Annotated in this window: 56 protein-coding genes (2 of these 56 running past the window's edge); 42 read left to right on the plus strand and 14 right to left on the minus strand. The window is 40.2% G+C overall.

Translation table 11 applies throughout. The features are described from left to right. From AC4BHA_RS09905 to AC4BHA_RS09945, 9 genes are all read left to right on the plus strand, one after another. Window positions 1–146, plus strand: partial view of a Na(+)/H(+) antiporter subunit B gene (locus AC4BHA_RS09905; protein ID WP_066109486.1) — the 3' portion only. Its footprint begins 277 nt before the window's first position; 146 of the gene's 423 nt are visible here — the last part of the coding sequence; the start codon falls outside the window, past its left edge; its stop codon occupies window positions 144–146. A 2-nt stretch (window positions 147–148) separates the two neighbouring features. Beyond that, complete coding sequence (locus AC4BHA_RS09910; RefSeq protein WP_066109482.1) at window positions 149–487, plus strand: Na(+)/H(+) antiporter subunit C; 339 nt, start codon at window positions 149–151, stop codon at window positions 485–487. Continuing rightward, window positions 480–1,958, plus strand: a complete 1,479-nt coding sequence (locus AC4BHA_RS09915; protein ID WP_066109479.1) for a Na+/H+ antiporter subunit D — start codon at window positions 480–482, stop codon at window positions 1,956–1,958. Before AC4BHA_RS09910 ends, AC4BHA_RS09915 begins: the two co-directional genes overlap by 8 nt. A gap of 33 nt (window positions 1,959–1,991) precedes the next feature. Beyond that, complete coding sequence (locus tag AC4BHA_RS09920) at window positions 1,992–2,468, plus strand: Na+/H+ antiporter subunit E (RefSeq protein WP_139892062.1); 477 nt, start codon at window positions 1,992–1,994, stop codon at window positions 2,466–2,468. Continuing rightward, window positions 2,468–2,752, plus strand: a complete 285-nt coding sequence (locus AC4BHA_RS09925; RefSeq protein ID WP_066109471.1) for a Na(+)/H(+) antiporter subunit F1 — start codon at window positions 2,468–2,470, stop codon at window positions 2,750–2,752. The genes AC4BHA_RS09920 and AC4BHA_RS09925 overlap by 1 nt, the downstream gene beginning before the upstream one ends. Beyond that, the gene (mnhG, locus tag AC4BHA_RS09930; protein ID WP_217491087.1) at window positions 2,730–3,083 is read left to right on the plus strand and encodes a monovalent cation/H(+) antiporter subunit G; all 354 of its coding nucleotides are present in this window, start codon (window positions 2,730–2,732) and stop codon (window positions 3,081–3,083) included. The genes AC4BHA_RS09925 and mnhG overlap by 23 nt, the downstream gene beginning before the upstream one ends. Window positions 3,084–3,235: 152 nt before the next feature. Continuing rightward, window positions 3,236–5,425: a DNA topoisomerase III gene (locus tag AC4BHA_RS09935; protein ID WP_490558506.1), complete on the plus strand. Its 2,190-nt coding sequence runs from the start codon at window positions 3,236–3,238 to the stop codon at window positions 5,423–5,425. Window positions 5,426–5,814: 389 nt separating this feature from the next. Next, a complete protein-coding gene (locus tag AC4BHA_RS09940; RefSeq protein ID WP_066109465.1) occupies window positions 5,815–6,012 on the plus strand; it encodes a cold shock domain-containing protein in 198 nt (65 codons plus the stop codon). A 142-nt stretch (window positions 6,013–6,154) separates the two neighbouring features. Next, window positions 6,155–7,522, plus strand: a complete 1,368-nt coding sequence (locus AC4BHA_RS09945) for an amino acid permease (RefSeq protein WP_490552881.1) — start codon at window positions 6,155–6,157, stop codon at window positions 7,520–7,522. A 3-nt stretch (window positions 7,523–7,525) separates the two neighbouring features. Here the strand turns inward: AC4BHA_RS09945 and AC4BHA_RS09950 are convergent, their stop codons facing one another. Continuing rightward, window positions 7,526–8,149: a LysE family transporter gene (locus AC4BHA_RS09950; RefSeq protein ID WP_490552879.1), complete on the minus strand. Its 624-nt coding sequence runs from the start codon at window positions 8,147–8,149 to the stop codon at window positions 7,526–7,528. A 114-nt stretch (window positions 8,150–8,263) separates the two neighbouring features. After that, entirely contained in the window at window positions 8,264–9,256 is a 993-nt protein-coding gene (locus AC4BHA_RS09955; RefSeq protein ID WP_490552875.1) for a YeiH family protein, read from the minus strand. Between the two features lie 639 nt (window positions 9,257–9,895). Between AC4BHA_RS09955 and AC4BHA_RS09960 the strand changes: the two genes are divergently transcribed. Then, window positions 9,896–10,576 carry a DNA alkylation repair protein gene (locus AC4BHA_RS09960; protein WP_490552872.1) on the plus strand — a complete coding sequence of 227 codons (681 nt, stop codon included), beginning with the start codon at window positions 9,896–9,898 and terminating at the stop codon, window positions 10,574–10,576. Then, window positions 10,573–11,433 carry a Cof-type HAD-IIB family hydrolase gene (locus tag AC4BHA_RS09965; protein ID WP_490552870.1) on the plus strand — a complete coding sequence of 287 codons (861 nt, stop codon included), beginning with the start codon at window positions 10,573–10,575 and terminating at the stop codon, window positions 11,431–11,433. The genes AC4BHA_RS09960 and AC4BHA_RS09965 overlap by 4 nt, the downstream gene beginning before the upstream one ends. A gap of 180 nt (window positions 11,434–11,613) precedes the next feature. On the opposite strand, the gene bshB2 is transcribed toward AC4BHA_RS09965, so the two are convergent. From bshB2 to AC4BHA_RS09985, 4 genes are all read right to left on the minus strand, one after another. After that, entirely contained in the window at window positions 11,614–12,291 is a 678-nt protein-coding gene (gene bshB2 / locus AC4BHA_RS09970; protein ID WP_066109449.1) for a bacillithiol biosynthesis deacetylase BshB2, read from the minus strand. Window positions 12,292–12,307: 16 nt separating this feature from the next. Next, a complete protein-coding gene (locus AC4BHA_RS09975) occupies window positions 12,308–12,658 on the minus strand; it encodes a YojF family protein (protein ID WP_066109446.1) in 351 nt (116 codons plus the stop codon). 151 nt (window positions 12,659–12,809) lie between these two features. Further along, on the minus strand, window positions 12,810–13,619 hold the full coding sequence (gene pdxK, locus AC4BHA_RS09980) for a pyridoxine/pyridoxal/pyridoxamine kinase (RefSeq protein WP_066109443.1): 810 nt from the start codon (window positions 13,617–13,619) through the stop codon (window positions 12,810–12,812). 446 nt (window positions 13,620–14,065) lie between these two features. Beyond that, window positions 14,066–14,419 (minus strand): YflT domain-containing protein, encoded by a 354-nt coding sequence (locus AC4BHA_RS09985; protein WP_490552866.1) that lies wholly within the window; start codon window positions 14,417–14,419, stop codon window positions 14,066–14,068. A gap of 169 nt (window positions 14,420–14,588) precedes the next feature. Here AC4BHA_RS09985 and AC4BHA_RS09990 point away from each other — a divergent pair, with 169 nt between their 5' ends. The 3 genes from AC4BHA_RS09990 (at window position 14,589) to AC4BHA_RS10000 (ending at window position 16,011) form a co-directional block, all read left to right on the plus strand. Continuing rightward, window positions 14,589–15,269: a uracil-DNA glycosylase gene (locus tag AC4BHA_RS09990; RefSeq protein WP_490552864.1), complete on the plus strand. Its 681-nt coding sequence runs from the start codon at window positions 14,589–14,591 to the stop codon at window positions 15,267–15,269. A 77-nt stretch (window positions 15,270–15,346) separates the two neighbouring features. Beyond that, entirely contained in the window at window positions 15,347–15,619 is a 273-nt protein-coding gene (locus AC4BHA_RS09995; RefSeq protein ID WP_140461906.1) for a DUF5327 family protein, read from the plus strand. Between the two features lie 20 nt (window positions 15,620–15,639). Further along, window positions 15,640–16,011 (plus strand): DUF423 domain-containing protein, encoded by a 372-nt coding sequence (locus tag AC4BHA_RS10000; protein WP_490552862.1) that lies wholly within the window; start codon window positions 15,640–15,642, stop codon window positions 16,009–16,011. 113 nt (window positions 16,012–16,124) lie between these two features. On the opposite strand, the gene gerQ is transcribed toward AC4BHA_RS10000, so the two are convergent. The 3 genes from gerQ to hemQ all read right to left on the minus strand — a co-directional run bounded on the left by gerQ (window position 16,125) and on the right by hemQ (window position 18,209). Next, a complete protein-coding gene (gerQ, locus tag AC4BHA_RS10005) occupies window positions 16,125–16,607 on the minus strand; it encodes a spore coat protein GerQ (protein WP_077248193.1) in 483 nt (160 codons plus the stop codon). Between the two features lie 32 nt (window positions 16,608–16,639). Then, on the minus strand, window positions 16,640–17,062 hold the full coding sequence (locus tag AC4BHA_RS10010; protein ID WP_066109429.1) for a cell wall hydrolase: 423 nt from the start codon (window positions 17,060–17,062) through the stop codon (window positions 16,640–16,642). Window positions 17,063–17,459: 397 nt separating this feature from the next. Further along, a complete protein-coding gene (gene hemQ, locus AC4BHA_RS10015) occupies window positions 17,460–18,209 on the minus strand; it encodes a hydrogen peroxide-dependent heme synthase (protein ID WP_139892067.1) in 750 nt (249 codons plus the stop codon). Window positions 18,210–18,411: 202 nt separating this feature from the next. Between hemQ and pta the strand changes: the two genes are divergently transcribed. Together pta and lipL are read left to right on the plus strand one after the other, a co-directional pair. Beyond that, window positions 18,412–19,389, plus strand: a complete 978-nt coding sequence (gene pta / locus AC4BHA_RS10020) for a phosphate acetyltransferase (RefSeq protein ID WP_490552859.1) — start codon at window positions 18,412–18,414, stop codon at window positions 19,387–19,389. A 61-nt stretch (window positions 19,390–19,450) separates the two neighbouring features. Continuing rightward, a complete protein-coding gene (lipL, locus tag AC4BHA_RS10025) occupies window positions 19,451–20,278 on the plus strand; it encodes an octanoyl-[GcvH]:protein N-octanoyltransferase (protein ID WP_490552857.1) in 828 nt (275 codons plus the stop codon). Window positions 20,279–20,400: 122 nt separating this feature from the next. On the opposite strand, the gene AC4BHA_RS10030 is transcribed toward lipL, so the two are convergent. Beyond that, on the minus strand, window positions 20,401–21,132 hold the full coding sequence (locus tag AC4BHA_RS10030; protein ID WP_066109416.1) for an RsfA family transcriptional regulator: 732 nt from the start codon (window positions 21,130–21,132) through the stop codon (window positions 20,401–20,403). 229 nt (window positions 21,133–21,361) lie between these two features. On the opposite strand from AC4BHA_RS10030, the gene AC4BHA_RS10035 reads away from it, so the two are divergent. The 4 genes from AC4BHA_RS10035 to AC4BHA_RS10050 all read left to right on the plus strand — a co-directional run bounded on the left by AC4BHA_RS10035 (window position 21,362) and on the right by AC4BHA_RS10050 (window position 27,166). Beyond that, window positions 21,362–21,583 (plus strand): YuzB family protein, encoded by a 222-nt coding sequence (locus AC4BHA_RS10035; protein ID WP_066109413.1) that lies wholly within the window; start codon window positions 21,362–21,364, stop codon window positions 21,581–21,583. Window positions 21,584–21,700: 117 nt separating this feature from the next. Continuing rightward, window positions 21,701–25,168 carry a lamin tail domain-containing metallophosphoesterase family protein gene (locus AC4BHA_RS10040; protein WP_490558507.1) on the plus strand — a complete coding sequence of 1,156 codons (3,468 nt, stop codon included), beginning with the start codon at window positions 21,701–21,703 and terminating at the stop codon, window positions 25,166–25,168. Between the two features lie 138 nt (window positions 25,169–25,306). Next, window positions 25,307–26,617 (plus strand): HD domain-containing protein, encoded by a 1,311-nt coding sequence (locus tag AC4BHA_RS10045; RefSeq protein ID WP_175354323.1) that lies wholly within the window; start codon window positions 25,307–25,309, stop codon window positions 26,615–26,617. A 24-nt stretch (window positions 26,618–26,641) separates the two neighbouring features. Continuing rightward, window positions 26,642–27,166: a YwgA family protein gene (locus AC4BHA_RS10050; RefSeq protein ID WP_066109764.1), complete on the plus strand. Its 525-nt coding sequence runs from the start codon at window positions 26,642–26,644 to the stop codon at window positions 27,164–27,166. A 144-nt stretch (window positions 27,167–27,310) separates the two neighbouring features. On the opposite strand, the gene thmT is transcribed toward AC4BHA_RS10050, so the two are convergent. After that, complete coding sequence (gene thmT, locus AC4BHA_RS10055) at window positions 27,311–27,496, minus strand: 2-hydroxymuconate tautomerase (RefSeq protein WP_066109407.1); 186 nt, start codon at window positions 27,494–27,496, stop codon at window positions 27,311–27,313. 141 nt (window positions 27,497–27,637) lie between these two features. Here thmT and AC4BHA_RS10060 point away from each other — a divergent pair, with 141 nt between their 5' ends. After that, complete coding sequence (locus AC4BHA_RS10060; protein ID WP_139892069.1) at window positions 27,638–28,273, plus strand: site-2 protease family protein; 636 nt, start codon at window positions 27,638–27,640, stop codon at window positions 28,271–28,273. Between the two features lie 20 nt (window positions 28,274–28,293). Next, on the plus strand, window positions 28,294–28,803 hold the full coding sequence (locus AC4BHA_RS10065; RefSeq protein ID WP_066109401.1) for a YwhD family protein: 510 nt from the start codon (window positions 28,294–28,296) through the stop codon (window positions 28,801–28,803). A gap of 183 nt (window positions 28,804–28,986) precedes the next feature. On the opposite strand, the gene AC4BHA_RS10070 is transcribed toward AC4BHA_RS10065, so the two are convergent. Beyond that, complete coding sequence (locus AC4BHA_RS10070; RefSeq protein WP_066109398.1) at window positions 28,987–31,068, minus strand: transglycosylase domain-containing protein; 2,082 nt, start codon at window positions 31,066–31,068, stop codon at window positions 28,987–28,989. 212 nt (window positions 31,069–31,280) lie between these two features. Between AC4BHA_RS10070 and speE the strand changes: the two genes are divergently transcribed. The 4 genes from speE (at window position 31,281) to argS (ending at window position 35,303) form a co-directional block, all read left to right on the plus strand. Continuing rightward, window positions 31,281–32,108 (plus strand): polyamine aminopropyltransferase, encoded by an 828-nt coding sequence (speE, locus tag AC4BHA_RS10075; protein WP_139892071.1) that lies wholly within the window; start codon window positions 31,281–31,283, stop codon window positions 32,106–32,108. 43 nt (window positions 32,109–32,151) lie between these two features. Continuing rightward, window positions 32,152–33,033: an agmatinase gene (speB, locus tag AC4BHA_RS10080; protein ID WP_490552844.1), complete on the plus strand. Its 882-nt coding sequence runs from the start codon at window positions 32,152–32,154 to the stop codon at window positions 33,031–33,033. A 150-nt stretch (window positions 33,034–33,183) separates the two neighbouring features. Further along, the gene (locus AC4BHA_RS10085; protein ID WP_066109390.1) at window positions 33,184–33,636 is read left to right on the plus strand and encodes a YwiB family protein; all 453 of its coding nucleotides are present in this window, start codon (window positions 33,184–33,186) and stop codon (window positions 33,634–33,636) included. Next, window positions 33,633–35,303, plus strand: coding sequence for an arginine--tRNA ligase (argS, locus tag AC4BHA_RS10090; protein ID WP_139892072.1), 1,671 nt, complete (start codon window positions 33,633–33,635; stop codon window positions 35,301–35,303). Before AC4BHA_RS10085 ends, argS begins: the two co-directional genes overlap by 4 nt. A 79-nt stretch (window positions 35,304–35,382) precedes the next feature. Here the strand turns inward: argS and uvsE are convergent, their stop codons facing one another. After that, on the minus strand, window positions 35,383–36,342 hold the full coding sequence (gene uvsE, locus AC4BHA_RS10095; RefSeq protein WP_139892073.1) for a UV DNA damage repair endonuclease UvsE: 960 nt from the start codon (window positions 36,340–36,342) through the stop codon (window positions 35,383–35,385). A gap of 387 nt (window positions 36,343–36,729) precedes the next feature. Here uvsE and AC4BHA_RS10100 point away from each other — a divergent pair, with 387 nt between their 5' ends. The 9 genes from AC4BHA_RS10100 (at window position 36,730) to pyrG (ending at window position 50,252) form a co-directional block, all read left to right on the plus strand. Beyond that, complete coding sequence (locus tag AC4BHA_RS10100; RefSeq protein ID WP_490558650.1) at window positions 36,730–38,841, plus strand: (Fe-S)-binding protein; 2,112 nt, start codon at window positions 36,730–36,732, stop codon at window positions 38,839–38,841. 224 nt (window positions 38,842–39,065) lie between these two features. Further along, window positions 39,066–40,259 (plus strand): acetyl-CoA C-acetyltransferase, encoded by a 1,194-nt coding sequence (locus AC4BHA_RS10105; protein WP_066109381.1) that lies wholly within the window; start codon window positions 39,066–39,068, stop codon window positions 40,257–40,259. Between the two features lie 19 nt (window positions 40,260–40,278). Then, entirely contained in the window at window positions 40,279–41,130 is an 852-nt protein-coding gene (locus tag AC4BHA_RS10110; protein WP_066109378.1) for a 3-hydroxybutyryl-CoA dehydrogenase, read from the plus strand. A 26-nt stretch (window positions 41,131–41,156) separates the two neighbouring features. After that, the gene (locus tag AC4BHA_RS10115) at window positions 41,157–42,293 is read left to right on the plus strand and encodes an acyl-CoA dehydrogenase (RefSeq protein WP_066109375.1); all 1,137 of its coding nucleotides are present in this window, start codon (window positions 41,157–41,159) and stop codon (window positions 42,291–42,293) included. Between the two features lie 20 nt (window positions 42,294–42,313). Continuing rightward, window positions 42,314–43,456 (plus strand): acyl-CoA dehydrogenase, encoded by a 1,143-nt coding sequence (locus AC4BHA_RS10120; protein WP_139892074.1) that lies wholly within the window; start codon window positions 42,314–42,316, stop codon window positions 43,454–43,456. A 90-nt stretch (window positions 43,457–43,546) separates the two neighbouring features. Then, window positions 43,547–44,179, plus strand: a complete 633-nt coding sequence (locus AC4BHA_RS10125) for a TetR/AcrR family transcriptional regulator (protein ID WP_066109370.1) — start codon at window positions 43,547–43,549, stop codon at window positions 44,177–44,179. A 20-nt stretch (window positions 44,180–44,199) separates the two neighbouring features. Further along, a complete protein-coding gene (gene icmF / locus AC4BHA_RS10130) occupies window positions 44,200–47,457 on the plus strand; it encodes a fused isobutyryl-CoA mutase/GTPase IcmF (RefSeq protein WP_066109367.1) in 3,258 nt (1,085 codons plus the stop codon). Window positions 47,458–47,855: 398 nt separating this feature from the next. Continuing rightward, complete coding sequence (gene rpoE / locus AC4BHA_RS10135; protein ID WP_066109364.1) at window positions 47,856–48,431, plus strand: DNA-directed RNA polymerase subunit delta; 576 nt, start codon at window positions 47,856–47,858, stop codon at window positions 48,429–48,431. A 222-nt stretch (window positions 48,432–48,653) separates the two neighbouring features. Continuing rightward, window positions 48,654–50,252 carry a CTP synthase gene (pyrG, locus tag AC4BHA_RS10140; protein WP_066109361.1) on the plus strand — a complete coding sequence of 533 codons (1,599 nt, stop codon included), beginning with the start codon at window positions 48,654–48,656 and terminating at the stop codon, window positions 50,250–50,252. A 341-nt stretch (window positions 50,253–50,593) separates the two neighbouring features. On the opposite strand, the gene AC4BHA_RS10145 is transcribed toward pyrG, so the two are convergent. Further along, complete coding sequence (locus AC4BHA_RS10145) at window positions 50,594–51,139, minus strand: DUF2529 family protein (RefSeq protein WP_066109358.1); 546 nt, start codon at window positions 51,137–51,139, stop codon at window positions 50,594–50,596. A 215-nt stretch (window positions 51,140–51,354) separates the two neighbouring features. Between AC4BHA_RS10145 and AC4BHA_RS10150 the strand changes: the two genes are divergently transcribed. From AC4BHA_RS10150 to AC4BHA_RS10180, 7 genes are all read left to right on the plus strand, one after another. Next, a complete protein-coding gene (locus AC4BHA_RS10150; protein WP_066109355.1) occupies window positions 51,355–51,732 on the plus strand; it encodes a response regulator in 378 nt (125 codons plus the stop codon). A 165-nt stretch (window positions 51,733–51,897) separates the two neighbouring features. Then, complete coding sequence (locus AC4BHA_RS10155; protein WP_066109352.1) at window positions 51,898–52,755, plus strand: class II fructose-bisphosphate aldolase; 858 nt, start codon at window positions 51,898–51,900, stop codon at window positions 52,753–52,755. Between the two features lie 162 nt (window positions 52,756–52,917). Beyond that, the gene (fsa, locus tag AC4BHA_RS10160) at window positions 52,918–53,568 is read left to right on the plus strand and encodes a fructose-6-phosphate aldolase (protein WP_066109349.1); all 651 of its coding nucleotides are present in this window, start codon (window positions 52,918–52,920) and stop codon (window positions 53,566–53,568) included. Between the two features lie 142 nt (window positions 53,569–53,710). Continuing rightward, window positions 53,711–54,997 (plus strand): UDP-N-acetylglucosamine 1-carboxyvinyltransferase, encoded by a 1,287-nt coding sequence (gene murA, locus AC4BHA_RS10165; protein WP_066109346.1) that lies wholly within the window; start codon window positions 53,711–53,713, stop codon window positions 54,995–54,997. Between the two features lie 386 nt (window positions 54,998–55,383). Then, window positions 55,384–56,667, plus strand: coding sequence for a transcription termination factor Rho (gene rho / locus AC4BHA_RS10170; RefSeq protein ID WP_066109343.1), 1,284 nt, complete (start codon window positions 55,384–55,386; stop codon window positions 56,665–56,667). Window positions 56,668–56,790: 123 nt separating this feature from the next. Further along, window positions 56,791–57,009, plus strand: coding sequence for a 50S ribosomal protein L31 (rpmE, locus tag AC4BHA_RS10175; RefSeq protein ID WP_066109340.1), 219 nt, complete (start codon window positions 56,791–56,793; stop codon window positions 57,007–57,009). 282 nt (window positions 57,010–57,291) lie between these two features. Next, window positions 57,292–57,671, plus strand: the 5' portion of a protein-coding gene (locus AC4BHA_RS10180; protein ID WP_066109338.1) for a thymidine kinase. The gene runs 259 nt beyond the window's last position; only the first 380 of its 639 coding nucleotides appear in the window; the start codon lies at window positions 57,292–57,294; its stop codon lies off the right edge, out of view.

A 57,671-nucleotide genomic window follows, 5' to 3' on the forward strand; every position in this document is an offset into this window, starting at 1 on the left:
TTCTTTCCCAAACGTATGGTTATGTAGATTTTCCGATTTTAGGTAAAACGGAACTAGCTACCGCTCTTATATTTGACACTGGTGTAGCGTTAGCTGTCATTGGTTCAGCTGTGACAATCATCCTGAGCATAAGTGAGGACCGATAATTATGGAAACAGTTATGTCTATACTTGTAGGTGTTTTTTTCACAATTGGAACCTATATGGTCCTATCCAAAAGCCTGCTGAGAATCATTCTTGGGACTTCGGTGATCGGCCACGCTGTCAATCTTTTAATCTTAACAATGGGGGGATTAAAGACCGGGGGTCCGCCATTGTTAGGATTGAAAAGCACTTCCTTTACAGACGGGCTGCCACAGGCGCTCATCCTGACAGCGATTGTTATTAACTTTGCAGTTACAGGTCTTTTTCTGGTGGTTGCCTATCGTAGTTACCGAGTCTTGGGAACTGACGATTTGAATGAATTAAGGGGAAATGAAGATGAATAATATAATCATTCTGCCGGTCATTATTCCGCTTATCGCGGGACTTATCATGGTCATATTCAGAAAAAACTTATATGCGCAAAGATCAATTGCTCTTCTGGCAATTCTAGCCACGGGAATGGTTTCAGTGCTAATGGCTATGAAAGTAAAGGTGGAGGGAATACAGGTTCTGCAGGCAGGGGGATGGGCGGCCCCTTATGGAATTAGCCTTGTCGCCGATATGTTTGCGGTCATTCTGTTGATTATAACGGCATTTGTGTCTTTCTGTTGTTTGCTTTACGCCTTTTACACAATTGGAAAGATAAGAGAGAAAAATTTCTTCTATCCATTGTTCCTGTTTATGATCAGCGGTGTGAACGGATCTTTTTTGACCGGAGATATCTTCAATCTATTTGTCTTTTTCGAACTGATGCTGATTTCCTCCTATGCATTGATTACACTTGGCGGGGAGAAAAAACAGCTCAGGGAATCAATCAAATATATATTGATTAATGTCATGTCATCCTTCTTTTTCCTTGTGTCCGTTGCCTACCTATATGCTGTAACAGGTACGTTGAATATGGCGCATCTGTCTGTCCGTGTTGCGGAAGCGGGACAAAATGGGCTGCTGACGACCGTTGCGATTTTACTGCTCATGGTTTTCAGCCTGAAGGCCGGTCTCTTGCTATTTCATTGGTTACCAGGATCATATAGTGTTCCACCTACAGCGGTGGCAGCAATCTTTGCGGCTTTGCTCACCAAGGTTGGAATTTATGCTATTTTCCGTATGTTTACATTGATTTTCTATCATCAACCGGAAATCACCCACTTGTTGATCGGAATCCTAGGGGCAGCGACAATGTTACTCGGAGCAATCGGTGCGGTCTCGAGATGGGATATAGAAGGAATTTTGACCTACAATGTTATCATTTCTGTCGGTTTGATTATGGCCGGACTTGCTGCTTTCACCACAGGCAGCATCACAGGTTCCATTTTTTATCTTGTGCATGACATCAATGTGAAAGCACTGATTTTTCTAATCGGCGGTACAGTTATTTACCTAACTGGCACTGCTAAATTAAAGGAAATCAGCGGCTTGATCCGGACTCATCCGTTTCTTGGCTGGATGTTCTTTGTCGCAGCCTTGGCGTTGGCAGGTATCCCACCTTTCAGTGGTTTCCTCGGGAAGATGCTGATTACAAAAGGTACCTTTGAAGCCGGAGATTATTGGCTGGGGGCAATTGGATTACTATCAAGCTTGTTAGTGCTATATTCTGTTATGAAAATCTTCATGAATGCATTCTGGGGTGAGACAAACCTAAGTGAAGAAATGGAGAAAGGGACAACAAGAGGGGTTATTATACCAATTACGCTTTTGACGGCTGCAACAATTTTTCTGGGATTGGGTGGAGAAATAATCTCATCTTATATCCAGTTGGCTGCCGAAGGCTTGATGAACCCTGATTTATATATCGATGCGGTTTTAGGAGAATAGTAGCTAGTCTATAAACAAAAAGGGGTGGTCGTTGTGCCCGTTCAAGTCTTGCTTAATATATTCATTGGTTTCTTATGGATGCTCTTGCAGGATAAATGGAGTTTCCCTTCGTTCTTTGCCGGATATCTAGTGGGAATCGTTATTTTGTTTTTTGTGCGTCGCTTTTTCAATAAATCCTTCTACATGGGGACATTTCTCTCTATATTAAAGTTGCTATTTGTATTTCTTAAAGAGCTCGTTTCTTCTACGGTGCTTGTTCTGAGGCAGGTCACACGTAAAAAAATAGATGTTCAGCCGGCGGTTTTTGCCTTAAAGACAGATCTGAATGGAGATTGGGAAATACCAATGTTGGCTTTGCTATTATCGCTGACACCAGGCTCCGTGGTATTGGAGATTTCGCCGGACAACAAAACATTCTATATTCATGCCATGGACTACAAAGAATCTAAACAAGCGATTATTCAGGCAAAAATGAGCTTTGAAAAGGCGATTAAGGAGGTTACACGATAATGTTTGAAAAAGCCATGACTGTAGCGCTATTCATTTTAACGTTATCCATTCTCATTTCCATCTATCGCCTCTATAAAGGTCCATCCATGCCAGACAGGGTTATGGCACTGGATTCAATTGGAATCCACTTAATTTCAGGTGTGGCTATTTTTTCTGTACTGTTCAAATCCCATGCCTTCTTGGACATCATATTGTTGTTAGGGATCCTTTCTTTTATCGGGACTATCGCGTTTGCGAGATTCATAGAAAGGGGTGTGGTCATTGAACGTGGAAATGATAAGTGAGTGGATTGCTGCTGTCTGTATTCTTACGGGGACAATCTTAACCCTTCTAAGTGGTGTTGGGCTGATTAGGCTTCCGGATGTTTATACACGATCCCATGCAGCATCAAAAAGTACAACACTTGGAGTACTATTCATCCTTCTGGGAGCATTTCTGTTTTTTTTAATTGGTGAAGGATATGTTAGTATACGGTTGCTTCTCGGAATATTCTTTGTATTCCTGACTGCTCCGGTAGCAGGCCATATCATCTGCCGGGCAGCTTATCGCTCAAACGTAAAACTTACCGACCGGACAGTCCGTGATGATTTGAAGAAATTATTGAAGTCTAAATGAAAGATAGTTGAACTGCCCACTAAAGGTTAGACTAAATCTAACTTTTATAGGGCAGTTTTAATTTGGAAAAAAAGCGATAGGATGTCTATTCAATTCAAACATTGAAACTATGGTATATTGACAGTACATAGTTAGTAAAGGAGTTTAGAAATATGGCAAAAAGTGTAGTCATTGCTGAAAAACCTTCCGTTGCCCGTGATATTGCGAATGTACTGAAATGTACAAAGAAGGGTAATGGATTTTTCGAAGGAAACAAATATATAGTTACTTGGGCATTAGGGCATTTAGTCACTTTAGCTGATCCTGAAGCTTATGATAATAAATATAAAACATGGAATCTAGAAGATCTTCCTATGCTTCCAGAACGTATGAAATTAGTTGTCATTAAACAAACTGGAAAACAGTTTAATGTTGTAAAAGCACAATTAAGTCGCGGTGATGTGAATGAAATAATTGTGGCTACTGATGCGGGAAGGGAAGGAGAATTAGTTGCACGTTGGATTATTGATAAAGCAAAAGTCAATAAGCCAATCAAGCGCCTATGGATATCTTCTGTAACAGATAAAGCGATAAAAGACGGATTTAATAACTTAAAACCTGGCAAATCGTATGAAAATTTATATGCTTCCGCAGTAGCACGCTCAGAAGCAGACTGGTATATCGGTTTAAATGCAAGTCGTGCATTAACAACTAAATTTAATGCACAATTAAATTGTGGTCGTGTCCAAACACCAACAGTTGCTATGGTAGCAGCACGTGAAGATGAAATCAAAAACTTTAAACCGCAAACTTATTATGGAATTGAAGCGCAAGCTGCTGGGCTTAAATTAACATGGCAAGATGTGAATGGTAATAGCCGCAGCTTTAATAAAGAAAAAATAGATGCAATTGTTAAATCGCTTGGATATAAAGAGGCGAATGTAGTTTCTATTGAACGCAAAGCAAAGAAAAACTTTGCACCTGCCTTATATGATTTAACAGAACTTCAACGTGATGCTAATAAGATCTTTGGCTATTCAGCTAAAGAAACACTGAATATTATGCAGAAACTATATGAACAACATAAAGTACTAACATATCCACGTACTGATTCACGCTATATATCATCTGATATTGTCAGCACCATTCCAGAGCGCTTAAAGGCAATCGGCGGTAATGAGTATCGTAAGTTAGTAAATAAGATTATAAATAAGCCTATTAAGGCGACGAAGGCCTTTGTTGACGACAGTAAAGTCAGCGACCACCATGCCATCATTCCAACGGAAGGCTTCGTTAACTATGCTGCCTTTAATGATAAGGAACGTAAAATTTATGATTTGGTAGTGAAACGGTTCCTCGCTGTTCTATTTCCGGCCCATGAATTCGAGCAATTAACAGTCCATGCGAAGATTGGCCCAGAGTCCTTTATCGCCCGTGGTAAAACAGTGATTCAGCCAGGCTGGAAGGAAGTCTATAACAATCGTTTTGAGGAAGAGGAATCTGGCGATGAGGTGAAGGAACAGTTACTTCCGAAAATCAATAAGGGTGACAAATTAGCAATTACGATCATATCGCAAACTTCAGGTCAAACTAAGCCGCCTGCGCGTTTTACAGAGGCTACTTTACTGTCAGCGATGGAAAACCCTACGAAGTACATGGAAACAAAGGATAAGAAGCTTGTAGATACGATAAAGATAACTGGCGGGCTTGGTACAGTTGCAACCCGTGCAGATATTATAGATAAATTATTCAATTCATTCTTAATCGAAAAACGTGGTGGAAAAGATATATATATTACTTCTAAAGGACGCCAGTTACTTGATTTAGTACCGGAAGAATTGAAGTCGCCAACCACAACAGCAGAGTGGGAACAAAAACTTGAGCTAATCGCTAAAGGGAAAATGAAAAAGGCTGTATTCATTAATGAGATGAAAGAGCATACAAAAGAAATTGTGGCAGAAATTAAAGCCAGCAATAAAAAGTATAAGCACGACAATATCTCCACAAAATCCTGCCCAGAATGCGGGAAACCTATGTTGGAAGTAAATGGAAAGAAAGGCAAAATGCTTGTTTGCCAAGATCGCGAATGTGGTCATAGAAAGAACGTGTCACGTGTCACTAATGCACGATGCCCTCAATGTAAAAAGAAAATGGAACTCCGTGGCGAAGGTCAGGGACAAATATTTACCTGTAAATGTGGATACCGTGAAAAATTATCTGCTTTTGAAGAGAGGCGTAAAAAAGAGTCTGGCGGAAAAGTGGATAAACGAACTGTACAAAAGTACTTGAAACAACAAGAAAAGGAAACGGAGCCTATCAACAATCCATTTGCTGATTTATTAAAAGGAATGAAATTTGACTAGAGAATTAAGTTGATTTTTCAAAGTCAAAAATGCCTATCCTAATTTCAGAGGATAGGCGTTTTTGTTAAAAATCAGGGACTGATGAAGATTAAGTGGTACCAGTTGAATTAACGAGCCTTTATGAAGAAGCAGTTCAAAAGTTTCATTTTGTATTGATAAAGAAGATGCAAACTATATTTTTACCCTATATTGGAATAAACATCACATTTTGGATTAGTTTGATTTGTTTAAATTGTTTGTTAATTAGGAAACTGTATGTTACAATAAAACAGCAAAAAGGTTTGAAGATCAAAAAAATTTTTACAGTCTTTAAGTACATGCTTAGACAGAAAAGGTTTTTCTGGTTTTCTACTTTTAAAATTTTCACTAAAAGTTAGGGGGCCAAAAAAATGGTCGGAAAAGTAAAATGGTTTAATGCAGAAAAAGGTTTTGGTTTTATCGAGCGTGAAGATGGTGACGATGTATTCGTACACTTCTCTGCTATTCAAGGTGAAGGATTCAAAACTCTTGAAGAAGGTCAAGAAGTTGAATTCGAAATCGTTGATGGAAATCGCGGCCCACAAGCTGCTAATGTAGAGCGTATCTAATTAAATTAGAAAACCATCGGGTACAATCCTTTTCGGATTGTACCCTTTTTATATTGGCAAGCAAATAAAGCATAAGTTTCGCCTGGATGGAGCAGATTAATTGAGGATACAATCTGATATAAATCAAAGGGCGGAATAGGATATGAAAAAAGCAGCAGCGAAAGGAAATCAAGAAAAGAAAAAACTGCAGTGGTGGCAGCTTTCCCTTATAGGAATAGGCTGCACAATTGGAACCGGCTTTTTCCTCGGTTCCGGATTAGGAATCAGGCTTGCCGGGCCATCAATATTAATTGCTTTTTTACTTGCGGCATGTACGACATATATCGTATATGAGGCTTTAGCAAAGATGACGGAAAAAGATCCTCAAAAAGGATCTTTTCGTACATACTCCCGTAAGGCGTTTGGACGTTCTTTTGGGTTCTTAAATGGTTGGGTTTACTGGTTTTCAGAAATGCTTATAATGGGAAGCCAATTAACAGCTCTGTCTCTGTTTTCTAGGTTCTGGTTTCCTGAATATCCTTTATGGATATTTGCAGCCATCTACGGAGCACTTGGACTGATTGTTATTATTATTGGAGCAAAGCTGTTTGAACCGATGGAGAACGTCAGTGCAATCGTTAAAGTATCCGCAATTTTAATGTTTGTCATTATTGTGATTCTTGGCTTGTGTGGTGTGATTGATGGAAAAGGAACATTTGATATTCCTTCAACGGTTAAGGAGGTTTTTCCGACAGATTGGAAGAAAACTTGGTCATCTCTCGTTTTTGCTTTCTTTGCCTTTGGAGGTATTGAAGTACTTGGAATTATGTCTATGCGATTAGAGAAGAAAGAGGATGCTCCAAAAGCAGGAAGAGTCATGATTTTAGCGTTAACCGTCATTTACATCATATCCCTAGGCTTGGTCGTAATGCTGTTGCCATGGGATAAGGTTAATCTAAAAGAAAGCCCGTTTTTAACGGTCCTGAGTTATTATCCATTTAGGTTCATCATGCATCTTTTTAATGGAGCCTTGATCATTGCTGGATTTTCAACAATGTCTGCTTCACTCTTTTCCGTTGCGAATATGCTAATGACATTAGCTGAGGATCGAGATGCACCGAAAATACTGGGCAAAAAAGGGACCAAAAAAGGGAGATTCGCAATCCCATTGCCTGCTTTTGCTGTAACCGTGACTGGTTTGCTGATCTCGATCGTTCTATCGAGAGTGATGCCTGATAAGGTCTATGAATATTTTACGACAGGTGCGAGTTTACTGATACTGTACAATTGGATATTAATCTTATTGACGTATTCCAAGCTCGCTGACCTAAAAACAAAGGATAAAATAAAGCGTACTATAGGGCTTGGGCTTATTGCGCTGGCTATTGTTGGGACGGTCATTGAAAAGGATACAAGAATGGGCTTTTTCGTAAGTCTAGCTTTTGTTTCTTTTGTAGGCCTGATTACAATTATTATGGCGATGATTCGAAAACGAAAACGGCCTTTAACAAGGAGAAGAATCCATAACTAACAACTAAATTAGGGATTGAATCCCCATAACACCAAAATAAATCCCAAAGCCGACTAAGGAAACTCCAGATATGATTGAAATTCCTGCTAAGAGCTTATTGGTTAAATAGCGCCTAAATATGGATGCCATCATCGCCATCGAATAGTCCCAAATTAATATCCCCACAAGGATAGCCAAGCTGTTAATGATGATTTGTTGAGGAGATAAATGACTCACGGTTTTGGCGAGTACAGAGCCATAGATGCCAAGCCAAAAAAGAATGGATAATGGATTCAATAGCGACATAAAAAAGCCAGAGCGAAAGGAACGAGTGATATCCTTGTTCCGAATATTGCTTTGGTTTTTTTTATGATATACAGCAACCAGACTCTCTACTCCGGAATAAGTAAGCACGAAAGCGCCGAATAACCAGAGAAAGGTTTGGATAAGAGGAACTTGCATATATTGAGCCAACCCGGTATAAACAACAAGCATATAGCAGATGTCGGCTAGAATAGCGCCAAGCCCGAATACCCAGGCATTTAAGAATCCATGCCTTAAACCAATTTCCATTTGTGCAGCATTAATTGGTCCAAGAGGGGCCGATAAGGAAATTCCTAGATAGACATATCCCAATAATCCATACATACAATGTATACCTCCATTTTAATTGCTCAAATTATCATATGCATGTATGCAGGCTTGTACGACAAAAAAGAATTTAAGGAAAACATAAAAAAAGAGGCATAAGCCTCAAATGGCTCATACCCAAAAGTACGTCAGAATTGATAGAAGAACGGATGTAATAACCAGTGTAAGCAAGGGAAGGCTTGCTCGTTTCTTAAGCTCTTTTAAATCAATTGTTAAACCTAGCCCAGCCATGGCCATAGAAAGCAGAAAGGTGGTCAGCGTGGCAATGTAATCATATAAGTATTCAGGAAACCAAGAGCCAGCAAGATAAGTTCGAAAAATACTTAAGGCCAGAAATCCTAGAAGAAACCATGGAAATGGAATGGAGGATTGGCTGCCAGCGCCTTGTTTACGTTTCATCCAGAACACTAATACAAAACAGAAAGGAATCAACAAGAAAACACGACATAATTTAGCTAATAAAGCCATTGTAACAGCAGCTTCCCCTGCAGGCTCAGATGCCAAAGCTACATGAGCCAATTCATGTAAGCTAAGTCCGGACCAAATTCCATATTCAGTAGGTGTTAGGGGGAGGATTGGAATAAGCATCGTATAGGCGACTGAAAAAATTGTACCAATTAATGCAATCATCCCAACACTCATCGCTGTATCCTCTTCCTTTGAATCCATTATAGGCGATACGGCTGCTATAGCCGCTGCGCCGCATATTCCTGTCCCTGCACCAAGCAGGAAAGAAATCATTGGATCAATTTTCAGCCATTTGCCAAGCAATACCATGAGGGCTACAGAGAATACGATACAAATCAGAGCTTTACCCAAAAGGCCAAGACCTTCACTAAAGATAATCTGCATATCTAATTTCAACCCATATAAAATAATGGCAGCACGTAAGAGAATTCTTGCTGAAAATTGAACGCCTGTTCGTAAATTTGTTGGATAGCTGCGAATGTTACGATACAGGATGGCGAGCAAAATACTGCATGCTAATGGTCCTATGTATTCGAAAAAGGGCAATTCAGCAAGGACAAATCCAAGCAGCGCCAATAAGGCAGTGAAGCCCAGACCTCCCCAAAATGATAAAGGAGATTGAGTTTGTTTTTTCATAGTAGACACTCCTAATTCTTTCATCACTAAATTTGAAAACAGTCATTATGTATGCGTAGAATATATGTATATACATAGCCAGGTTATTATGAGTTCTGGCAATGGCTTCCATGAAGCTACTTCCCTAGTTTAATATTCTTAGACTTAATAAAAAAGAGGTAACACTCAATTAATTAATTGTATGTTTATCCAATACAGGCTCATTTATACAAAAAGCTGAAACGGCTTGCCAGAAGCGAGGAGCATAAGACAGGGGCTCGGAAGGAGGTGTTCTTCCCTCCTGCAGAGACCATGCTTATGTCCTGAGATTCTAGCCGTTGAAGCTAGATTAATCAAAAAGCTGGGCGACTGCCCAGCTCCGACAAGCACAAGGAGAGGCTCGGAGGCAGGCGAATTAAGGAACAAAGACTAAGAACGCCACATCGTGTGGCAAGGTCTTTGTGATCGCTATCCTTATGACCTCGAGGAGCTAGGAGCCAAAGTAGATTAATCAAAAAGCTGGGCGACTGCTCAGCTCCGACGCATAAGGAGAGGCTCGGAGGGAGAGCGCTTTTCCTCTACTGCAGCAGCTACACTTATGACTCGAGCGGCTAGGCCCTGAAGCTGGATTATACAGGGGTGAATAGGTGAGGTGGAAATGTGGATTATATTGATCGTTTAAAACAGTTATTTGAGAATGAAAAGAATGAAGAACAGGCAGTAGCAATGGCGCAATATATGAAGAATCAATTTCCTTTTTACGGGATTAAAACCCCGGAAAGAAGAAAATGTATGTCTGTATTCTTTAAGGAAACAGGTATTCTTGCTATGCCGCTTTCACATGAATTTTGTTTAAAGCTTTGGAATATGCCGGAGAGAGAATGGCAAAATGCTGCGCTTGATTACCTTGCTAACTATATCGACAAACTGGAAGTAAAGGATTTACCGCTACTAAAAACATTAATTACGACAAAATCTTGGTGGGATACCGTAGATATGATTGCCTCTAAGCTGGTTGGCAATTTGGTATTAAGAAATCCTGATTTAATAGATACTATTATGAATGATTGGGTAATAGATAATAATATGTGGCTACGTAGAACAGCAATCCTCTTTCAACTTTCCTATAAAGGGCAAACAAATGAGAGAATCTTATATGACTACATATTGAAAAATGCGGATAGTAAAGAATTCTTTATTCAAAAAGCGATTGGGTGGGCACTGAGAGAATATTCAAAAACGGATCCGGAGTCTGTGAAGAACTTTATAAAAAAAATAGAGCTTGCACCTCTCAGCAGAAGAGAAGGTAGTAAGCATTTTCTAAAGGGGGAGACTGTATGAAGTGTATAGCAACCGATATGGATGGAACATTACTGAATGAGCATCAAATGGTAAGTGACGAGAACCGAAAGGCGATGGAGGCAGTAAGGGATAGCGGGGGACAAGTAATTGTTGCTACGGGCCGATCTTATAAAGAAGCAAGGTTTGCACTTGATGAGATTAACTTTCACTGTCCTATTATCAGTTTAAATGGAGCAGCTGTTTATAATCAGGAAGGCAGTTTGGTGGATTCCAATCCGATGAAGCAAGAAAGCTTAGTGGAGACAGTCAAGCTTTTGGAAGAAATGGATCTTTATTTTGAAATGTATACAAACAGGGGGACATTTTCCAAAAACCCCGAAAAGGCTATTGATTCACTTGTCGATATCTTCTTGAGTGCCAATCCTGATCAGGAAGAAGATAAAGTTCGTGAATTTGCTGAAGGCAGAATTAAATTTGGATTCTTATTTGCGACAGACGATTACTTCCAGCTAATTAATGAAGAGGATATCGAAATATACAAAATACTAGTCTTTTCCTCTGATATGAATAAACTAAAAAATACTGGCACTATTCTTGGAGAGATGGAAGGACTAACTGTCACTTCATCCGGTAAGGGGAATATTGAAATTAACCAGAGTGGTGTTTCTAAGGGAATAGCTTTGGAGAAATTGCTAGAAAAATTACGAATCCCACTTGAAGAAACAATTGCTGTGGGAGATAACTTTAATGATTTATCTATGTTCGAAAAAGCGGGGATGTCCGTTGCTATGGGTAATGCATCCGATGAGATTAAAGGGCTGTGCAAGGATGTTACCTTAACAAATGAAGAGGATGGTGTCGCCCATATCATTTATAAGTACATCGTTCAAAAATAAATTTAAAAATTAGGTATAGGTGGTCCAGAATATGGCTATCATAGTACTACAATGAAGTTTTCCAAAGTATCCCCCCCTTTTTTTGAACCGCCTTTAGTAATGAAGGCGGTTTTTTTTATGAAATAAAGATGCCCGCAAAAAAAGCCGTCATTAGTATGACAGCTTTTATAAATCTAATTCTTATATTTTTTCAGGCCATTTATATGAATAAAATCTTTCAAAGCAAAGGCGGCTTTCAAGCTCTTTATTCTTTTGGGCGAGTAATTCAGGCCAACCAGCCATCATCGCCTCAGTTTGAGAGCGGTGGGCAGAGATTGCCTTTAGTTTAGTCTCGATTACATCCTGAATATTATTTATGATATCAGGCTCTCCAAGGACATCCTGATGGTTGTTGGAAAAGGCTACACAATGAAGCTTTGGCCTTTTTTCAGGATTGATTTCAGAGACTGCCTGTACGACAGCTCTTCCGCAAGCTTCATGATCCGGATGGACACTGAATCCCGGATAGAAAGTGATAATGAGGGAAGGATCAAGCTCATCAATAAGCTTAGTCATTTGATTAGCTAGCCACTCTTCATTTTCGAATTCAACAGTTTTATCGCGCAGTCCCATCATACGTAAATCCTTAATACCCATTATTTGTGCTGCGTCTATTAATTCTTTCTTGCGAATCTTCGGGAGACTCTCCCGTGTTGCAAAAGGAGGATTTCCGAGATTACGTCCCATTTCACCAAGCGTTAAGCATGCATAGGTAACGGGGATACCAGCTCTTGTATAAGAGGCGATTGTTCCGGAAACTCCAAATGCCTCATCATCAGGATGAGGGAATATGACTAATACATGTTTCTCTTTATCCATTTATCCCAACTCCTTGTTATTTATCAAATGGGGCGGTACTGATTTCAAAAGCGACAGCCAGTCTTCCGCTCTGGTCAAGTCCAGCCATTAAAAGGCGGCCGAATTCATCGATTTCGTAATGGGTAATCCCTTCAGCGTATACCCAGCCTTCCTTCATTCTTAATCCTACCCGATAAGGGCCATCTCCGATAATTTTACCTTCTTCAAAACAAATAGAAACATTACGGATAAACGCACCTGCTGAGAAGAATGATTCATCATTATGAGTGGCATAAGCGCCGTTTGTTGTCTCTAAATGCAAATAAACCTGTAAACCGGCATATGATTGCAGCGCTTTTTGTGAATCAAGCAGGTCAATTGGCTTCATTAAGATTACCTCCTATATAAAAAGGAACACATTAGTTTCCTATTAAATTAGTGTTGTATTAATTATGATACTAAAGTATCTGAAAAATTGCTAAAAATGGAGATGGAAAAAAGCTGTCCTAAATTTCGGACAGCCTGTTATAAAGAAGAAATTATTTATATGTACGGTAAGCACCATGCATAACTGGTCCAACAAATTCATTTAGCTTCCAGCTATGTTCAATAGCGGCTGAGATAAATTCCTTTGCAGTAGCCAAGGCTTCTTCAACTGTTTTTCCTTTAGCCAGCTCAGCAGTAATGGCTGCAGCAGTTGTACAACCGGCACCATGGGTATAAGTAGTCGCAAACTTTTCGGATTCAAGGATGGTATAGTCTGTTCCATCATAAATTAGGTCAATTGCTTTATCTTGCCCATCAAGTTTAGTGCCACCCTTGATAAGGACATATTTTGCCCCTTGATCATGGATAATCTTTGCAGCTTGTTTCATTTCATCAATAGTAGTGATGGGGCCAATCCCGGATAATTGCCAAGCCTCAAAAAGATTTGGTGTTACAACCGTAGCAAGAGGGAGAAGCAATTCTCTCATTGCCACTGTATTCTCAGGCATTAACACTTCATCTGTCCCTTTGCAAACCATTACAGGGTCTATGACGACTTTATCAAGGCCATACTCTTTAATTTTTCGTGCAGCCAATTCAATAATATCAACGGTCCCAAGCATCCCTGTTTTCATGGCATCAATTCCTGTAGAAAGGATTGTATCCAGTTGTGCCTCCACAGTTGAAACATCAATAGAAAATACATTATGAGACCAGTTATTTTTAGGGTCCATTGCAACAATTGAAGTAACAGCAGTCATTCCATAAACGCCAAGCTCCTGGAATGTTTTTAAATCTGCTTGAAGTCCTGCTCCGCCGCTGCTGTCTGATCCCGCTATAGTCAATGCTTTTTTTAGACTCATTGGCCTATCCTCCCTCATTATAAAACTTAATTTAGTTATACTTTATAATACATACCAAAACAATATGTATGGAAAAAAACTGATGCTGTTAATTGTATACATAATCCGTGAACAATAAATTCTGAATTACCATTTTGCGGTATTTTATCATAGGTATAAACCGGAAGTATACAGTAAGAGTTTATAAAGGTAAGAGCTCATATAGTAATGATACTATAAGTGAAAAATAGTGGATAACAATAACGCTTATATGATTTAAGACATAGTAAGCAGATGCATGGCAGACGAGAATGAACAATGATTGATTCTAATAACATCAGATTGATATATGCAAAAAAGTTTTTTCTTATGCATTGTAACTTGATCAGAGTAGTAAAAAAGCCAGTAAAAAAAAGGGCGTTAAGGAAGGGAGAACCCATCCTTAAGCCCTTTTTATGCTGTATCGGTTACATTATTTTTGTATTATCAATATCACTTGCCTGGTTCGAAGTAACAATAACAATTTTGTGGTCATCAAGATCTTTTTCATATTGTTGTGCTTCTAACTCAGATAATCCAAGTGATTGAAGCTTGCTGCGCAATTCGTCACCGCGTTTTTTGAACAGATTTCCTACACTTTCAAAGAAACCTTGCTCACCAATACCAATGCTGCTTGTATCAGTAGCATCAGTTAAGTCCTTCGAAAACTCTTTATTATGGGAAAACAGATAAACATTCTCTTTTGTAAAACCCTCAGCTGCAAGTTGTTCAACTTTCTCTTTAGCTTGAACTGAATTTTCTACTACAAAAACTTGATACATCTTGCATCCTCCTCGAATTTTTGGATTTTAATTTAAAATGTAGTTACAGTGTTTATATAACCTATTAAAAAATCTATAAACATAAGTTGGGCAGGGTAAAGAGAGTGTAAGCGGAAAATATTGTTCGATAAATATAATAATTTCTGAAGTATATAGAGGAGTGGATTGGATGAGTCACCAAATTTTACAGAATGACTGGCTGGAGTATTTAGTGGATGAATTTAAACAACCATATTATGCAGCCCTGTGTGATTTTATAAAAAAGGAGTATGAAAACGAGATTGTCTATCCAAAGGCTGAAGATATCTACAACGCTTTGCACTATACTGATTTTAAATCCGTAAAAGTGGTATTGCTCGGGCAGGATCCCTACCATGGCCCCAATCAGGCTCATGGATTAAGTTTCTCTGTACAGCCTGAAGTTGCTCTCCCGCCCTCGCTACGGAATATTTTTAAGGAACTAAATGATGACTTAGGAATTCCAGTCCCTAACAATGGATACTTGAAAAGTTGGGCGGATCAGGGGGTACTTTTGTTAAATACCGTTTTGACTGTCAGACAGGGAGAAGCCCATTCACATAAGGGGAGAGGATGGGAGCGATTAACAGATAAAATAATAGAGACATTGAATGAAAAATCAGAACCGGTTGTTTTCCTATTATGGGGAAAACCAGCACAATCCAAAATGCACTTAATTGATCAGAAGAAGCATCACATCATTACCTCTGTTCACCCGAGCCCGCTATCTGCTCGGCGAGGTTTCTTTGGAAGTAAGCCATTTTCTAAAACGAATGAATTTCTCCGACAAAATGGGCTGAAGGAAATCGATTGGGCCATTCCTGATTTGTGAGGTTGTGAAAAATAGATTCCTTGGCGAAGTTAGGATAGAATTGAATAAGAAGAGATGAAGGTAAGAGGTGTGAATCTGTGGAAATAACATCAGAAAAGGTATTGGACAAAATGGATGAACTGATTCAGAAGGCTAAAATGGCGCCTGCTGAAAAAAGGAATGGATACCTAATTGCTGTTCAAAGCTTAATCGACTTGGTCATAAGTGATCATACCAAGGCGGAAGGACAAACTGTGAAGAAAACTGTTCCATATAATCCAATTCAGCAAACGAATCCGACTGTCTCTCTTCCTCAGGAGGAACCAGTTAAGATGGAGGACGCAAACGGGGATTCACTGCTTGATTTTTAAACGCAAAGGAGAGAACGGGGATGAAAACATTTATTATTATTGCAGCCATTAATGCGGCGATGTCCGTGGCATGCGGTGCATTCGGAGCTCATGGGCTGGAGGGGAAGATTTCTGATAAGTCTCTGGCGGTCTGGAAAACAGCCGTTCAGTATCAGATGTTCCATGCAGGTGGATTATTGGCAATAGGATTGTTGTGGGATCGATTATCCTCACATCAAGTGTTAAATTGGTCAGGTTGGCTCATGTTAGTTGGAATCATCCTCTTTTCTGGAAGCTTATATGTACTCAGTGTAGCGAGTATTGGTAAGCTTGGTATTATAACGCCGTTTGGCGGTGTAGCATTTATTGCTTCCTGGGTATTAATGATTGTGGCTGTTTATAAATATTCATAAGTTTGATATGTTCATAGAAGAACCGCTTATGTCTGACATAAGCGGTTCTTCTATGTACTATAGGGATTAGCTCGTCAAATATTTTTTATTCTCGGTATGCTAACCATTCTCGATTAACGAGATGGAGAACCAAAAGGATAGGAGTATTCGATTTCTTCATCAAAAGTTACATAATCGAGGTAAATCAGTGGCAATAAATAGCGCATGCCTGTTTGCGGATCACTTAAGATAAGATGATCTCGGCCGGCTGCTTCAATAATTCCTTTGAATAGTCTTGTATTACCATCCTTACTTCCCTCAAAGGTCATATATACCGAAGCGAGTTTACCGCGATTTAAACGCAGAATATTTTCGATATAGGATTGTTCTACGAATTGACCCGGAGCAGGCGACGGAGAAGTTTGGAACGGTGATCCGCCACCGCCTAGAGTATACGACTGCGCCGGAAAGGGCAGTTGTTGTTGCTGTTGTTGTGGCTGAAACTGTTGCTGCTGCCCCATGCCTGTTTGTCCTGCCATATAGGGATTATAAGGGACTTGATATCCGCCTCCATACGTTTGCCCCCCGCCGTATGATTGTGAACCCGGTTGTTTCATAAAATGACTCCTCCTCTATAAACAATAGTATTCTAAAAAACAGTTGGACAATCAGATTGTGTCGGTGCAAAGAAGCAGTGTGATTTGTAACGCCCAGAATTGTATTGTCCAAACCATTGTGCCGGGCAGTCCCCTTCCGGTCTGAAGAACCAAAGAGCGTTCGTGGCCGGATTAAAACGTTCCCCGTTGACGACTCTTCTTGCCAGCCTGATTTCACTCTCTCTGGCACGTTGATAAAAGTATCCTTTCTGTGTCGCTTCGAATCCACCGGGGTTTTGGAAAACCATTTGAGGAATCGATCGGATATTTACGAAATCCAAACATTCACCACGTACCCTGTTGACACCTACATTGCCAACCATTAACATGCCCAAATTTCCTTCACCCTCAGCTTCTGCTCTCATTAATCGGGCAAGAACTTTTATATCCTCCTCAGTAGCTTTTATAACTGCCATGCTTGAAGCACCTCTTTTCGATAGGTCATTTCATGATGTGTTGTAGATACGTAAAAGGTATGCTCACTATAGAAAATTATGCAGGGGGAGACCGGCTTATGATAAAAAAGGATATTACTTCATCCATTTCAAGAAGAGCAGAAGAGATTGCTTTGTTTTTGCAGGTCGCACTATTCACATAATTTTCCTGTGTGGTGGAATTTAAAAAGGTTAACAACACAGGGGAAGTCGATACTGAAGCAAATGAAGAGACAGGCGGTTATTGGGGAAATGCTTCAACCTTTATCTAAGGGGAACAGAGTATTTTGAAATAAAGGGGATCTTGGTGCTTGGACAACAAAAAAGTGCCCTATCCACCATGTATAATGGCTTTTAAAGGCACTTCCTTTTATCCTATTTAAACATGTAAAAATTCGCTGACACAGTCCGGTGTAAGGATATTTCCAACAAAGAAGGAACCGAATTCACCGTAACGGGCACTCACTTCATCGAAACGCATTTCATAAACCAATTTTTTAAATTGGAGAACATCATCTGCGAAAAGGGTAACACCCCACTCATAGTCATCGAATCCAACGGATCCAGAAATAATTTGTTTAACCTTGCCAGCATATTGTCGGCCAATCATTCCGTGAGAATACATAAGTTTTTTACGATCCTCCATCGGAAGCATATACCAGTTATCATTGCCTTGACGACGCTTGTCCATCGGATAGAAGCAAACATGCTTAGATGTCGGCAAGATCGGGTATAGTCTGGAACGAACATGAGGATTCTGATATGGATCTTCATCTGAATCAGAAGGCAGATAATTACTTAGCTCAACAACAGATACATAAGAATGTGCCGGAATTGTGAACTCTGCTAATTTAGTTTTATTAAACTCTAATTCAAGTGCATTTAATTCTTCCATTGTTGGGCGTAAAAGCATCATCATAAAGTCTGCTTTTTGTCCGACAATTGTATAAAGAGCATGACTGCCTTGGTTTTCATTCTGAGTTTTATTCCATTTTTCAACCAATCCCAGGAATTCATTGATGGCAGTGGCACGTTCGTCTTCAGGTAACATTTTCCAGGATAACCAGTCAATTGTACGGAAGTCATGTAAACAATACCAACCGTCTAATGTTTTAGCTGCTTCACTCATACTTATCATCTCCCACATAACATTTCGTTCATGCCATTTACTATATCACAATCAATGACATATTTTCTTGAATCAAGGCTTCGATAAACTTGTCGATATTTTGACATACCGCTATAATTTTAAAAAATAAGGCAAACCTATTAAATAATTCATCATAAAGGTGTATTCTAGGTAGAGTGACATTTTGAGGAGGACAAAAAAAATGAGTAATTTATTTACAACTTTAAAAGAAAAAGTTTCTGGCAATCAATTGCGAATTGTATTCCCAGAAGGAATGGATGAAAGAATTCTTGAAGCAGCCGGAAGATTGGCAGCTGAGAAAACAATCATTCCAATCTTAGTTGGAAATATTGATGAAATCACAAAAAAAGCGAAGGATATGAATATTTCTGTAGATAATATGGAAATTTACGATCCTGCTACATATATTATGATGGACGAGCTTGTGACAGCTTTCGTTGAACGTCGTAAAGGTAAAGCGACTGAAGAACAAGCACGTAAAATCTTGCTTGACGAAAACTATTTCGGAACAATGCTTGTATATCTAAATAAAGCAGATGGTTTGGTAAGCGGTGCTGCGCATTCTACAGCAGATACAGTACGTCCGGCATTGCAAATCATTAAAACAAAAGCAGGCGTTAAAAAGACGTCTGGCGTATTCATCATGGTTAAAGGTGATGAAAAATACGTATTTGCAGACTGCGCAATCAATATTGCTCCAGACAGCCAGGATCTTGCTGAAATTGCAATTGAAAGTGCTAGAACAGCGCGTATGTTTGATCTAGATCCACGTGTTGCAATGCTTAGCTTCTCCACAGTTGGTTCTGCTGTATCTGAAGAAACAACAAAAGTGGCGGATGCTGTTAAGTTTGTAACGGAGATGGACCCACAATTAATCGTAGACGGAGAAATTCAATTCGACGCAGCGATTGTTCCATCTGTTGCTGCATCTAAAGCTCCTAACTCTCCACTTCAAGGTTCTGCAAATGTATTTGTATTCCCTAGCCTTGAAGCAGGTAATATTGGATATAAAATTGCACAACGCCTAGGCGGATTTGAAGCAGTTGGACCAATCCTGCAAGGTCTAAATGCTCCTGTGAACGACCTATCCAGAGGATGTAACGCAGAGGATGTATACAACCTTGCACTGATCACAGCTTCTCAAGCTTTGGTAAAATAAGTTTATAAGTGACCTATGGCGCCCTTTGGCGCCTATTTTTTTATAGATGGAGAGAGGTAAGATGAATTTATTACAGCAGGATCGCTGGAGAATCATTGACCATAGTCAATCAGGTATGCATACACGTGCCATTCAATCATTTGCGATTGACGATACATTATGCGCTTCGGTTGGAGCTGGGAACTCACCAGTTACCGCACGGGCTTGGGTTCATCAAAAAACAGTTGTGTTGGGTATCCAGGACGGAAGGCTCCCGATGCTGAAGCAAGCTGCTGATTTCCTGCATGAGAAGGGCTATGACTGTATTGTCCGAAATTCAGGCGGATTGGCAGTTGTATTGGATGAAGGAATTTTGAACCTGACGCTTGTTTTTCCGGAAAAAGACCGGAAAATTGAGATTAATCGCGGATATGACGCTATGTGGGAACTGATCAAGTGCATGTTTCGAGACTTTGATAATGAGATTAAAGCGGGTGAAATCGTGGGCTCTTATTGTCCGGGAAGCTATGATTTAAGCATTGATGGCAAAAAATTTGCCGGTATCTCTCAAAGGAGAATCCGTCATGGTGTAGCAGTACAAATCTACTTGGATATCAATGGGGATGCTGAACAAAGAGCTGCATTAGTGAGAGATTTTTATAAAATTGCTCTAAATGGGACTGAGACGAAATTTGTTTACCCTACTGTGAATCCAAAAGTTATGGCTTCCTTATCTGATTTGCTCGGTGTCGAGCTGACTGTAAATGATGTAATGCTTCGCTTAATGAAGGCATTACAGGATCATGCCGGGCAGATTGAGATGAATTCTTTGGCGGAAGCAGAAATGCCACTGTTTGAATCCTATTTAGAAAGAATGCAAGACCGCAATGCGAAATTGGGAATCGATTGATTTTTTCCATCGTTTTAGGAAGGACTGTTAAAAGTAGTCTCTTACATGCTCGAATGAAAGTGAGCATGGTTTGATATTACAGATGAAAGCCGGCTCCTCTGAAAAGAGCCGGCTTTTTATATTTATTCTGCGATTTTTTCTAGATTTCCATTACGATCCATTTTAAATTTAGTAGCTTGTCGGTCATCTTCATCCAATAAAGCTAATTTACGGGCACGATTCATAATATTCATGAGTGTTTCGTAGTCTTCCTGAATCGTAACGGTATTTTCTTCAACATTATCAAGCTTGTGCTGCAATTCTTTATTTGTATTTTTCAGTTCCCTGATTTCAAGGCGCAATCTTTCATTTTCAGATTGTAATGCTTGCAGTTTCAGGCTGTTTGTATCATAAGATTGTAAGAATACAATAACATCGTCCATCGTCAAAGCCGGAGTCTTGTATTCTTCCAGCACTGGAAATAGGCTTGTTTGCTCAAATGTTTCAGTATCTTTTTGTTCGGTGGAAATATCCATGTCCATCAATTCATCTTCCATTGCGGTAGTCACTGTTTCAAAGTCTCGTAAAGATGGAGTCGGTGGCTGGTACAGGATTTTCTTTTTGCCGCCCTGATCCTTTCCAAGCAATCTTTGGCGTTGCTTACGCTGTTTACGGGCAAGCTGCAATGCTTTCTCATAAGTATGTCTTACAACCGCATTCCATCTAAATCCGCAAGCAGCTGCGGTACGGTTCAATTTATCTCCAACTTCGTCAAATGCATTCAATTGGGTACTGCCTTCGCGGACGTGTCTTAAAACAGTTTCTGCTAGTAATAAATCATTTTCTTCAGTCCATGCATCTTGTCTGATTTTCATGATCTGCAACTCCCTTTTCTATAAGATTTAAAATAAATTTGCAAATTATGGTTCTAGCATGGACAAAAAGAACAAAGTTTATACAGGTTACTAGATTTTTTCATTAACCTAATAGATATTTAGCCGATTCTTGCAAATAAGGGAGCCGGAGTGATACAATACGCTTTAGTCCCAAGAGGCTCACAACTAACAAAGAGTCAAATTTTTTGGCAAGAAAGGATAGGCGGTCATGTCGAACGAATTTAGAGTATGTGACGACTGTCAGGCTACAAACCTAAAGACATTGCTACCAAAATTAAACAAGCTCGATCCCGATGCAAAAATTGAGATTGGATGCCAGTCCTACTGTGGACCTGGACGCAAAAAATCATTTGCGTTCGTCAATAATCGTCCAGTAGCTGCACCAACAGAAGATGAATTAATTGAAAAAGTAAAAGCTAAGATAAAATAAATAAAAAGTCGCTCCTCTAAAAGATCAAATTTTAGAAGAGCGACTTTTTTTCATAAAATCCTATCTAATAATCCATACTAAGGTATCAATCTTTGAATGGGGAATTGAGGATTATATATGAAAAAAATAGGTGTACTGATTCTAACTGTAGTTTGTTGTATATGGCTTAATCCCGAAATTAGCATAGCGCTTTCGAATGATCCACCAGATATACTGATTACAGAGATTTCTCCGCAGGGGAAAACGTATGAATATATCGAAATCTATAATAATACAGACGTACCAATCGATTTACGTGATTACAATCTGCGATACCTCTCTATGAATAAATCGATGCAAGTATGGGATATAAAAGAATCAACTTTTATAGGGCCAAAATCTACGAAAATCATTTGGATTAAAAATGCTGCCAGCAAAGATGAGTTTGATTTTGAGGATTTCAAACGCCACTTTCATGCCTCGGTGGATCATAAGCAACTGATTCGCCTGGAAGGTAACTTACACAATAGCAGCAAAAATACGGTCGTTCTGGCAACTGATACAGGAGCGGTTATTTCATATGTAACCTACGATAAGGGACTCATCCATTATAAGCAGGATATGGGAGCAAAAAAATTAAAACAGGATAAACAAATCAAAGAAAGTACACCAGGTCAAGTGAGTAATGAACAGGTGCCGTTAAATGCCAATAAGCAGACGGATACCACTAAGCCGATTGTTAGACCTGTGACCATGCCAAAAGAAGTACCAGAACGCTCGGATGTCTCTATCGAGATTCAAATTGAGGATGAACATCTAATTAAGCGGGCAGAAATATTTTATAAAAGAGGTCAGGATTCTGCTTTTACACAAGCAAATATGCTTATGAAAACCACGACTTCTTATCAATCAATTATATCTCGATACGATGTTTATGGTTCTGTTCCAACCTTTGAGTATTATATAGAAATATCGGATGGACAGCATGTCATTAGATACCCCGAAAAAGGGACAAAGACGATAAAAATAGGAAATCCAGATATGTACAAACCCCTAAAGCCGGGGCTTTCTGTCCAAAAAAATACGATTTTAAAAGGTACAAAAAAGATACAAGTTCAAAAGGCAACAGCTGAGGAACAGATTAAGCTTACGGTTGATGGACAAAAACTGAAGACACAGAGGATCTTGAGCCGTCCTGCTGCAATTGTATTTGAAGGCCTTGGCATTGATGAAAGAAAGAAAAGTGCAGTTTACATGGGAGACCGTTTAATATCCAAATTAAAACCTACAGCAGGGTTATATCTTCCATATGAATTGTCAATTCCAATTGATGAACTCAAACCGGGTAAAAATACGATTTCCATCCACACAGGCACGAAGAAGGAAACATTTATGCCCGGAAGTGCAGTTGAAGAAAAAGATGTCGATCGCTTTTCTATCAAGAATATAAAGCTACTGATGGGTGATGGTACGATGATTCGCCCAATCAGTGTAAATTCAATCACGGCAGATGGTGATGAGAATCGAGAAGGCACTCGGGAAGCCCAGGAATGGAAGGTGGGAAATCAGGGAGTGTTAATCCTATCCTACGAATTTATCATCCCGGCAGCTATGTTCACAGCAGAGGAGGCAGAGATTGATACGATGGCTTATCAGGATGGAGTCCATAATATTCAATCTAAAGGCACATCCATTCACCAAGCAGATGTTGTTTTTGATAATACAGCACCAAAGCTCCATGTAAAAACACCGCTGAATGGCAGAACCTATAAGGGAACATTCACCATTGATGCAAACCCCGAGGATGAGGTGACTTCAATAGCCTCGATTAAAGGCTATCTGGATGGTCGGGAAATCACCCTGCCATATACGACCTCCTCCGGCAGACTGTCTAAAGGGAAACACAAGGTAACCTTCATGTCAGCAGATGCAGCTGGAAATCGCAAAAAGGAAACGATTCATTTTAAGATTGTGGATGAAGCACCTATTATTATGAATCAAGCCATACCGCTTGATAATGATAAAAAAGTATCTGTTCATCCGAAGCTAAGCGTGAAGGTGGAAGATCCAACTAATGATCAAATAGTGGCTAAGTTTTTCTCAGGCAATCGCTATGATTTTACCTCCAAAGGGAGGAAACAATTAAAAGCATTTTCCAACATTGCAGATGAGGAACCGCCGCCCAATCAAACTTATCCGCGTGAAACAGGTATCTTAGCCAAGCAAGTAAATCAGATAGCCAAAGCGGATAAGACTTATTGGGTGACTGCCTCAAATAAAGGATTTCCGTATCAGCGATTTGAAATTTCACTGGATGAAACACCCGCGGAAATGAAAGAGGTTGAAGTAAAGTGGATCGGGCATTCCTTACAGGGAAGAAAGGTCACTTTATATGCCTGGAATATACAAAAATCTAGATGGGATGCATTAGCGTATGGCTACGGAAATAAGGATTTTTCGTTGAAAGCAAAGGTTGAGACAGAGGCCTATTTGAAAAATCAAAAGCTGCAGGTCCTTGTGCAGGACCAGATTATTGGCGAAGTGAATCGTCCATTTAATTTGGTCTGGATGTCAGATACCCAATATTATTCCGAATCATTCCCACATATTTTCCCAGTAATGACAAACTGGATTAGAATCCAAAATCAGCTTGGAAATGCGGAATATGTTATTCATACAGGGGATATTATTAATGTCAGATGGGATTTGGAGCAATGGGATATCGCGGATAAGAGTATGGGCATTTTGGATGAACATCATGTTCCTTATGGGGTAGTGTCCGGAAATCATGATGTGGGAAACTTGGTACTGGATTATCGCAATTATGGTAAATACTTTGGAGAAAAAAGATTTAAGCATACATCCCATTACGGTGGCGGGATGGAAAATAACACAAATCACTATGATTTAGCATCCTTTGGCGGGCACGATTTCCTCTTCCTGTATCTGGGCTGGGGTAAAGAAACCACGACTGCAACCCTGGATTGGGTTAATAAGGTATTAAACCAATACTCAGAGAGAAATGTGGTGCTTGCGGTCCATAATTATCTCGACCATCAAGGAAAACGGACGTATAACGGAAATCAGGTCTTTAAAGAAATTGTCCGGAAATACGAGAATATTAAATTGGTTCTTGCAGGGCATATTTCAGGGGCAAGCCGTAATGTAGCGACCATTCCTCTGAAGGGAAAACCGTCGAAATTCCGTAAAGTGTATGAAATGCTGGCCGATTATCAGAGTGGTCCGGAAGGCGGGGAGGGGTATATGCGGATGCTCCATTTCAATCCGGAGGCAAAGCAGTTATCAGTCAAAACGTACTCGCCTTACTTGGATGATTATAATTATTTTGAGCCGGAAGTCGATGAATTTACAATTGACCAACTGGAGCTGAACCCGATTCAGAAACAGGTGGCAACAGACTATATTGGCGTAAATGTGTACTCGAATACCTTATTGGGTGAAGATAAGGACGGAAAGAATCGGGAAAAAGTACAAATCCGCCTAAAGGATCTAAAAAACAAGCAGGATTATTTCTGGTATGTAGAAGTGAGCGACAGCTATGGAGGGCGATCACGTTCTCCGGTCTGGAAATTTACGACTAAATAAAGATAAAGTGCCCTTTGAACAGAATCGATTTCTATTCAAAGGGTTTTTGTTGTGTATTATTGTGGAAGAAGATGATTATGTTTTTTTAGATTAAACAAGCTATAATAAAACCATGACCGATTAGGAAGAGGGAATAGAATGATAGAATATTCTCTGGAAAAATTAAACGAAGAAAAAGTATTTAAGGATCCGGTGCATCGCTATGTGCATGTGAATGACCGGGTCATTTGGGATTTAATTGATACAAAGGAATTCCAGCGTTTAAGGCGAATTAAACAGCTTGGAACGACCTATTTAACATTTCATGGGGCTGAACACAGCCGTTTTAATCACTCTCTTGGAGTATATGAGATTGTGAGAAGAATTGTGGATGGGGTATTTGCTAATAGGCCGGAATGGAACCCGAAAGATCGTCTTCTTTCTTTATGTGCAGCTTTGCTCCATGACCTCGGGCATGGTCCTTTTTCACATGCCTTCGAAAAAGTCTTTGATTTGGACCATGAGGAATTCACAAGGAAGATTATTTTAGGGGATACTGAGGTTAATGCAATTTTAAAAAAGGTAGATGCCAGCTTTCCGAAAGAGGTAGCTGAAGTCATTGCCAAAACACATGCCAATAAATTGGTTGTCAGCTTAATCTCGAGTCAGCTTGATGCAGACCGGATGGACTACTTGTTACGGGATGCTTATTTTACTGGGGTGAGCTACGGCCAGTTTGATATGGAGCGGATTCTCCGAGTGATGAGACCGACGGAGGATCAGGTAGTTTTCAAGCAAAGCGGTATGCATGCTGTAGAAGATTACATTATGAGCCGCTATCAAATGTACTGGCAGGTTTATTTCCATCCAGTATCTCGAAGCGCAGAAGTGATTTTGACAAAAATCTTGCACCGCGCTAAAGATTTATATAAGAAGAATTATCAATTTAAACAGGAACCTCATCATTTTTCGTCTTTATTTACCCAGTCTGTTACCCTATATGATTATTTGAAATTAGACGATAGTATAATGCTGTACTATTTTCAGTTATGGGGAGAAGAAGAGGATAGCATACTGAGTGATTTATGCACGAGGTTCATGAACCGGAATTTGTTCCAGTATGTTGAATTCCTTCCGTCATCCAGTGCGGAAATGAAAAAAGTGATGGAGCTCACTCAATTGTTCGCAGCAGCCGGTCTCGATCCGGAGTATTATTTGGTGCTAGATTCTTCATCGGATTTACCGTATGATTTTTATCGGCCTGGAGAAGAAGGAGAAAGGGTACCGATTTATCTGTTATCCAAAACGAGAGAACTTAAAGAGCTTTCCAGACAATCGGATATCGTAGACGCGATTTCCGGTAAACGACGCACGGATCATAAACTGTACTTTCCTGCTGATATTTTAGAAGATGAAGCGAATCATAAAGAAATAAAGGAAAAAATAAAAGAATTGCTTGATTGGGATTAATTGATATTGAAGGAGTGAAGAATGGTGTTGAAGGAGCATGCCAGAATTCTTTCAGCCATAGATGCGGCCGGGCATATTGGGGGAAGAAAAAAGCTTCAAAAGATGGTGTTTATCTCAAAAAAACTCGAATATCCTTTTCAGGAGAGATTTGAATTTCATTTTTATGGACCCTATTCAGAGGAATTAACGTTAAAGATAGAAGAGCTTTGCAATTTAGGGCTTTTATCTGAAATAAAGGATAAGGAAAATGGCTATGTTCATTATGACTACTCTTTAACAGAGGCAGGTAAAGAATTTCTTTCTTTATACAGCAAAGACAATGAAAACGACGAGCTGTCTGCATGTGTGAAGGGATTGAACAATCATAATGCACGTTTTCTTGAATTGGTTTCTACGGTTTTTTATTTCGACCATTTATCCAAGGATGAGATTATTAAGAAAATCCAGGAACTAAAGGCGGAGCAACAGTATTTGCCTGAGGAAATAGAGGAAGCCTTCAATTATGCAGCACAGCTTATTAAGGAAAATAAACCAATGTACGCGAATTAGTTCTTTTTAATACTGGAGAAATAAAAAGAATGGAGCATATTTGCTCCATTCGGCTCCCACTTAAAAACGAAAGTCGGGTCCAATAATATGTAATTGGATCAATAATGTTCGGTGTGGATGAAAGACACGCAATCCGAACAAAGTTTATTGATCGCTGGCGCGTACACCGCCAACCGCATAATGAGATTTAGTCATTTCTTCAATGAACACCGTAATTCTTTCTTTTGGTGCTCCTGTTGTTTCAGAAACTGCTTCAGTGACTTTTTCACATAAGGCCTTTTTTTGTTCTTCAGTGCGGCCCTCCAACATTTTAACGGTTACATACGGCATATAATGTCCTCCTCATTTGTAAAACAAGTGATTATGTTGATAGTTTTTCATAATCGCCGGCGGAAAGCAAGTGGTGAAAAGCAGAATGGAAAGTTGAACCTAACTGAAAGGTTTTATATTAAGGAAAAAGGGGATGTTTTGATGTTTGATTTTCAAAGCATATTGGTCAATTTACCATATACACTTGTAACTCTCGCCATTGCGTTTACTGTTCATGAATATGCACATGCCTATGCGGCCTATAAATTTGGAGATATGACTGCAAAAAATCAGGGACGGCTGACATTAAATCCGCTTCGGCACATTGATCCATTAGGTGCGATATTTATTATATTGGTCGGGTTTGGCTGGGCGAAACCTGTACCGGTCAATCGCTTCTTCTTTAAAAATCCACGGATGAACAGTATTGTTGTTTCAGTGGTAGGCCCTTTGAGTAATCTTGTGCTGGCTTTTATTGGTGTCCTATTGATATATATTATAAGCATCGCAGGATTTAATTTACCTGAGTTTATCTACACGTTTTTTAATATTTTTATCCGCTTGAATGTTGTACTGTTTGTATTTAATTTATTGCCATTTCCTCCACTTGATGGGTATCGTATTATTGAGGACCTCGTTCCGGCTGATATACGTCCAAAAATGACACAGTATGAACAATATGGAGCGTTGATTTTCCTTATCCTGGTGATTACACCGCTTGGTAATTACACAATCGATCCAATCATTTATAAGTTAGTACCAGCGATTGAGCGATTCTTAGTTTCAATATTTATTTAAAGGGAGGCTTGTACATATCCATGAGTCAAGAGAAGAAAAAACCAACTTTTAATATCATCAAAAACGACCCTACTGATGGCCATAAAGGCTTTGGAATGGGGGCGTTGAGCCTGGAAAATGTTTCACCTGTCATTATTGATGTGGAAGCAGGTGAAGCGTTTGTCGATATTGGTGCTATGCATGCAAGAAGTGCTATCGAAAGACGAATTAAATTTTTACCGAATAAAGATGAAGTACCAAACGGAAAGCCATACTGGCTTGTTTGGGTTACAATTGAACAGACGAAACAGGGAGCCTATTATGCTGGTGTGACGGCATGCGAAATGACGGTTGATGAAGAGATTCGCCGCGGCTATAAATCATTGCCAGAGCATGTGAATCGCATGGATAAATCATTGAAAAGACATATTATCGTTGAGCATATGGATGAACCTTCAAAAATCATCTTAGCTAACTTCCTGAAAAAACATAATGAAGAGCTTTGGAAAAACTCCCCTGATGAATTGAAGGAAAAGCTAAACGCTAACTAATATTGACAAAAACGTGAAAATTATGGATTTTTTTGTAAAGTAATTCAGCATATTACTTGTCGGTTTTCAGTAAAAAAAGTACACTAAAAACAGTGTGCAAGCACGTAGAGCTAGGACGCAAAAATCCCCAAACCGTTAATGGTTTGGGGATTTTTGTTTTCTTATGCTCATGGGTCGGATTGTTTAAAGCTTTCCAAATGGCCATACTCTCTTGTACCACGGATCATGTGACTTTTCTTTATTCTTTTCATCAGAAGGGCTTAGATCGTTTCCCTTGTTTATATGATTATGGCAATACTGTTTCGGCTCGGTTCCTTTTTTATAGTAAGTAAGGCGTTTAACCGGGCAGGCTCCGTGTGCAAGCAAGCCGCTTTCGGGGTCAATTTCTACCGCAACAATATTTTTCGGCTGTTTAAACTCTTTAACAGGCTCATCCTCTAGGGATTGCTCCATAAAGCTCGCCCAAATTTCTTTGGCTGCAATTTTATCTTGTTTAGTTTCGATTTTCTGAGAGCGATCATATCCGGTCCAAACACCTGTCGTAAGCTGAGGAGTATAGCCAATCATCCAGCTATCATACTCAGTTGAGCCTGACTTTCCAGCATAGGGCCTTGAAAGCTTAGGTGCGATTGAGGCGCCTGTCACAGATGCGTAACCATTTAGCTTTTTATCGAACACACCTGTCAGCATTTGTGTCATGACATAGGCATCCGCTTGCTTCAGTACGGCTGTCCGTTCTAATTTTTTCTGATATAAAACCTCTCCGTCACGCCCTGTAACCTTAGTGATAAAGTAAGGTTTGACCTTTTTTCCTCCGTTGGCAAATAAGTTATAGGCATTTGTCATTTCCAAAGGCTTAACTCCGGACGTTCCAAGCGCCAGTGAGGGAACCTTGGTCATAGGAGTGGTTAATCCAAATCGCTTTACAGCCTTAACCAGTTCATCCTCTCCAAGGAACAGATGTGTTTTGACGGCAAATATATTGTCTGATACAGCCAGGGCCTGAGCCAGTGTAATCGATTCATTGGCATATCGGTTATTAAAATTATGGGGTGTATATTTTTCTTTTCCTCCTTCAAATGAAAAGGTGGTCACTTCACTTCGCAAGGTCGTCGATGGTGTGAACCCTTTTTCTAAAGCTGTGTAATATAGCAGCGGCTTAATCGTGGAACCGGGCTGTCTAAGTGCCTGGGTCGCACGATTGAATGAGCTATGCTCATAATTGGTTCCGCCAATCAATGCTTTAACCATACCGTTATGGGGATTCATCGCAATTAAAGCAGCCTGAAAATCACCTTCCGGCTGCACATGCTTGGCAATAGCCTCTTCAGCAATGGCCTGCTGCTTGGAATTGAAGGTTGTATACACCTTTAATCCCCCTTGCCTGATCAGCTCCTCATTCCCCTTTAAGACATGACGTAACTCATGATTGACTGCATCCAGAAAATAGGGTGCCTCCTGTTTTTTCTCTGTAATCAGGGAACCGTATATGGGCAAGCGGTCGGCTAATGCCAATGTTTCTTTTGCCTGTTCTGCACTCAGCTGACTGGTTTCCTTTAAAGAGTTGAGGACAATAGCCTGCCGTTCCTTTGCGTTCTTTTTCGAAACAAGTGGTGAATAAATGCCTGGTCCCTTTGGAATGCCAGCAAGCAGGCTTGCTTCAGCCAAGGATAGATCTTTGGCATCCTTATGAAAATAATAGTGGCTCGCAGCCTGTATACCATACATTCCATGCCCGTAATAAATCGTATTTAAATAACCTTCGAGAATCTCATCCTTACTGAAATGGTCTTCAATCCGAAGAGTGTAGAGAGCTTCCTTAGCCTTTCGTGACCAGGTTTTTTCTGAATCAAGGAAGAGGTTCTTGGCATACTGCTGAGTGATTGTACTGGCTCCCTGCACCTTGGCCATGGCAATCGTGTCAGATACAATTGCTCCTATAATTCTCTTTGTATCAAACCCGTTATGATGATAAAAATTTCGATCCTCAACTGCCAGAGTAGATTGTATTAAATAAGGCGATATCTCACTGAGAGGTACCCAATACCGCCTCTCGGCCCCGTGGCTTTCCGTAAATGTACTTAAATCATCAGCTAAATATTGAGTGGTTTGCGGGACGGATATGGCTGGAGGTCCGGCAAGCTTTACAATAAGTAGGACGGTAACAAACCCAATCACTCCAAATGTAGCAATCAGTGATCCGAAAAGTATAAGGGATCTCTTATAGGCAAGTAATTTCCTTCTTCTAAGTCTGCTTGGAGACACATGTCTTCCCCCTGATCTGTTGTGAAATTATTCATATTAGTAGTATGAAAACAAACCAACATTTTTAAACGTAAAACAGACATAGAAACGATAATATTGGAAATATCGGAAAATCTTTACTTTTTTATAAGAATGCACTATACTCTTCTAAGTTTAATAGATAGTGAATGATAATTGGGCCGCTGAAACTGAAACAAGAAAAGAGGTTCATCATGGGTATTTGGTTCACGGAGAAGCAAACAAATCATTTTGGAATCACCATGAAGATAAGTCGTACCTTGCATACGGAACAAACAGACTTTCAAAAACTGGATATTGTAGAAACAGTAGAGTGGGGTAAGATGCTGCTGCTGGATGATATGGTGATGACATCTGTGAAGGATGAATTTGTCTATCATGAGATGGTAGCCCACGTTCCCCTACATACGCACCCTTGTCCAGAGCATGTCCTCGTTGTAGGAGGCGGGGATGGTGGCGTAATCCGTGAAGTGCTTAAGCATGAGAATGTAAAAAAAGCTACTTTGGTAGAGATTGATGGCAGAGTCATTGAGTACTCAAAACAGTTTTTACCAGAAGTTGCAGGAAGCCTGACCGACCATCGGGTTGAAGTACTGGTTGATGACGGATTTATGCATATTGCCAAAAGCGAAAATAAATATGATGTAATTATCGTAGATTCTACAGAGCCGGTTGGACCGGCCGTAAATTTGTTTACGAAGGGCTTCTATGCAGGAATCTATCAGGCATTAAAGGAAGAGGGCATCTTTGTTGCACAAACGGATAACCCTTGGTTTAAAGCGGATTTAATTCAATCGGTCTTTAAAGATGTAAAAGAGATTTTTCCGATTACCGGCCTATATACGGCTAATATCCCAACCTATCCGAGCGGTTTATGGACCTTTACAATTGGTTCAAAAAAACACCATCCTTTAGAGATTTGTGATGATAGATTCATTGAAATGGAAACAAAGTATTATACAAAGGAGCTTCATAAGGCTGCCTTTGTGCTGCCTAAATTTGTAGCTGATCTTTTAAAATAAACAGAAATGAACAATATAGACGAGGATTAAAGGAGTGCAGATTATGAGATTTGATGAAGCCTATTCCGGTAATGTTTTTATAGGAAGTCATCCCAATTTTAAAGATTCAGAGGCGGTTCTCTACGGAATGCCAATGGATTGGACAGTTAGCTTCCGTCCTGGATCCAGGTTTGGCCCAGCGCGTATACGAGAAGTATCCCTTGGTTTGGAAGAATACAGCCCTTATATCGAACGACATTTAGAGGCTGTTAAATTTTTTGATGCGGGTGATATTCCGCTCCCTTTTGGAAATCCGCAAAAAAGCATTGATATGATAGAGGCGTACATTGAAACCCTTTTGGCAGAAGGGAAATTCCCGCTTGGTATGGGCGGCGAGCATCTCGTTACATGGCCGATTATAAAAGCAATTCATAAGAAGTATGAGGATTTGGCTATTATCCATTTTGATGCTCATGCAGATTTGAGAGAAGAATATGAAGGCGAGCCGCTTTCCCATTCAACTCCCATTCGGAAGATTTGTAATTTGATTGGTGCAGAGAATGTCTATTCTTTCGGCATTCGTTCAGGTATGAGGGAAGAGTTTCAATTTGCCAAGGATTCCGGAATGCATATGTATAAATTTGATGTGGCGGAGCCATTAAAAAAAGTACTGCCCACCCTTGCCGGCCGAAATGTGTATGTCACCATTGATATTGATGTACTTGACCCAGCACATGCACCGGGTACGGGAACTGCTGAAGCAGGCGGTATTACATCTAAAGAAATGCTTGAGGCTATAACTGCTATATCAAACTCTGGCGTAAATGTGGTGGGAGCAGATCTTGTAGAAGTTGCTCCTGCTTATGATTCCTCTGAACAAACACAAATTGCTGCAGCTAAATTTATTCGCGAAATTCTTTTAGGTTGGGTAAATAAACGCCTGTAATTGAATAAGACTAGCAATCCCCTGTCTATGATAGTAGAGCAAGGGGATTTTTTTTAGAAAAAAAGATTCGGACAAGTTGCCAGAGAGTTTTTCTTTACCTTATACTTGTATGATTGAGTAAAATAATCAATTCCAGGGGGAATTCATTAAATGACCGAGGAAAAAAGCAACGCACCCATAGAGGTCATGGTACGGCTAAAGACGCATATCCAATATGTTGACGATGAAGAGAACATCGAGCTAATTACATTTGGCACGTTGCATCACATGCCAAATGCCACATATATCCGCTATATTGAGCACGTTGAAAACAATGGGAAAATCAATACAACTGTTAAATATGACGGGGATGAAATGCTAATTATTAGAAGCGGCGCGGTTAAAATGAGACAGCTTTACAAAATTGGCACAGAAACCAGCGGCTCTTATGAAAGCATTCATGGTACACTGGATTTAACGACACGTACAAATAAGCTGGAGCATACCGTCCATCCGGAAACGAAGGAAGAGATTTTCCATGTTTCCTACAACCTATTTTTACAACAAGAGAATGTGGGCAACTACTCACTTACATTGACGGTCAAGGAGGAAAAGACAAGATGAACATCGTAACAGAGATTCAGGATCAGATTAAAGAAGAGATTAAGCAGGCAGTAATTAAGGCTGGATTAGCGGAAGAAGCAGTGATTCCAAGTGTAATTCTTGAATTGCCAAAGGATAAAACACATGGAGATTATTCTACTAATATGGCTATGCAGCTTGCCCGTATTGCTAAGAAGGCACCTCGGACAATAGCAGAGGAAATCATTAATCATTTTGATACTTCAAAGGCATCAATTGAAAAGATTGAAATTGCCGGACCGGGATTTATCAATTTTTATTTAAACAATGGATACTTAACAAATCTGATTCCCGCTATTTTGGAGTCAGGGGAAGCTTATGGTGAATCTAATGTAGGCGGAGGAGAAAAAATTCAGGTTGAGTTTGTTTCTGCGAATCCAACAGGAGATCTTCACTTGGGTCATGCCCGCGGTGCGGCAGTTGGGGATTCTTTATCCAATATCCTGGCTAAAGCTGGCTGGGATGTATCCCGTGAATACTATATTAATGATGCGGGTAACCAAATCAATAATCTGGCATATTCCGTTGAAGCTCGCTATTTACAGGCGCTTGGAATGGAGAAAGAAATGCCTGCAGATGGCTATCATGGAGAAGACATTATCAATATCGGTAAACGTATGGCTGAAGAATTTGGCGATAAATATGTAAATGCTGATGAAGAAGAGCGCTTTAAATTTTTCCGTGAGTACGGGTTGAAATATGAAATGGAAAAATTGAAAAAAGACCTTGAGAGCTTCCGTGTCCCATTTGATGTATGGTTCTCTGAAACATCTCTTTATGAAGATGGCAAAATTATGCCTGCATTGGAGCTGTTAAGAGAAAAAGGATATATCTATGAGATGGATGGAGCTACCTGGTTCAAATCTACTGATTTTGGCGATGATAAAGACCGTGTATTAATTAAGAATGATGGTTCATACACCTATCTCCTACCAGACATCGCATACCATAAAAATAAGCTGGAACGCGGATTTGAAAAATTAATCAACATTTGGGGAGCAGACCATCATGGGTATATTCCTCGTATGCAAGCTGCGATTCAGGCGATGGGTTACGGAAAAGACACGTTGGAGGTAGAAATCATCCAGCTTGTTCACCTGTTCAAAAATGGTGAGAAAATGAAAATGTCCAAGCGTACAGGAAAAGCTGTCACAATGAGAGACTTGATGGAGGAAGTTGGTTTAGATGCCGTGCGTTATTTCTTTGCGATGAGAAGTGCGGACACGCATATGGACTTTGACCTTGATCTGGCTGTATCCGAATCCAATGATAATCCAGTGTACTACGCTCAATATGCACATGCTCGTATTTGCAGTATCCTTCGTCAGGGAGCTGAAGTGGGTATTACATTGGAAGGCGACGCAGAGCTTAGCCGATTGGGTTCTGAAAAAGAAATTGACCTTCTGAAGAAACTTGGTGAATTCCCACAAGCGGTTGCAGAAGCGGCTCAAAAACGTATGCCGCACAGAATCACGAATTATATCTTTGATCTGGCTTCCACATTCCATAGCTTCTATAATGCTGATAAAGTATTAGATCAGGAAGAGCCTGAAAGAAGTAAAGCTAGACTTGCTCTTGTTCAGGCAACAAAAATTACACTGGCAAATGCATTAAAACTAATTGGTGTATCTGCTCCAGAAAAAATGTAATCTCATATTAATAAAATGCCCACACCTTAAGAGAGGTGTGGGTTGTTTTTTTAAGCTAGTAACAGAATGCTATCAAATATTATCTAATCCTGATGCTTCCGCCGCTTATTCGATTGATTCCTCTTAATGAAGCCAAATCCTCAATCAGCTTCATCATCGCAATATCCTTATTTTTTGCCTCGATTATGAAATCAATTTCAGGAATCCCTATTTGTTTCAGCATTTGGATAAATGGCATGATAAAGTCAACGTCGACGTTGGCTGCGTGTGCGCGAATTTCATTTTCCGAACGGGGAGAAGATATATGGATTTTAGGCTTCCAGCCTCTCAATTCCCATGTCAGAAGAATACGGGGCAACAATTTTTCCAATGGAGTCATAGAAGGATTTGCCACGTGATGATGGTAATCAAATAAAAGCGGGATATCCTCATGCTCACAAACCTGCAGAGTCTCTTCAGTTGTATAAGTCTTATCATCATTTTCGAGTGTCATGAGCTGCTTAATGGATTCAGGGATTTTTTGGCTATTGGCATAAAACCGTTGAATAGCCGTTTGTTTATTTCCATATGATCCGCCGACATGGATATTAATGAGTGCTTGGTCTGGCATTCCCATAGCCTCCAGCATTTTATAATGGTAAACCATATCTTCAACCGCTTTATCTGTCACATCATGATTAGGAGAGGTAAAAAGTGTAAAGGCATTCGGGTGGAAGCTGACACGAAGCTTGTGTTTCCGTACCAGTTTGCCAATTTCAGCCCAATCTTTTTTGAAAGGTGTAATAAAATCCCACTTAACATCAGGGTGAGTTGCAAGCGGTACAATCGAGCTTGAGAAACGATAGATCGGTATTTCATGTGCAATATTATAATGGAGAATTCGTTTGGTGGTTTCGATATTTTGTTTAGTAATTGCGAGTAATCGTTCGATTTGCTCTTCTTGAGATAGTCCGCTCCATCGTGTATAGGTGATGGTTTTGGAGGGGGTTGAATTCCAAAGATTTAAAGCAGTGGATACATATCCAAATCGAATATCCATAAATAAAGGCCTCTCCTTTCCATGTTTTTAAGTAGTAGCCGTTTATTAAGCTATGCGGCAGGGTATTGGTATTAAACTGTAAAATACTTCCTGGATATGGATTGAAACTGAATCAATGTATACCTCAAAGTAGTTCCTCTAACCAATATCTACTCATCTTAGTATGACTAAAAATATAAAAATAAATCTCAAATGATCTATTCGACAAACTAGATTATATTTACCATGTTTTAATAATTAATCTAAAATATGTAAGTTATTGATTGACTGAATGCTCATTCATTATATAAAATATAGTTATACTATATTGGGTTTAGTGTCGTTTTATGTTGTAGGTAACTTTTAAATCATGCTTTCGGTAGCAAAAGGGGGAAGACGGGGATGGAGATGAATGGTCTTCTATGGATCAACTTAGTTGCAGCTGTTCTTGTAACACTTTACGCAGTTTGGCTGTTCACGTATCTGATCAGAACAAGGATTGCCTATATTAAACTTGGCAAGAAAACTGAGTTTGATAATGACGTAAAGAAGAGGCTGGAAAAGATTTGGGTATTTGTATTTGGGCAGAAAAAGTTACTGAAGGATAAGAAAAGCGGAACGATGCATGTGCTCTTCTTTTACGGGTTTATCCTTGTCCAATTTGGAGCGATTGATCTAATTTGGAAAGGGATTAAACCGGGATCTCATTTGCCATTGGGACCTATATATCCGATTTTTACTTTTTTCCAGGAGATAGTTGTACTCCTGGTACTGGTGGCTGTTGTTTGGGCATTCTATCGCCGTTATATTGAGAAGCTTGTTCGGCTAAAGAGGGGATTTAAAGCCGGTCTAGTTCTGATCTTTATCGGAGGATTAATGCTAGCAACACTTGTAGCGAACGGGGCTGCTATTATATGGCATGGCGGTGAGCTTCATTGGTCAGAGCCTGTCGCTTCTACGATTGCGATGGCGCTTGGCTGGATGAATGATACAGCTGCCATAGCTGTATTCTATGTGGCCTGGTGGATACACTTACTTTTCATTTTGACGTTCTTGGTATATATCCCGCAATCTAAACACGCACATTTAATTGCCGGACCAGCCAATGTATATTTGCACAGATTAACTCCGCCAAAATTAAAGAAAATTGATTTTGAGGATGAAACACAGGAGACATATGGAGCAGGAAAGATTCAGGACTTTACAGATCTGCAGCTCATCGATTTATATGCATGCGTAGAGTGTGGCCGTTGCACCAATATGTGTCCGGCAACCGGGACAGGAAAAATGCTGTCACCAATGGATGTTCTAATTAAAATGCGTGACCATTTAACGTTTACGGGAGCTGCAGTTACAAGGAAAGAGCCATGGGTGCCGGGATTTGTATTCAGCAATACGAAAGGCAATCAAATCGCGGTGGCTGCACAGGGTGCGGGTGCTGCGGAGTCTGCGGCAGCAGCTGAATTGTACAATCCAGCTTTGGTGGGTGAGGTTATTACAGAGGAAGAGCTTTGGGCATGTACTACATGCCGCAACTGTGAGGATCAGTGTCCGGTTATGAATGAGCATGTTGGAACCATTATTGATATGCGTCGCTTTCTTGTATTAACGGAAGGTAAAGTACCTGCTGATGCTCAGCGTGCGATGCAAAATATCGAACGTCAGGGAAACCCTTGGGGATTAAACCGTAAAGAGCGTGAAGATTGGCGTGAAGCTCGTGAGGATGTAGTTGTACCGACTGTGAAGGAAATGAAGAAGTCTGGTGAAGAGTTTGAATACTTATTCTGGGTCGGCTCAATGGGATCCTATGACAACCGTTCACAAAAAATTGCTTTATCATTTGCGAAACTTTTAAATGAAGCCGGCGTTAAATTTGCGATTCTCGGTAATAAGGAGAAAAACTCCGGAGATACACCGCGACGTCTTGGGAACGAATTCCTGTTCCAGGAGCTGGCTACAAAGAATATTGAAGAGTTCGAAAAAAATGAGGTCAAAAAGATTGTTACAATCGATCCGCATGCTTTCAATATCTTCAAAAATGAATATCCGGACTTCGGCTTACAGGCAGAGGTTTATCACCATACACAGGTGCTGGCTGATCTAGTGAAGGAAGGCAGATTAAAACCAACTTATGCCATTAATGAAAAAATTACGTTCCATGATTCTTGTTACTTGGGAAGGTACAACGATGTCTATGATGCACCGAGGGATATTTTAAAAGCAATTCCGGGAGCCTCATTTGTAGAAATAGAAAGAAATCGCGAAAATGGAATGTGCTGTGGAGCGGGTGGGGGCTTGATGTGGATGGAAGAGGAAACAGGCCACCGTATCAATGTTGCCCGTACGGAACAAGCTCTTGAGGTCAATCCGACAGTTATCAGCTCAGGCTGTCCATATTGCTTAACTATGTTAAGTGACGGCACAAAGGCGAAGGAAGTTGAAGAAGAAGTTAAAACATACGATGTGGCAGAACTGCTTGAAAAAGCGGTATTTGGGGAACATAGGGAGCTTGCATCTTAATTTTCACCGATATATGAAGGGGTTCATATAGTAATAGATGAGACAGAAACGGAAATTTACACAACTATTTGTTTTCGAAATATTGTGTAAATATTTTCGTTTCCTTCTTATTTACAGCAAAATACAAATATACCAAATTAAAGCGCTTACATATTTTCTGCCAACGACGAGCGAGCGTTCAGTCAATTAACCAAAGTATGAAATTTAAAAGCGGAGGGATAACGATGGGGAAAACTGTAATTATTGATGGAGCTAGGACGCCTTTTGGAAAATTTGGAGGAGCATTAAGCAGTTTAACAGCTTCGGAGTTAGGCGGAATAGCAATCAAAGAGGCTATAGAACGTGCAGGTGTAAATGCGGCAGATGTGAATGAAGTCATTATGGGATGTGTATTACAGGGTGGCCAAGGGCAAATCGTTTCTCGTCAGGCCTCAAGACATGCAGGGCTTCCATGGTCAGTAAAGACAGAGACGATTAATAAAGTATGTGCATCGGGTTTACGAAGCGTCACGCTCGGAGACCAGATCATTCGGCTTGGTGAAGAAGAAGTTATCGTGGCCGGCGGGATGGAATCAATGAGCAATGCTCCATATATTCTTCCGAAAGCAAGGTGGGGAGCTCGTATGGGAGATACGCCGCTGGTCGATATGATGGTCCATGATGGTTTGACATGCAGCTTTACCGGTGTACATATGGGGTCTTACGGTAACAGCACATCTGAGGACCTGGAATTATCAAGAAGTGATCAGGATAACTGGGCTTATCAGAGCCATCAAAAGGCAATTCGAGCAATTGAATCCGGCCTTCTGCAGGAAGAAATCGTTCCAGTATCGGTCAAACAGCGTAAAGGTGAGCCGGTTGTTGTGGAAATCGATGAAGCGCCGCGAAAAGATACGACAGTGGAGAAGCTGAGTTCCTTGAAACCGGCATTTGACCGGGATGGAACAATAACGGCTGGAAACGCACCGGGGATTAATGATGGAGCTGGAGCACTTGTTTTAATGAGTGAGGATAAAGCAATTGATGAAGGATACAAGATTGGTGCAAGAATTATCGGCCATGCCGAAATTGCTGTGGAAGCAAAGGATTTCCCAAAAACTCCCGGCTTAGTCATTAATGAGCTGCTTAAGAAAACAGAAAAATCACTGGATGATATTGATTTATTTGAAGTGAATGAGGCATTTGCAGCGGTTGCCCTTGCGAGTGGCAAGCTTGCCAATCTTGATGCTGAAAAAGTGAATGTAAATGGTGGAGCGGTTGCCCTTGGCCATCCAATCGGAGCTAGTGGGGCGCGAATCATTCTCACCCTCATGTATGAACTGAAGAGACGTGGCGGCGGCATAGGGATCGCGTCTATCTGCAGCGGCGGCGGACAGGGAGATGCCATTATGATCGAAGTGCCAAAGGCAAAAGAATAAAAAAACGGGGTGAAGTGGGATGGAGATTAAAAAAATAATGGTCATCGGTGCAGGGCAAATGGGGTCTGGAATTGCACAGGTTTGTGCGGTATCAGGGTTCGAGGTGTTTCTGCACGATTTAACTGAAGAGTTTGTAAAAAAGGGTCTGGTTACCATCGAAAATAATTTGTTAAGGCAAGTGGAGAAGGGGCGTTTAAGTGAACAGGAAAAAGTAGAGATCCTGGAAAGATTAACACCCTCAACTGAAATGAAAAATGCAGGTCATGTCGACCTCATAATTGAAGCAGCTACAGAAAATATGGATATCAAAAAGAAAATATTTAAAGAGCTTGATGAGGTTGCGTCGGTTCACACAATTCTCGCTACGAATACCTCTTCCTTACCAATTACGGAAATTGCAGCAGCAACAAAACGTCCGGAGCAGGTAATCGGTATGCATTTTATGAATCCTGTGCCTGTCATGAAGCTTGTGGAGATCATTCGCGGTCTCGCAACTTCTGAAGAAGTATATAAAAAAATTGAAGAGACCGCTAAAGAGCTCGGAAAGATTCCGGTAGAAGTAAATGATTTTCCTGGCTTTGTTTCAAACCGCATACTCATGCCGATGATCAACGAAGCCATATTCACCCTATATGAAGGGGTTGCTTCCAAGGAAGCCATTGATGAAGTGATGAAGCTGGGGATGAATCATCCAATGGGTCCGCTGCAGCTCGCTGATTTTATTGGGCTTGATACATGTTTGTACATTATGGAAACCTTGCATGAAGGTCTTGGAGATGACAAATATCGGCCATGTCCGCTGCTACGTAAATATGTAAGTGCCGGTTGGCTCGGCAAGAAATCCGGCAGAGGATTTTACCAATACAACTAAGTTTGTCAAAAAGGAGGCTGGCTGCAATGGAATTCACGTTTACGGATGAGCAGCAAATGATGAGAAAAATGGTTCGTGAATTTGCCGTCAAGGAAATCGAGCCATTTGTACCAAAGATGGAAGCTGGATTGTTTCCGAGGGAGATTGTATCCAAAATGGCGGAGCTTGGACTGATGGGGATTCCGATACCGGAGTCATATGGCGGGGCCGGAATGGATTATATCTCCTACATTACAGCGATACATGAAATATCGAAAATAAGTCCGACAGTCGGCGTGATTTTATCCGTCCATACATCTGTTGGAACCTACCCGATTTTGAATTTTGGTAATGAAGAACAAAAAAAGGCGTATATACCGAAGCTTGCAAGTGGCGAATATCTGGGTGCTTTCTGTCTAACTGAACCAAGTGCCGGATCAGATGCAGGCTCCCTGAAATCAAGAGCTGTAAGAAAAAATGGGGAGTATATCGTCAATGGTTCAAAAATATTTATCACGAATGGCGGTGAGGCAGATGTCTATATTGTTTTTGCCTCTACGGATCCTTCTAAGAGAAATAAGGGAATCAGCGCTTTTATTGTAGACAAAGACACGCCCGGACTTACCATCGGCAAGGATGAAAATAAAATGGGCTTGCATGGATCAAGAACAGTTCAGCTCATCTTTGAGGATATGAGAGTACCGGCCGAGAATCTGCTAGGGGAAGAAGGACAGGGAATGTCCATCGCGCTGAATAACCTGAATACAGGGCGGATTGGGATTGCAGCACAGGCACTTGGGATAGCGGAAGGGGCTTTTCAGCATGCTGTCCAATATGCAAAGAATCGCAGCCAATTTGGGAAACCAATCTCTGCTCAGCAGGGAATAGGCTTTAAGCTCGCCGATATGGGGACAATGGTTGAGGCTTCAAAATTACTGGTTTATCAGGCAGCTGCTTTAAAAAGTTCGAATCAGCCTTGTACAAAGGAGGCATCCATGGCAAAGCTGTTTGCCTCGCGTACGGCAGTTGAAGTGGCGACCGAAGCAATCCAGGTTTTTGGAGGCTATGGCTATACCGAGGAATACCCAGTAGAACGTTATTTCAGGGATGCAAAGGTGACAGAAATATACGAAGGTACAAGCGAAATCCAACGAATAGTAATCAGTAAGCATTTGATGGGCTAATAGAACAGGGGGAAATAGGAATGAATTTTAAATTATCAGAGGAACATGAAATGATTCGCAAAATGGTTAGGGACTTTGCCCGGAATGAAGTCGCACCGACTGCGGCCGAACGGGATGAGGAAGAGCGTTTTGACAGGGAAATCTTTAACAAAATGGCGGAGCTCGGGCTTACAGGTATTCCTTGGCCAGAGGAGTATGGTGGAATCGGCAGTGATTATGTAGCCTATTGCATTGCCATTGAAGAACTTTCGCGTGTCTGTGCTTCAACAGGTGTTACGCTATCTGCTCATACATCATTGGCTGGCTGGCCAATTTATAAATTTGGCAATGAAGAACAAAAGCAAAAATATTTAAGACCTATGGCGCAGGGAGAGAAAATTGGAGCGTATGGGCTGACGGAGCCGGGATCGGGCTCGGATTCGGGAGCTATGAAAACAACTGCCCGTCTGGAAGAAGATCATTATGTTTTAAATGGCTCTAAAATATTCATTACAAATGGGGGCGTGGCGGATACATATGTGGTCTTTGCATTGACAGATCCGTCCTCTAAACATAAAGGTACAAGCGCATTCATTGTGGAGAAAGATTTCCCTGGCTTTAGTGTTGGAAAAAAGGAAAAGAAACTCGGGATTCGTTCATCTCCAACAACAGAGATTATTTTTGAAGAGTGTAAAGTACCGAAGGAGAATCTATTAGGTACAGAGGGAGAAGGATTTAAAATCGCCATGATGACCCTTGATGGAGGAAGAAATGGCATTGCTGCGCAGGCTGTTGGAATCGCTCAGGGAGCGCTCGACGCTGCAGTGGATTATGCGAGGGAGCGAGTTCAGTTCGGCAAACCAATTTCTGCCCAGCAGGGAGTTGGCTTTAAGCTTGCAGATATGGCAACCAGTATAGAGGCTTCAAGACTTTTAACCTATCAGGCTGCTTGGCTGGAATCCGAGGGACTTCCATATGGAAAAGAGTCGGCTATGTCCAAATTATTTGCCGGCGATACAGCAATGAAGGTCACAACAGAAGCGGTACAGGTATTTGGCGGGTATGGATATACAAAGGATTATCCGGTTGAGCGCTATATGCGCGATGCGAAAATAACACAGATTTATGAAGGAACACAGGAAATCCAAAGACTTGTTATCTCAAGAATGCTCACCAAAAACTAATTTCAAATTTTTATAGGGTTCTTCCCGGCTATCTTTATCCGGGGAGAATTGATTTTTAAAAGAAATACTTGTAGGTAGGTGGGTGAAAGGGTGAAGAGAATCGTAGTCCATGCCTCGGTAAAGGATGAGAGGCTTGTGAAAAAACGCCGGGACGAGATGATTAAAGGGGCGGTCTCTTTATTCATAGAGAAGGGCTACCACCGAACAACAACAAGGGAAATAGCAAAGGCAGCAGGATTCAGTATTGGAACGCTCTATGAATATATCAGATCAAAGGATGATATTTTATATCTGGTTTGTGACAATATTTACGATGAGGTGAAGGACCGGCTTCAAAAGGCGCTTGAAGAAAGCGAGGGAACATTTGCCGGGCTGCGCTTAGGTATCGCCTATTATTTTAAAATTTGTGATGAAATGCAGGATGAAGTATTGGTGATGTACCAGGAAGCAAAATCATTGAGCAGGGCAGCATTGCCATATGTATTAAATAAAGAAAATGAAATGACGAAAATGTTTGAGGAACTTATTCAGACATGTGTACAGCATGAGGAAATTGATTTAAGCCCGATACAAATTCACCTGCTTGCACATAACATTATTGTTCATGGACAAATGTGGGCATTCAGGAGATGGGGACTTAGAAAAAGCTATACAATCGATCAATATATTGAAATGCAATCGCATCTTCTTTTAAGCGGTTTAGCCAATGGGGAAAACAGATAAGCAAAGGGGAATGAAAAAAGATGAATAAAGGATATAAACCGAAACACCCTATTCGTTTTGTGACGGCTTCGAGTTTATTTGATGGGCACGATGTCAGTGTCAATATTATGAGAAGAATTCTTCAGGCAAAAGGAGCGGAGGTGATTCACCTCGGTCATAATCGTTCTGTTGAGGAAATTGTTAATGCAGCTATTCAGGAGGATGTTCAGGGGATTGCTGTTTCTTCCTATCAGGGTGGTCACGTAGAATTTTTTAAGTATATGTACGATTTGCTCAAGGAAAGAGGAGCCGGCCATATTCGTATTTATGGGGGCGGCGGAGGAGTCATCATACCAAGGGAGATTAAAGAGCTGCATGAATATGGGATTGCAAAGATTTTTTCACCGGATGATGGAAGAGAAATGGGCCTTGAGGGCATGATGGAATTGCTAATACGTGAATGTGATTATCCACTGCCCCCGCTTGAAGAGTTGAATGAGGGGAATCTATCCGTATCGGCCCCATTAACTGTAGCACGCGCGATTACGATGGTGGAAAATCGCTTGCTGGCTGGGCAGGAAGCCGTTGCTTTGTCAGATGAACTGCAAAAAATAGATGATAAACAGGTTAACCATATTCCGGTAATTGGGATAACCGGTACTGGGGGAGCGGGAAAGAGCTCGCTTACAGATGAATTAATAAGGCGATTCATTAATGAAATCCCTGAACAAAACATAGCAATTCTTTCGATTGACCCAACGAAGCAAAAAACAGGCGGAGCGTTGCTTGGAGACAGAATACGAATGAATGCCATTTTTCATCCGCGTGTGTATATGAGGAGCTTGGCGACGCGGAACTCACACTCTGAGCTTTCCAATTCGATAAAAGATGCAATAGCTGTCGTAAAAGCAGCCGGATTTGATGCTGTAATTATTGAAACAAGCGGAATTGGCCAGGGAGATGCGGCAATAACGGAAGTATGTGATATATCCATGTATGTCATGACAAGTGAGTTTGGAGCCCCTTCACAGCTTGAGAAAATAGATATGATTGATTTTGCTGATTTAATTGTTATTAATAAATTTGAAAGAAAAGGATCAGAGGATGCATTGCGCCAGGTTCAAAAACAATACCAGCGCAGCCGCAATCTATTTGATAAGGATCTGGCTGAAATGCCGGTGTACGGAACGATTGCGAGCCAGTTTAATGATGTGGGTACAAACGCACTTTTTGCTGCGTTGCTTGAAGTCATTGAGAAGAAAACAGGTCAGGAATACAAAAGCCGTTTTAATACATCTATGCGTTCAGAAAAGCAAAATGTCATCATCCCTCCCGACCGTCAATATTACTTACGGGAAATCGCTGAAACAGTAAAGCAATATCATACCGCCTCACTTGAGCAACAACAGATTGCCAGGCGATTATTTCAAATAGAAGGTACCATACAGGCGTTAGAGGAAGAGGGATATTCAGCGGATGGAACAGAGCCGCTGAGCGAGCTTCAAAAGGGATACAGGCAAAATCTAACCAATGAGTCAAAAGCCATTCTTGATGGCTGGAATAATCAGAAGGAATTATATTCAAAAACAGAACTGATTACGAAAGTACGAAATAAGGAAATTAAGACAGAATTGAGGACTAGTACATTAAGTGGTCTGACCATACCGAAAGTAGCTTTACCTAAGTTTCAGGATTATGGAGAAATCCTGCGCTGGGTACAGAAAGAGAATGTTCCCGGGAAATTTCCGTTCACTGCAGGTGTGTTTCCGTTTAAAAGACAGGAAGAGGATCCGAAGCGGCAATTTGCCGGAGAAGGATCACCGGAGAGAACGAACCGCCGTTTTCATTATTTATCAAAGGATGATACGGCCAAACGGCTGAGCACGGCTTTTGATTCGGTCACACTATATGGCGAGGATCCGCATATACGCCCAGATATTTATGGGAAGGTTGGGGAAAGCGGTGTAAGTGTCTGTACCCTTGAGGATATGAAAAAACTCTATGATGGGTTTGATTTATGTTCACCAAGTACTTCCGTTTCTATGACAATCAATGGCCCTGCTCCCATCATTCTTGCTATGTTTATGAATACCGCCATTGATCAACAAATAGAGAAAAAGCAAGCAGAGCTTAAAAGAACTCTTACTTCTGAGGAAAAGGAAACTGTAAAAAAAGAGACCCTGGAGATTGTCAGAGGAACCGTTCAGGCAGATATTTTAAAGGAAGATCAGGGACAGAATACATGTATCTTTTCTACTGAGTTCGCATTAAAACTGATGGGCGATATCCAGGAGTACTTCGTAAAAAATCGGGTGAGAAATTATTATTCTGTCTCCATATCCGGTTATCACATCGCTGAGGCAGGAGCAAATCCCATTTCACAATTAGCATTTACACTGTCGAATGGCTTTACGTATGTAGAATATTATTTAAGCCGAGGTATGGACATTGATTCGTTTGCACCGAATCTCTCGTTCTTTTTCTCAAATGGACTGGACCCAGAATATACTGTTCTCGGACGTGTGGCAAGGCGAATATGGGCAATTGTTATGAGAGATAAATACGGTGCGAATGAACGAAGCCAAAAGCTGAAATATCATATCCAAACCTCGGGACGTTCCCTGCATGCTCAGGAAATTGATTTTAATGATATCCGTACGACTCTGCAGGCTTTGCTTGCTTTGCAGGATAATTGTAACTCCCTGCATACCAATGCCTATGACGAAGCAATCACTACACCAACGGAGGAATCCGTACGAAGGGCCATGGCCATTCAGATGATTGTTACGAAAGAATTTGGCTGGATGAAGAATGAAAATTCTCTTCAGGGTTCCTTCATTGTTGAGGAATTAACGGATTTAGTAGAAGAAGCGGTTCTCCGCGAATTTGAACGAATCAACGACAGAGGTGGAGTCCTTGGAGCAATGGAAATGCAGTATCAACGTGGCAAAATTCAGGATGAATCTCTTGTTTATGAAATGAAAAAGCATTCGGGTGAGCTTCCGATTATTGGTGTGAACACCTATTTAAATCCTAATCCGCCGAGTGAAGATGAAGTAAACAATATGGAATTGGCCCGTGCCACAAAGGATGAAAAGGATTTACAAATTGCTAATCTAGATAAATTTAAGGAGATTCATGGAATGGCTGCAGAAAATGCTCTAACTCAACTCAAAGAGGCTGCCATTAATGGAGAGAACATATTTGAACAGCTGATGGAAACTGTTAAAACAGCCAGTCTTGGCCAAATCACCCATGCATTATATGAAGTTGGAGGGCAATATCGCAGAAATATGTAAGTTTCTGTGCTACCAGAGTACAGACTAATTAATGTCTGTACTCTGATTTTTTAGGATGACATTCAAAGGATTGATCATTTGCTCAATATTTGTGTATGGGATTGAACATTAATAGCTGGTTGTATGGTAGGATAAAAAAGTAGAAGCTTTTTATTATAAGATACATAAAAGCAGGTTATAATGGAGAAACGAGAGGATACTGGAAACGGGTTGAACAAAGACCGATCAGTGCCCCTTTAAGTCCTTGTGATGGCTTTTTATTTATATTCTTATAAAGCCGCAAGAGGAAAAAGGATAGAACGGATAAAATAAAGTGGCAAAAAGATGAATCGTTTGGTTATAATGGGATATGCATAATTGGGCATTCATGTTGATTTGATAGAAAGGAAGTGCGAACAATGAAACTAGCCAACCTGTCTAAGGAAGAAGTAAGTGAAATGGCTTACATTGAAATTGCGAACGTGTTACTTATAGAAAAGAAAGAAGCAATAGATTTTAAGGTAATGATGGATAAAATCCAAAAATTACTTGGTTTGACAGATGAAGAAGTTAGTGCAAAAATGGGCCAATTCTATACAGATCTAAATGTAGACGGCCGTTTTATCAGTATTGGAGACAATCGCTGGGGACTAAAAGGATGGTACCCTGTTGAACAAGTTGAAGAAGAAACAGTTCCAGCTTCTAAAGTGAAGAAGAAGAAAAAAGGCAAAAAAGCACTCGTTGATGACTTTGATGATGAGGATGAAGTTCTTGATTTTGATGATCTTGATGACTTCGATGACGACGATGATGAGGATGATTCTTTAATTGATGATTTCGACGATATCGATGACATCGATGATGATGAGGATGATGATGATGAGGATCTAATCGAGGACGAAGTTATCGTTGAGGATGATTATGATCTTGACGACGAAGAAGAAGAGGAAGAAGATCTTGTGATTGACGAAGAAGAAGAGGACGACAATCGCTAATTCTTTAACCTTGACTTAAAGTGTCAATCTTTGTAGAATATTCATTGGGCTCCTTTAAAATAAAGGAAACACTATTAAGCGATTTTAAGCTCCCTTGCTTGCAAGGGGGCTTTTTTATTTTTTTTAGGGGATAGGCCCGATGAAAAAACAAAAACTAATCACTATTAATAGATTTGTGCTTACCAAATGAAATCAATACGATCTTTTAGGAGGTTTTTATAGATGACAAAATATATTTTTGTTACAGGCGGAGTTGTATCTTCTTTAGGAAAAGGGATTACAGCTGCTTCACTTGGCCGCTTATTGAAAAACAGAGGCTTGAAAGTGACAATCCAAAAATTTGACCCATACATCAATGTGGACCCGGGAACGATGAGTCCTTATCAACATGGTGAAGTTTTCGTAACAGATGATGGTGCAGAAACAGATTTAGACTTAGGCCATTATGAGCGTTTTATTGATATCAATTTATCTAAGCTTTCCAATGTAACAACAGGTAAAGTTTACTCTCACGTGTTAAAGAAAGAGCGCCGCGGAGACTATTTAGGCGGAACGGTGCAAGTAATCCCGCATATTACGAATGAGATTAAAGAGCGGATTTTGAAAGCTGGCCATGATACAAATGCGGATGTCGTTATTACCGAAATTGGCGGAACAGTAGGGGATATTGAATCCTTGCCATTCCTGGAAGCGATTCGTCAAATTAAGAGTGATATTGGCAGCGATAACGTTCTATACATTCACTGTACATTGATTCCTTACCTTAAAGCTGCTGGTGAAATGAAAACAAAGCCTACACAGCACAGTGTTAAAGAATTGCGCAGCTTAGGTATTCAGCCAAATATTATCGTCGTGCGTACAGAATTACCAATCTCTCAGGATATGAAAGACAAACTTGCTCTGTTCTGTGACATTGATAAAAATTCTGTCATCGAGTGCCGTGATGCAGAAACTTTATATTCCATTCCATTGGATCTTCAGGCACAAGGAATGGACGAAATTGTTTGTAACCATTTGAAATTGCAAACAAACGATGCAGATATGACAGAATGGAAAGAGTTGCTACATAAAGTAACGAATCTGACCAAAGAAGTGAAAATCGGTCTTGTTGGAAAATATGTAGAGCTTCAAGATGCCTATATTTCTGTAGTAGAAGCATTAAAACATGCCGGCTATGCATTTGATGCAGATGTGAAGATTAAATGGATTAACGCAGAGCATGTAAATAAAGAGAATGTAAATGAAATGCTTGATGATGTGGATGGTATTTTGGTGCCGGGCGGATTTGGAGACCGTGGTGTTGAAGGAAAAATCCTGGCAACCGAATATGCCCGCACTAACAAAAAGCCGTTCTTTGGAATCTGTCTTGGTATGCAGTTAGCATCCATTGAATTTGCACGTAACGTTCTTGGGTTAAAAGATGCTCATTCTTCTGAGCTTAATCCGGAAACGACAAACCCAATCATTGACTTACTTCCTGAACAAATTGATATCGAGGACCTTGGCGGGACTCTTAGACTTGGTTTATATCCATGTAAAATTGTTCCTGGAACGAAAACATTTGAAGCTTATCAAGATGAAGTGGTATATGAGCGCCACCGCCATCGTTATGAGTTCAACAACCATTACCGCGAAGATATGGAGAAACAAGGCTTTATCTTCTCAGGTACCAGCCCGGATGGACGTCTGGTAGAAATTATTGAATTGAAGGATCATCCTTGGTTCATTGCTTCTCAATTCCATCCAGAATTCAAATCAAGACCACAGCGTCCGCAGCCATTGTTCCGTGAATTCATTCATGCATCACTAGGCGAAAAATAATAAAAATAAAGGTGTACAGAAAATCAGTTACTACTGATAGCTCTGTACACCTTTTTTATTTTCGAGTGATTTTTTACTCAAAAGTGATATTTGTACTCATAAGGGCGATTAAATATACAATTCGTCCTATAAAGGTTCAATAAATTGGAAAACGCTCATCTGAAAAGGCTATTCAATTAGTTGAAATTATAAAATTTCAACTAACCTCAATCGTCCAAACTTACAACTTTATATAGTAAACGAAATCATTATCAGAAAACTTTTATCAAACAAAAACAGACAAGAAACTTGCTGGTATGCGCTTACGTAATGTAAAGTTATTTTTTGGCCAAGCAGGATAATTATTCTTCTTCATATTCCTTAATGATTTCATCGATTGACAGAGTGATTCCCTGATAAACGAAGAGGGCGGCTGCAAGGGTGGGAATCCCGCTTCTTGTTCCATCCTCATTTGGAATAAGACCTCGTGTTGCTTTTAAATCAATATGGATATCTGCCAGATTGGCAAGGTTCGGCGTATTGATATCATCTGCAGCAGGAGCCAGGGAAACGGCAACAAAAGGGATACGCTGTCCGTTTAAGGATTCAGCTAAAGCAACTGCTTCCGGTTCGGTTGCAGTTCGTGCAAAAATGATGGCGCGGTCTCGTTGCTCGATTTGAGCCATATATTGGCCGTTATACAATCGCTTCACGCCTTTGATCGGTTCAGGTCCATCGATTGCCTGGCTGATAATCCCATCCATTTCTTTAAAACCATGAAGATAAACAATACCATGGCTGACTAAAGCCTGAGCTAATAATCTCGCTGCGTCCTCCATATTTTCCTGTTCATCTTGTTCAATTTTTTTATAAATACCAGTTAATTGAGTTAAATATATTTTCAGCATTTGGGTCAACTCCTGATTTTAATAGTAATAGATGCTTTCATTTTTACTGTTTTTACAGCATTAAAATGATAAGTTCCTGTCAAATTATAAATGCTTGAACGTAAATTGTCGAAAGACAATTTCGTTTGAATAAAGGTATTATTTACCTATTAGTAGAACTTATAGATTTAAGTGTCTTATTTATACAGGCTAACGGAAAGAAGGAGCTGTGTAAAATGAATGAAAAAATTTTAATTGTTGATGATCAATTTGGCATCCGTATTTTGCTGAATGAAGTACTGCAGCAGGAAGGATATCAAACATTTCTGGCGGCAAATGGAGAGCAGGCATTGGCGCTCCAGAAAAGTGAATCACCAGATTTAGTGTTGCTGGATATGAAAATTCCCGGTATGGACGGAATTGAGATTTTAAAAAGAATGAAAGAAGAAGATCAGGGCATTCGTGTATTAATTATGACAGCGTATGGAGAATTAGATATGATTCAGGAAGCGATGAACCTGGGAGCCTTGACTCATTTTGCAAAACCATTTGATATTGATGATATTAGGAAAGCGGTAAAGGATCATTTACCGGTTGCTAAAATTGACAGTTAAATGTACATTTTGCACACTTGTTGATAGTTTGAGGACAAGTTGATATGCTAGAGATAACTTCCCTCTGACGCTTTTTGCAGAAGGGGGAATACATATCGATCCATTAGGGAAAATGATAAGGGAAGCCGTTTGGCTCGAGCTTATTATTAACAAGGAGGAAGAAAAATGCCTTTAGTATCAATGACTGAAATGCTGAACAAAGCAAAAGAAGAAGGATATGCAGTTGGACAATTTAATATCAATAATCTAGAGTATACCCAAGCTATTCTTCAAGCTGCTGAGGAAGAAAAATCTCCAGTAATCTTAGGGGTTTCTGAAGGGGCAGCTCGTTACATGGGCGGTTTTAAAGTGTGTGTAGCAATGACAAAAGCCTTAATGGAAGAATACAAGACAACAGTTCCAGTTGCTATTCACTTAGACCACGGTTCCAGCTTTGAAAAATGTAAAGAAGCTGTTGATGCAGGATTCACTTCCGTTATGATTGATGCTTCTCATCACCCATACGAAGAGAATATTGAAATTACTTCTAAAGTGGTTGAATATGCTCATGCAAATGGTGTTTCTGTTGAAGCAGAACTTGGAACAGTTGGCGGACAAGAAGATGACGTAGTAGCTGATGGCGTTATCTATGCTGACGTTGAAGAGTGTAAAGATCTTGTAAAACGTACAAATATCGACTGTCTTGCTCCAGCGTTAGGCTCTGTTCACGGACCTTACAAAGGTGAACCGAAATTAGGTTTCAAAGAGATGGAAGAAATCGGAAAAGAAACTGGTATGCCATTAGTACTTCACGGTGGATCCGGTATTCCTTTACACGATATCCAAAAAGCTATTTCTCTTGGAACAGCTAAAATTAATGTAAATACTGAAAACCAAATTACTTCTGCTAAAGCGGTACGTGAAGTATTGGCTGCGGACAAAGAAGTATACGATCCACGTAAATACCTTGGACCAGCTCGTGAAGCAATTAAAGAAACGGTTATCGGTAAAATTCGTGAATTCGGTTCTAATAACAAAGCATAAAAGATATCTTTACGAGAGGATGCCACTCATCATGGGATCCTCTTTTTTACTATACATAATTTTGGTTAAATCATACGTTTTTAAAGGTGAAATTATTTGCTCAAAATGGAGAACAATGACACAATATAAAAGACATAGAAATTCATTCAAGGAGGAATTTAAATGAAGTTTTTTATAGATACAGCAAACTTAAATGAAATTAAAGAGGCCCATGCACTTGGTATTTTGGCAGGTGTAACAACGAACCCATCATTAGTTGCGAAGGAAAAAGATGTTTCTTTCCATGATCGTCTGCGTGAAATAACAGCGTTGGTACCTGGTTCTGTAAGTGCAGAGGTTATTGCACTGGATGCGGAAGGTATGATTCGTGAGGGTAAAGAATTAGCTGAGATTGCTCCGAACATCACAGTAAAAGTACCAATGACTCCAGACGGATTAAAAGCAGTTCATGCATTGACTGAAGCAGGAATCAAAACAAACGTAACTTTAATTTTTAATGCCAATCAGGCTTTATTAGCTGCTAGAGCAGGTGCAACATATGTTTCTCCTTTTATCGGAAGATTAGATGATATTGGACAAAATGGACTTGATTTAATAGCTGAAATTGCAGAAATCTTTGCAATCCATGATATCGATTCAGAGATTATTGCAGCAAGTATCCGTCATCCACAGCATGTGACGCAAGCAGCACTTCGCGGCGCACATATTGCAACGGTTCCTTATAACGTAATTCTTCAAATTTGTAAGCATCCGCTAACAGACAAAGGAATTGAAGCATTCCTTAAGGATTGGGAAACAAGAACAGAAAAATAATCGTGGTAAAATATGTATGAATGATCCGAGCTTGTGAAATAATTTGACAGACTAGCTTTAATTCAGGTGATTTTTGTGGTAATATTTACCTTATTCTCGCCGGACGGATAAAATCACATCAAGGGCGCAGAAGGGAGTTATTATGGAAAAGCTTAAAATAGCGGGTGGGTATCCGCTAAAAGGGGAAGTTCGCATAAGTGGTGCAAAGAATAGTGCAGTTGCTTTAATACCAGCAACTATTCTTGCTGACTCATCTGTAACAATTGAGGGGCTTCCAAATATCTCTGACGTAGAAATGCTTAAAGGATTACTTGAAGAAATCGGCGGTCAGGTAACACTTGACTCAACTGAAATGACTGTTGATCCGAGTAAGATGATATCAATGCCTCTTCCAAACGGAAGGGTCAAACAATTACGTGCCTCCTATTATTTAATGGGAGCGATGCTCGGTAAATTTAAGAAAGCAGTTATTGGCTTGCCGGGGGGATGCTATTTGGGACCTCGCCCAATTGATCAGCATATCAAAGGATTTGAAGCTCTCGGTGCTCAGGTAACAAATGAGCAGGGGGCAATCTATTTGCGTGCTGAAGAATTACGTGGAGCCCGAATCTACCTGGATGTTGTCAGCGTAGGAGCAACGATTAATATCATGCTCGCAGCTGTATTAGCTAAAGGCAAAACCATTATTGAAAATGCTGCGAAAGAGCCGGAAATTATCGATGTTGCAACATTGTTAACGAATATGGGAGCCCGTATCAAAGGTGCAGGTACGGATGTCATTCGTATCGAGGGTGTCGAAAAACTTCATGGTTGCAGACATACCATTATTCCTGACCGTATCGAGGCAGGAACCTATATGATTGTTGCCGCAGCAGTTGGAGAAGGTATATTGATTGATAATGTAATACCGCAGCATCTTGAATCCCTGATTGCAAAGCTAAGAGAAATGGGAATTGATATTGAAGAGCGGGACGACCAGATTTATATACCGAAGGCTGAAAAATTAAAAGCAGTAGATATAAAAACCCTTGTATATCCTGGTTTCCCTACGGATTTACAGCAGCCCTTAACAGCATTATTGACGAAGGCTACTGGATCTTCCGTTGTTACGGATACCATATATGGATCTCGATTTAAACATATAGATGAATTAAGCAGGATGAACGCCGATATTAAGGTAGAAGGCCGTTCTGCAATTATTAATGGACCTGTTCAGCTTAATGGAGCAAAAGTGAAGGCAAGTGATTTGCGCGCCGGAGCTGCTTTAATTATTGCTGGTCTATTAGCAGAGGGAGTTACCGAAATAACCGGTGTCGAGCATATCGATCGGGGATACAGCTTTATAGTGGACAAGCTTTCAGGACTGGGAGCGACCATATGGAGAGAACAATTATCGCCGAGAGAGATTGAGCAGCTTAAGAATTCTTAATGTAACAATCTAAATAAGAAACCAAATTTGGTTATGAAAACGTAATTTAGATAAAAATAGTAGTTCCTCCAGGTGAAAATCTGGAGGACTTTATTATAAAAATTATGAAATTGTGATATATTGAGAATGTTGCAATAGTTTTAAAAACCTCTATGTGATGTTAATAGTTGAAGTCTGAATCAAAAGCGAGTAAAATGGATTTGTTTTTGAGAAAAAAATAGAATAGAATATAATTGCTAATGAAAGCAACAAATGGTTTACGTGGATTTAAACCGCAACTCATCCTTTTACCTTCCTAAATATTTTCTTCTTGATAACCCTATCCATGTAGTAATAAACAAATCACTAAAATCAATCTAATTAATTTACTGAAGTGTGGTGTCATAATGGAATTAACAATTTCCGATTTAGAGAATTTAAAGCTAAAAGAGCTTTATGAACAAGCTAAAAAGTATAAAGTGTCCTATTATAGTAAGCTGACAAAGAAAGAATTGATCTTTGCCATCTTAAAAGCTCAGGCGGAGCGAGATGGGTACCTATTCATGGAAGGTGTTTTAGAAATCATTCCATCTGAAGGGTTTGGATTCCTAAGACCGATCAATTACTCACCAAGTTCAGAGGATATCTATATTTCGGCATCTCAGATTCGCCGATTTGATCTAAGAAACGGTGATAAAGTATCCGGTAAGGTACGTCCTCCAAAAGAAAATGAACGGTATTATGGATTATTGCATGTTGAAGCAGTGAATGGGGATAATCCTGAATCAGCTAAGGAGAGGGTGCATTTCCCTGCATTAACTCCGCTGTATCCTGATCGTCAGGTTGTACTTGAAACAACTCCCCGCAATGTATCTACACGTGTAATGGATATCGTAGCACCTGTTGGTTTTGGGCAACGTGGATTGATTGTCGCACCTCCAAAGGCTGGTAAAACGATGCTTCTTAAAGAAATCGCCAATGCCATTACAACGAATCACCCGGATGCGGAATTAATCGTCCTTTTAATTGACGAGCGTCCTGAGGAAGTAACAGATATCGAGCGATCTGTACAGGCAGATGTAGTCAGCTCAACATTTGATGAGGTTCCTGAAAACCATATCAAAGTAGCAGAGCTTGTATTAGAGCGTGCTATGCGTCTGGTTGAGCATAAACGAGATGTTATTATTTTAATGGATAGTATAACAAGATTGGCACGTGCTTATAACCTAGTAATCCCTCCAAGCGGCAGAACATTGTCAGGTGGGATTGACCCGGCGGCATTTCACCGTCCGAAGCGTTTCTTTGGAGCTGCCCGTAATATTGAAGAAGGCGGTAGCTTAACCATTTTAGCAACAGCTCTTGTGGATACAGGTTCAAGAATGGATGACGTTATTTACGAAGAATTTAAAGGAACGGGTAATATGGAGCTTCACCTGGATCGCTCACTAGCAGAAAGAAGAATATTCCCTGCTATTGATATTCGCCGATCTGGGACAAGGAAAGAGGAGCTTATTATTCCGAAAGACCATTTGGAAAAATTATGGGCTATTCGCAAAACGATGTCAGATATGCCTGATTTTGCTGAGCGTCTGTTACGAAAACTTAAACAAACTAAAACCAACCAAGAATTCTTTCAATACCTCGATGACGAGATGAAAAAGTCAACGGGCGGATCGAAAAGAATCTTGTAATAGTAGCAGTAGCTGTTGATTTAAAATAACACGTCTGTTATAATATCTTGAGTGTGCTTATACTAAAAAGAGCACGCTTGATAACTCTGTTTCGAAAGACTCAGGGCGGAAGGAGTGGAAAAGATGAAAACAGGAATTCACCCTAATTACAAAACAGCAACTGTTAAATGTGCTTGTGGTAATGAATTTGTAACTGGCTCTGTTAAAGAAGAGGTGCGCGTAGAGGTTTGCAATGAATGCCACCCATTCTACACTGGACGTCAAAAGTTTGCTTCTGCTGATGGACGTGTTGAGCGTTTCAACAAGAAGTATGGTTTCAAATCCCAACAACAAGAACAATAATTTGATTTTCGGAAACAGGCAGCGGGTAAGCCGCTTGCCTGTTTTTTTGCTTTAAGGCAGACACAGGCTAATGTACTGAGAAAAACATGTTGGTCTGTGTTTGTATGTTTTTAGAGGAGTTATATCAATTTTTTAACAACAAAGGTCTCTATTAACAAATGATAAAAAATCTTTTCTTGAGCAGTTTATGATGTATAATTATCTATTGGTATAGTAAATGCAGGAATGTTACAAGCAAAATCCTAATGAACCTAGTAAAGACAGGAAGGGAGACCCCAACACATGTACGAAACGAAACAATTTGGCTGGATAGAATTAATTTGTGGCAGCATGTTTTCCGGAAAATCTGAAGAACTGATTCGCAGGGTAAGGAGAGCGGTCTTTGCTAAGCAATCCATTGCTGTTTTCAAACCGGCTATTGATAATCGATACAGTGAGGAAGCGGTGGTTTCCCACAATGGAACTTCTGTTATTGCCAAAGGCATTACGCATTCATCCCATATCTTCGATCATATAGATTTAGATACAGATTTAATTGCCATTGATGAAGTGCAGTTTTTTGACGAAGAAATTGTACAGGTTGCTCAGCATTTGGCAGACAGCGGCTATCGAGTAATCCTGGCTGGCCTTGATCAGGATTTTAGAGGAGAGCCATTCGGGCC

The sequence above is a fragment of the Pradoshia sp. Z3_51 genome, assembly GCF_058215915.1.

Bases quoted from the DNA above. Each gene is read 5' to 3' on its own strand.
- AC4BHA_RS09990 (WP_490552864.1), top strand. From the start codon at position 14,589: ATGAGTCACCAAATTTTACAGAATGACTGGCTGGAGTATTTAGTGGAT.
- AC4BHA_RS10100 (WP_490558650.1), top strand. From the start codon at position 36,730: ATGAATGGTCTTCTATGGATCAACTTAGTTGCAGCTGTTCTTGTAACA.
- rpoE (WP_066109364.1), top strand. From the start codon at position 47,856: ATGAAACTAGCCAACCTGTCTAAGGAAGAAGTAAGTGAAATGGCTTAC.
- fsa (WP_066109349.1), top strand. From the start codon at position 52,918: ATGAAGTTTTTTATAGATACAGCAAACTTAAATGAAATTAAAGAGGCC.
- AC4BHA_RS10110 (WP_066109378.1), top strand. From the start codon at position 40,279: ATGGAGATTAAAAAAATAATGGTCATCGGTGCAGGGCAAATGGGGTCT.
- AC4BHA_RS10145 (WP_066109358.1), bottom strand. From the start codon at position 51,139: ATGCTGAAAATATATTTAACTCAATTAACTGGTATTTATAAAAAAATT.
- argS (WP_139892072.1), top strand. From the start codon at position 33,633: ATGAACATCGTAACAGAGATTCAGGATCAGATTAAAGAAGAGATTAAG.
- AC4BHA_RS10085 (WP_066109390.1), top strand. From the start codon at position 33,184: ATGACCGAGGAAAAAAGCAACGCACCCATAGAGGTCATGGTACGGCTA.
- AC4BHA_RS10105 (WP_066109381.1), top strand. From the start codon at position 39,066: ATGGGGAAAACTGTAATTATTGATGGAGCTAGGACGCCTTTTGGAAAA.
- AC4BHA_RS09915 (WP_066109479.1), top strand. From the start codon at position 480: ATGAATAATATAATCATTCTGCCGGTCATTATTCCGCTTATCGCGGGA.
- AC4BHA_RS10120 (WP_139892074.1), top strand. From the start codon at position 42,314: ATGAATTTTAAATTATCAGAGGAACATGAAATGATTCGCAAAATGGTT.
- AC4BHA_RS09965 (WP_490552870.1), top strand. From the start codon at position 10,573: ATGAAGTGTATAGCAACCGATATGGATGGAACATTACTGAATGAGCAT.
- AC4BHA_RS10030 (WP_066109416.1), bottom strand. From the start codon at position 21,132: ATGAAAATCAGACAAGATGCATGGACTGAAGAAAATGATTTATTACTA.
- AC4BHA_RS09945 (WP_490552881.1), top strand. From the start codon at position 6,155: ATGAAAAAAGCAGCAGCGAAAGGAAATCAAGAAAAGAAAAAACTGCAG.
- pdxK (WP_066109443.1), bottom strand. From the start codon at position 13,619: ATGAGTCTAAAAAAAGCATTGACTATAGCGGGATCAGACAGCAGCGGC.
- uvsE (WP_139892073.1), bottom strand. From the start codon at position 36,342: ATGGATATTCGATTTGGATATGTATCCACTGCTTTAAATCTTTGGAAT.
- AC4BHA_RS09935 (WP_490558506.1), top strand. From the start codon at position 3,236: ATGGCAAAAAGTGTAGTCATTGCTGAAAAACCTTCCGTTGCCCGTGAT.
- AC4BHA_RS09925 (WP_066109471.1), top strand. From the start codon at position 2,468: ATGTTTGAAAAAGCCATGACTGTAGCGCTATTCATTTTAACGTTATCC.
- thmT (WP_066109407.1), bottom strand. From the start codon at position 27,496: ATGCCGTATGTAACCGTTAAAATGTTGGAGGGCCGCACTGAAGAACAA.
- AC4BHA_RS09940 (WP_066109465.1), top strand. From the start codon at position 5,815: ATGGTCGGAAAAGTAAAATGGTTTAATGCAGAAAAAGGTTTTGGTTTT.
- speE (WP_139892071.1), top strand. From the start codon at position 31,281: ATGGGTATTTGGTTCACGGAGAAGCAAACAAATCATTTTGGAATCACC.
- AC4BHA_RS10155 (WP_066109352.1), top strand. From the start codon at position 51,898: ATGCCTTTAGTATCAATGACTGAAATGCTGAACAAAGCAAAAGAAGAA.
- AC4BHA_RS09910 (WP_066109482.1), top strand. From the start codon at position 149: ATGGAAACAGTTATGTCTATACTTGTAGGTGTTTTTTTCACAATTGGA.
- AC4BHA_RS10065 (WP_066109401.1), top strand. From the start codon at position 28,294: ATGAGTCAAGAGAAGAAAAAACCAACTTTTAATATCATCAAAAACGAC.
- icmF (WP_066109367.1), top strand. From the start codon at position 44,200: ATGAATAAAGGATATAAACCGAAACACCCTATTCGTTTTGTGACGGCT.
- rho (WP_066109343.1), top strand. From the start codon at position 55,384: ATGGAATTAACAATTTCCGATTTAGAGAATTTAAAGCTAAAAGAGCTT.
- pta (WP_490552859.1), top strand. From the start codon at position 18,412: ATGAGTAATTTATTTACAACTTTAAAAGAAAAAGTTTCTGGCAATCAA.
- hemQ (WP_139892067.1), bottom strand. From the start codon at position 18,209: ATGAGTGAAGCAGCTAAAACATTAGACGGTTGGTATTGTTTACATGAC.
- AC4BHA_RS10115 (WP_066109375.1), top strand. From the start codon at position 41,157: ATGGAATTCACGTTTACGGATGAGCAGCAAATGATGAGAAAAATGGTT.
- bshB2 (WP_066109449.1), bottom strand. From the start codon at position 12,291: ATGGATAAAGAGAAACATGTATTAGTCATATTCCCTCATCCTGATGAT.
- speB (WP_490552844.1), top strand. From the start codon at position 32,152: ATGAGATTTGATGAAGCCTATTCCGGTAATGTTTTTATAGGAAGTCAT.
- AC4BHA_RS09955 (WP_490552875.1), bottom strand. From the start codon at position 9,256: ATGAAAAAACAAACTCAATCTCCTTTATCATTTTGGGGAGGTCTGGGC.
- AC4BHA_RS10000 (WP_490552862.1), top strand. From the start codon at position 15,640: ATGAAAACATTTATTATTATTGCAGCCATTAATGCGGCGATGTCCGTG.
- rpmE (WP_066109340.1), top strand. From the start codon at position 56,791: ATGAAAACAGGAATTCACCCTAATTACAAAACAGCAACTGTTAAATGT.
- AC4BHA_RS10010 (WP_066109429.1), bottom strand. From the start codon at position 17,062: ATGGCAGTTATAAAAGCTACTGAGGAGGATATAAAAGTTCTTGCCCGA.
- AC4BHA_RS10150 (WP_066109355.1), top strand. From the start codon at position 51,355: ATGAATGAAAAAATTTTAATTGTTGATGATCAATTTGGCATCCGTATT.
- pyrG (WP_066109361.1), top strand. From the start codon at position 48,654: ATGACAAAATATATTTTTGTTACAGGCGGAGTTGTATCTTCTTTAGGA.
- AC4BHA_RS09985 (WP_490552866.1), bottom strand. From the start codon at position 14,419: ATGTATCAAGTTTTTGTAGTAGAAAATTCAGTTCAAGCTAAAGAGAAA.
- murA (WP_066109346.1), top strand. From the start codon at position 53,711: ATGGAAAAGCTTAAAATAGCGGGTGGGTATCCGCTAAAAGGGGAAGTT.
- AC4BHA_RS10035 (WP_066109413.1), top strand. From the start codon at position 21,362: ATGTCGAACGAATTTAGAGTATGTGACGACTGTCAGGCTACAAACCTA.
- AC4BHA_RS09950 (WP_490552879.1), bottom strand. From the start codon at position 8,149: ATGTATGGATTATTGGGATATGTCTATCTAGGAATTTCCTTATCGGCC.
- AC4BHA_RS10045 (WP_175354323.1), top strand. From the start codon at position 25,307: ATGATAGAATATTCTCTGGAAAAATTAAACGAAGAAAAAGTATTTAAG.
- AC4BHA_RS09975 (WP_066109446.1), bottom strand. From the start codon at position 12,658: ATGAAGCCAATTGACCTGCTTGATTCACAAAAAGCGCTGCAATCATAT.
- lipL (WP_490552857.1), top strand. From the start codon at position 19,451: ATGAATTTATTACAGCAGGATCGCTGGAGAATCATTGACCATAGTCAA.
- gerQ (WP_077248193.1), bottom strand. From the start codon at position 16,607: ATGAAACAACCGGGTTCACAATCATACGGCGGGGGGCAAACGTATGGA.
- AC4BHA_RS10040 (WP_490558507.1), top strand. From the start codon at position 21,701: ATGAAAAAAATAGGTGTACTGATTCTAACTGTAGTTTGTTGTATATGG.
- AC4BHA_RS10060 (WP_139892069.1), top strand. From the start codon at position 27,638: ATGTTTGATTTTCAAAGCATATTGGTCAATTTACCATATACACTTGTA.